At 47.3% G+C, this 57671-nt stretch carries 52 protein-coding genes (2 of these 52 running past the window's edge); 6 read left to right on the forward strand and 46 right to left on the reverse strand.

The window, feature by feature from the left end:
• The 6 genes from ABXS70_RS12515 to ABXS70_RS12540 all read right to left on the reverse strand — a co-directional run.
• Nucleotides 1-331, reverse strand: partial view of an endospore germination permease gene (locus ABXS70_RS12515; RefSeq protein ID WP_366296120.1) — the start only. It extends 785 nt beyond the left edge of the window; only the first 331 of its 1116 coding nucleotides appear in the window; the start codon lies at nucleotides 329-331; its stop codon lies off the left edge, out of view.
• Between the two features lie 43 nt (nucleotides 332-374).
• Nucleotides 375-1988 carry a spore germination protein gene (locus ABXS70_RS12520; protein ID WP_342555931.1) on the reverse strand — a complete coding sequence of 538 codons (1614 nt, stop codon included), beginning with the start codon at nucleotides 1986-1988 and terminating at the stop codon, nucleotides 375-377.
• A 143-nt stretch (nucleotides 1989-2131) separates the two neighbouring features.
• A complete protein-coding gene (locus ABXS70_RS12525; RefSeq protein ID WP_366296123.1) occupies nucleotides 2132-3013 on the reverse strand; it encodes a carbohydrate ABC transporter permease in 882 nt (293 codons plus the stop codon).
• Between the two features lie 15 nt (nucleotides 3014-3028).
• On the reverse strand, nucleotides 3029-3919 hold the full coding sequence (locus tag ABXS70_RS12530) for a sugar ABC transporter permease (RefSeq protein WP_342555929.1): 891 nt from the start codon (nucleotides 3917-3919) through the stop codon (nucleotides 3029-3031).
• Between the two features lie 270 nt (nucleotides 3920-4189).
• Complete coding sequence (locus tag ABXS70_RS12535) at nucleotides 4190-5473, reverse strand: extracellular solute-binding protein (RefSeq protein ID WP_366296125.1); 1284 nt, start codon at nucleotides 5471-5473, stop codon at nucleotides 4190-4192.
• 84 nt (nucleotides 5474-5557) lie between these two features.
• On the reverse strand, nucleotides 5558-6430 hold the full coding sequence (locus ABXS70_RS12540) for an AraC family transcriptional regulator (protein ID WP_342555927.1): 873 nt from the start codon (nucleotides 6428-6430) through the stop codon (nucleotides 5558-5560).
• A gap of 197 nt (nucleotides 6431-6627) precedes the next feature.
• Between ABXS70_RS12540 and ABXS70_RS12545 the strand changes: the two genes are divergently transcribed.
• Complete coding sequence (locus ABXS70_RS12545) at nucleotides 6628-7053, forward strand: MaoC family dehydratase (RefSeq protein WP_366296127.1); 426 nt, start codon at nucleotides 6628-6630, stop codon at nucleotides 7051-7053.
• Between the two features lie 110 nt (nucleotides 7054-7163).
• Here ABXS70_RS12545 and ABXS70_RS12550 read toward each other — a convergent pair whose 3' ends face one another.
• The 20 genes from ABXS70_RS12550 to ABXS70_RS12645 all read right to left on the reverse strand — a co-directional run bounded on the left by ABXS70_RS12550 (nucleotide 7164) and on the right by ABXS70_RS12645 (nucleotide 29308).
• Nucleotides 7164-8354 carry a PLP-dependent aminotransferase family protein gene (locus tag ABXS70_RS12550; RefSeq protein ID WP_366296129.1) on the reverse strand — a complete coding sequence of 397 codons (1191 nt, stop codon included), beginning with the start codon at nucleotides 8352-8354 and terminating at the stop codon, nucleotides 7164-7166.
• 186 nt (nucleotides 8355-8540) lie between these two features.
• Nucleotides 8541-9680, reverse strand: coding sequence for an NAD(P)/FAD-dependent oxidoreductase (locus ABXS70_RS12555; protein ID WP_342555924.1), 1140 nt, complete (start codon nucleotides 9678-9680; stop codon nucleotides 8541-8543).
• Nucleotides 9677-10405 (reverse strand): SAM-dependent methyltransferase, encoded by a 729-nt coding sequence (locus ABXS70_RS12560; RefSeq protein ID WP_366296131.1) that lies wholly within the window; start codon nucleotides 10403-10405, stop codon nucleotides 9677-9679. The genes ABXS70_RS12555 and ABXS70_RS12560 overlap by 4 nt, the downstream gene beginning before the upstream one ends.
• Complete coding sequence (locus ABXS70_RS12565; protein ID WP_366296133.1) at nucleotides 10392-11549, reverse strand: type III polyketide synthase; 1158 nt, start codon at nucleotides 11547-11549, stop codon at nucleotides 10392-10394. The genes ABXS70_RS12560 and ABXS70_RS12565 overlap by 14 nt, the downstream gene beginning before the upstream one ends.
• 403 nt (nucleotides 11550-11952) lie before the next feature.
• Entirely contained in the window at nucleotides 11953-12852 is a 900-nt protein-coding gene (locus ABXS70_RS12570) for an alpha/beta hydrolase (protein ID WP_342555921.1), read from the reverse strand.
• Between the two features lie 75 nt (nucleotides 12853-12927).
• The gene (locus tag ABXS70_RS12575) at nucleotides 12928-13281 is read right to left on the reverse strand and encodes an MmcQ/YjbR family DNA-binding protein (protein ID WP_342555920.1); all 354 of its coding nucleotides are present in this window, start codon (nucleotides 13279-13281) and stop codon (nucleotides 12928-12930) included.
• Nucleotides 13282-13510: 229 nt separating this feature from the next.
• On the reverse strand, nucleotides 13511-15013 hold the full coding sequence (locus ABXS70_RS12580; RefSeq protein WP_342555919.1) for a DEAD/DEAH box helicase: 1503 nt from the start codon (nucleotides 15011-15013) through the stop codon (nucleotides 13511-13513).
• Nucleotides 15014-15118: 105 nt separating this feature from the next.
• A complete protein-coding gene (locus ABXS70_RS12585) occupies nucleotides 15119-15748 on the reverse strand; it encodes a pentapeptide repeat-containing protein (protein WP_366296136.1) in 630 nt (209 codons plus the stop codon).
• A 156-nt stretch (nucleotides 15749-15904) separates the two neighbouring features.
• Nucleotides 15905-16690 carry a methyltransferase domain-containing protein gene (locus ABXS70_RS12590; protein ID WP_366296138.1) on the reverse strand — a complete coding sequence of 262 codons (786 nt, stop codon included), beginning with the start codon at nucleotides 16688-16690 and terminating at the stop codon, nucleotides 15905-15907.
• A 302-nt stretch (nucleotides 16691-16992) separates the two neighbouring features.
• The gene (locus tag ABXS70_RS12595; RefSeq protein ID WP_342555916.1) at nucleotides 16993-18105 is read right to left on the reverse strand and encodes a beta-eliminating lyase-related protein; all 1113 of its coding nucleotides are present in this window, start codon (nucleotides 18103-18105) and stop codon (nucleotides 16993-16995) included.
• Entirely contained in the window at nucleotides 18102-18563 is a 462-nt protein-coding gene (locus ABXS70_RS12600; RefSeq protein ID WP_342555915.1) for a MarR family winged helix-turn-helix transcriptional regulator, read from the reverse strand. The genes ABXS70_RS12595 and ABXS70_RS12600 overlap by 4 nt, the downstream gene beginning before the upstream one ends.
• 264 nt (nucleotides 18564-18827) lie before the next feature.
• Entirely contained in the window at nucleotides 18828-20546 is a 1719-nt protein-coding gene (locus ABXS70_RS12605) for an ABC transporter ATP-binding protein (protein WP_366296140.1), read from the reverse strand.
• Nucleotides 20547-20867: 321 nt separating this feature from the next.
• Complete coding sequence (locus ABXS70_RS12610; protein WP_366296634.1) at nucleotides 20868-22850, reverse strand: serine hydrolase domain-containing protein; 1983 nt, start codon at nucleotides 22848-22850, stop codon at nucleotides 20868-20870.
• A gap of 285 nt (nucleotides 22851-23135) precedes the next feature.
• Nucleotides 23136-23561 (reverse strand): hypothetical protein, encoded by a 426-nt coding sequence (locus ABXS70_RS12615; RefSeq protein ID WP_366296142.1) that lies wholly within the window; start codon nucleotides 23559-23561, stop codon nucleotides 23136-23138.
• 40 nt (nucleotides 23562-23601) lie between these two features.
• Nucleotides 23602-24591, reverse strand: a complete 990-nt coding sequence (locus ABXS70_RS12620) for an acetylhydrolase (protein ID WP_366296144.1) — start codon at nucleotides 24589-24591, stop codon at nucleotides 23602-23604.
• A 202-nt stretch (nucleotides 24592-24793) separates the two neighbouring features.
• Complete coding sequence (locus ABXS70_RS12625) at nucleotides 24794-26206, reverse strand: HAMP domain-containing sensor histidine kinase (RefSeq protein WP_366296146.1); 1413 nt, start codon at nucleotides 26204-26206, stop codon at nucleotides 24794-24796.
• On the reverse strand, nucleotides 26199-26876 hold the full coding sequence (locus ABXS70_RS12630; RefSeq protein WP_366296148.1) for a response regulator transcription factor: 678 nt from the start codon (nucleotides 26874-26876) through the stop codon (nucleotides 26199-26201). The genes ABXS70_RS12625 and ABXS70_RS12630 overlap by 8 nt, the downstream gene beginning before the upstream one ends.
• 25 nt (nucleotides 26877-26901) lie before the next feature.
• Nucleotides 26902-27189: a hypothetical protein gene (locus tag ABXS70_RS12635; RefSeq protein WP_366296150.1), complete on the reverse strand. Its 288-nt coding sequence runs from the start codon at nucleotides 27187-27189 to the stop codon at nucleotides 26902-26904.
• 32 nt (nucleotides 27190-27221) lie between these two features.
• Nucleotides 27222-28352: an FAD-dependent oxidoreductase gene (locus ABXS70_RS12640; RefSeq protein WP_342555909.1), complete on the reverse strand. Its 1131-nt coding sequence runs from the start codon at nucleotides 28350-28352 to the stop codon at nucleotides 27222-27224.
• Nucleotides 28353-28399: 47 nt separating this feature from the next.
• Nucleotides 28400-29308, reverse strand: coding sequence for a LysR family transcriptional regulator (locus ABXS70_RS12645; protein WP_342555908.1), 909 nt, complete (start codon nucleotides 29306-29308; stop codon nucleotides 28400-28402).
• A 125-nt stretch (nucleotides 29309-29433) separates the two neighbouring features.
• Here ABXS70_RS12645 and dapA point away from each other — a divergent pair, with 125 nt between their 5' ends.
• Nucleotides 29434-30303, forward strand: coding sequence for a 4-hydroxy-tetrahydrodipicolinate synthase (gene dapA / locus ABXS70_RS12650; RefSeq protein ID WP_366296153.1), 870 nt, complete (start codon nucleotides 29434-29436; stop codon nucleotides 30301-30303).
• 59 nt (nucleotides 30304-30362) lie between these two features.
• Here the strand turns inward: dapA and ABXS70_RS12655 are convergent, their stop codons facing one another.
• The 18 genes from ABXS70_RS12655 to ABXS70_RS12740 all read right to left on the reverse strand — a co-directional run bounded on the left by ABXS70_RS12655 (nucleotide 30363) and on the right by ABXS70_RS12740 (nucleotide 54335).
• On the reverse strand, nucleotides 30363-30929 hold the full coding sequence (locus ABXS70_RS12655; protein ID WP_342555906.1) for a helix-turn-helix domain-containing protein: 567 nt from the start codon (nucleotides 30927-30929) through the stop codon (nucleotides 30363-30365).
• 250 nt (nucleotides 30930-31179) lie between these two features.
• Nucleotides 31180-32658 (reverse strand): ribosomal protection-like ABC-F family protein, encoded by a 1479-nt coding sequence (gene abc-f / locus ABXS70_RS12660; protein WP_366296155.1) that lies wholly within the window; start codon nucleotides 32656-32658, stop codon nucleotides 31180-31182.
• Nucleotides 32659-32979: 321 nt separating this feature from the next.
• The gene (locus tag ABXS70_RS12665; protein ID WP_342555904.1) at nucleotides 32980-33585 is read right to left on the reverse strand and encodes a pentapeptide repeat-containing protein; all 606 of its coding nucleotides are present in this window, start codon (nucleotides 33583-33585) and stop codon (nucleotides 32980-32982) included.
• 88 nt (nucleotides 33586-33673) lie between these two features.
• Nucleotides 33674-34282 carry an N-acetyltransferase gene (locus ABXS70_RS12670; RefSeq protein ID WP_342555903.1) on the reverse strand — a complete coding sequence of 203 codons (609 nt, stop codon included), beginning with the start codon at nucleotides 34280-34282 and terminating at the stop codon, nucleotides 33674-33676.
• A 49-nt stretch (nucleotides 34283-34331) separates the two neighbouring features.
• On the reverse strand, nucleotides 34332-34691 hold the full coding sequence (locus tag ABXS70_RS12675; RefSeq protein WP_342555902.1) for an Asp23/Gls24 family envelope stress response protein: 360 nt from the start codon (nucleotides 34689-34691) through the stop codon (nucleotides 34332-34334).
• Nucleotides 34692-34883: 192 nt separating this feature from the next.
• Complete coding sequence (locus tag ABXS70_RS12680) at nucleotides 34884-36983, reverse strand: S9 family peptidase (protein ID WP_366296158.1); 2100 nt, start codon at nucleotides 36981-36983, stop codon at nucleotides 34884-34886.
• Between the two features lie 20 nt (nucleotides 36984-37003).
• The gene (locus tag ABXS70_RS12685) at nucleotides 37004-37933 is read right to left on the reverse strand and encodes an ABC transporter permease (protein ID WP_342555900.1); all 930 of its coding nucleotides are present in this window, start codon (nucleotides 37931-37933) and stop codon (nucleotides 37004-37006) included.
• Between the two features lie 15 nt (nucleotides 37934-37948).
• Nucleotides 37949-38866 (reverse strand): ABC transporter permease, encoded by a 918-nt coding sequence (locus ABXS70_RS12690; protein WP_342555899.1) that lies wholly within the window; start codon nucleotides 38864-38866, stop codon nucleotides 37949-37951.
• Nucleotides 38867-38970: 104 nt separating this feature from the next.
• A complete protein-coding gene (locus ABXS70_RS12695; protein ID WP_342555898.1) occupies nucleotides 38971-40542 on the reverse strand; it encodes an ABC transporter substrate-binding protein in 1572 nt (523 codons plus the stop codon).
• Nucleotides 40539-41750: a M20 family metallopeptidase gene (locus ABXS70_RS12700; RefSeq protein WP_342555897.1), complete on the reverse strand. Its 1212-nt coding sequence runs from the start codon at nucleotides 41748-41750 to the stop codon at nucleotides 40539-40541. The genes ABXS70_RS12695 and ABXS70_RS12700 overlap by 4 nt, the downstream gene beginning before the upstream one ends.
• Nucleotides 41750-42499, reverse strand: coding sequence for a FadR/GntR family transcriptional regulator (locus ABXS70_RS12705; protein ID WP_342555896.1), 750 nt, complete (start codon nucleotides 42497-42499; stop codon nucleotides 41750-41752). The genes ABXS70_RS12700 and ABXS70_RS12705 overlap by 1 nt, the downstream gene beginning before the upstream one ends.
• Nucleotides 42500-42735: 236 nt before the next feature.
• Nucleotides 42736-43446 carry a glycosyltransferase gene (locus tag ABXS70_RS12710; RefSeq protein ID WP_342555895.1) on the reverse strand — a complete coding sequence of 237 codons (711 nt, stop codon included), beginning with the start codon at nucleotides 43444-43446 and terminating at the stop codon, nucleotides 42736-42738.
• Nucleotides 43447-43596: 150 nt separating this feature from the next.
• The gene (locus ABXS70_RS12715; RefSeq protein ID WP_342555894.1) at nucleotides 43597-44694 is read right to left on the reverse strand and encodes a Gfo/Idh/MocA family oxidoreductase; all 1098 of its coding nucleotides are present in this window, start codon (nucleotides 44692-44694) and stop codon (nucleotides 43597-43599) included.
• Nucleotides 44695-44709: 15 nt separating this feature from the next.
• On the reverse strand, nucleotides 44710-45633 hold the full coding sequence (locus ABXS70_RS12720; RefSeq protein ID WP_342555893.1) for an AraC family transcriptional regulator: 924 nt from the start codon (nucleotides 45631-45633) through the stop codon (nucleotides 44710-44712).
• A 13-nt stretch (nucleotides 45634-45646) separates the two neighbouring features.
• Nucleotides 45647-46654 (reverse strand): Gfo/Idh/MocA family oxidoreductase, encoded by a 1008-nt coding sequence (locus ABXS70_RS12725; protein ID WP_366296160.1) that lies wholly within the window; start codon nucleotides 46652-46654, stop codon nucleotides 45647-45649.
• 198 nt (nucleotides 46655-46852) lie between these two features.
• A complete protein-coding gene (locus ABXS70_RS12730; protein WP_366296162.1) occupies nucleotides 46853-51496 on the reverse strand; it encodes a S8 family serine peptidase in 4644 nt (1547 codons plus the stop codon).
• Complete coding sequence (locus ABXS70_RS12735) at nucleotides 51480-52172, reverse strand: protease inhibitor I9 family protein (RefSeq protein ID WP_366296164.1); 693 nt, start codon at nucleotides 52170-52172, stop codon at nucleotides 51480-51482. The genes ABXS70_RS12730 and ABXS70_RS12735 overlap by 17 nt, the downstream gene beginning before the upstream one ends.
• A gap of 705 nt (nucleotides 52173-52877) precedes the next feature.
• Nucleotides 52878-54335, reverse strand: coding sequence for an alpha-L-fucosidase (locus ABXS70_RS12740; protein WP_366296166.1), 1458 nt, complete (start codon nucleotides 54333-54335; stop codon nucleotides 52878-52880).
• A 122-nt stretch (nucleotides 54336-54457) separates the two neighbouring features.
• On the opposite strand from ABXS70_RS12740, the gene ABXS70_RS12745 reads away from it, so the two are divergent.
• The 3 genes from ABXS70_RS12745 to ABXS70_RS12755 all read left to right on the forward strand — a co-directional run bounded on the left by ABXS70_RS12745 (nucleotide 54458) and on the right by ABXS70_RS12755 (nucleotide 55526).
• Nucleotides 54458-54703, forward strand: a complete 246-nt coding sequence (locus tag ABXS70_RS12745) for a hypothetical protein (RefSeq protein WP_366296168.1) — start codon at nucleotides 54458-54460, stop codon at nucleotides 54701-54703.
• Nucleotides 54704-54872: 169 nt separating this feature from the next.
• Complete coding sequence (locus ABXS70_RS12750) at nucleotides 54873-55289, forward strand: AraC family transcriptional regulator (RefSeq protein WP_366296170.1); 417 nt, start codon at nucleotides 54873-54875, stop codon at nucleotides 55287-55289.
• 99 nt (nucleotides 55290-55388) lie between these two features.
• Nucleotides 55389-55526 (forward strand): hypothetical protein, encoded by a 138-nt coding sequence (locus tag ABXS70_RS12755; RefSeq protein WP_342555888.1) that lies wholly within the window; start codon nucleotides 55389-55391, stop codon nucleotides 55524-55526.
• A 154-nt stretch (nucleotides 55527-55680) separates the two neighbouring features.
• Here the strand turns inward: ABXS70_RS12755 and ABXS70_RS12760 are convergent, their stop codons facing one another.
• Together ABXS70_RS12760 and ABXS70_RS12765 are read right to left on the reverse strand one after the other, a co-directional pair.
• Nucleotides 55681-55974, reverse strand: a complete 294-nt coding sequence (locus tag ABXS70_RS12760; RefSeq protein WP_342555887.1) for a DUF3817 domain-containing protein — start codon at nucleotides 55972-55974, stop codon at nucleotides 55681-55683.
• 227 nt (nucleotides 55975-56201) lie between these two features.
• A complete protein-coding gene (locus ABXS70_RS12765) occupies nucleotides 56202-57170 on the reverse strand; it encodes a LacI family DNA-binding transcriptional regulator (protein WP_342555886.1) in 969 nt (322 codons plus the stop codon).
• A 162-nt stretch (nucleotides 57171-57332) separates the two neighbouring features.
• Here ABXS70_RS12765 and ABXS70_RS12770 point away from each other — a divergent pair, with 162 nt between their 5' ends.
• Nucleotides 57333-57671: the beginning of a glycoside hydrolase family 1 protein gene (locus tag ABXS70_RS12770; RefSeq protein WP_366296172.1), read on the forward strand. 1095 nt of this gene lie beyond the right edge of the window; only the first 339 of its 1434 coding nucleotides appear in the window; it begins with the start codon at nucleotides 57333-57335; its stop codon lies off the right edge, out of view.

The raw sequence follows: 57671 nt of genomic DNA on the forward strand, positions 1-57671 counted from the left end.
CAATAAATTCTCCATATTCTCGAATAACCAGCCCGGTGAGATGAGGCATGAAAAAAATATAGACAAGTCCCAATATTTTGCCCGGTATACGGCCAGCAACGAGGACACTGGATTGGATGAGTGATTTCCCCGGGTACATACGCCCCAGTCCAAGTGATATACCAATCGTCGCAAGTCCAATCACCGATCCAATAATTGGAGATAACCACATGTCATGACCGGCATAATGCATCGTAATTCCAGGTACAGACAGGATCGCAGTGGCAATGACGGCCGGGAAGATCATGAACGCCAGCTGTGTCTCGGATATTCGTCCTTGGTCAGTTAACATGAATTGCGACTCCCCTTTCCCGGATCATGAATGCATTGACTTCTTAACGCGGCTTATTCCAAGGTGCTGGACGCCACCATAAATCTTTGAGACCTTTGGCATTGGTTGGTGCAGCTGGAGACAGATATGGCGCCCCGAAGGAGCGAAGACTGCTTAGATGAATGACGATCAGGATGACGCCAAGCATGACCCCGATCAACCCCAACGTTCCAGCCAGAATCATAATGGGAAAACGGAGCAGGCGCGTTGCAATGCTGGCGGAGTAACGCGGAATCATAAAAGACGCGATCCCTGTAATCGCAACGATAATAATCATCGGCGCAGAGACGATGCCGGCAGTCGTAGCAGCTTGTCCTATGATCAGCGCACCGACGATGCTGACAGCGGAACCCACCTGCTTGGGCAGGCGAACACCGGCTTCCCGAAGTGCTTCAAACGCAATCTCCATAATCAGTGCTTCGACGAGTGCAGGAAAAGGAATTTCCTCTCTTGCTCTGGCTATGCTCAGAAGCAGCACCGTAGGAATCATCTCCTGGTGATACGTTGTGATAGCGACATAGGCAGACGGCAGGAGCAGGGACAGCACATAGAACACGTATCGCAGCCAGCGCAGAAATACGCTCATAAACACATATTGATAATAATCCTCTGGAGACTGCAGCATTGAAACCAGCGTTACAGGTGCCACCAGCGTGAATGGTGTACCATCGACCAGTATGGCAAATCGTCCTTCCATCAGATTGGAAGCCACAACGTCTGGGCGTTCTGTCGCAATCATCTGTGGAAAAGGAGAGAAACGCTGATCAATGATATCCTCCTCAATGTATTGACTTTCCAGAATGTCACGAACTCTTAGCCGATCGAGCCGTTGTTCAACTTCTTTCAGCAGTGAAGCATCCGTGATACCTTCCATATAAGCAAGTACAATACTGGTATTCGAGCTTTCACCAACGGTGCGTGTACGAAACTTCAGCGCTGGTGTTTTGAGACGTTTGCGGACTAAAGAAAGATTAGTTGCGAGCGACTCGGTGAAGCCGTCTCTTGCGCCGCGCACAGTGGATTCTGCCAAAGGTTCTTCCGTTGAACGGTTGGCGGCTTTGTAGAGCGGATACGCTGTCGCAACATTAGATCCTTCTAGGAACAGAAGGGCTTCGCCTTCAAGTATGGCTTCTGCCGCCTGTTTGGACGTTTCCACCGTTTTCACAGAAGATAAGGGAACTTGAGCCGCTTCGATCCCAATCTCCTGAACAGGCGTTAATACCTGGCGTTCGAGCCGTTCTGTGTCACATAAACCAAGACAGTATATACAAAGAGCCGAAGTGAAGCCCGCTGTCTCAAAGGAATGAAACACTACATCAGAGCAGTCGGTAAATACGGCACGCAGCGTCGCTTCATCCGTGACCAGGCTGCCTGTCAACGGCAGATCTTGATGTTCTCCAGCTGAGTCCTGACCGGATTGCTTCGGGTCTTCTTTCTTTTTTGAATCCTGTTTTGTACTTTTTTTCACATCTTGATCTTTCTGATCTTGTTTTGTGTCTTGTTTTGTGTCCTGTTCAGTATCCTGTTTCGCAATTGACTCCGCTGCATGTTCTGTACTCTGCTTCGATTCCTGCTTCTCCGCTGCGCTTGAATCGGCGTTCTCATTGCTCTCTTTCACGGGCTTCGCCTCCCCTCTTCCGCGGTGTCCAAGTATTCTCAGTAAAAGATATCATTTGCTTCCTTCACCTGAAATATGCAGCAGAAACGACAAAAAGAGCCGCTTTGCGAGCGGCTCTGCTCAAGCGGCATATATGCGTCAAACTATCCTTTGACTGCCCCCAAAGCGACACTTCCGATGATCTGTTTGGAAAATACAGCGAACACAACAATAATCGGCAAAATCGAAATAGCGACTCCTAAATAAAGCAGTCCGTAGTCCATGCCGTAATAACCCTGAACTAGAGCGACCAGCACGGGAAGCGGATATTTATCCAGGGAGAAGAACAGCACGAGCGGTGTCAGGAAGTTATTCCATGATCCGATGAAAGTAAAGATCCCTAGTGCAGAGATGGCTGGCCCAAGAATCGGCAGTACAATCTGATTAAACGTCCTGAACTCATTTGCACCGTCCACGCGGGACGATTCAATAATCTCATCCGGGATACTGCTCTCCATAAATTGTTTGATAAAAAAGACGTTAAAGGCATTGGCCGCTGCAGGTAAAATAATTGCCGCATAACTGTCAAGCAGACCAAGTGTACTGAACAGCCGATAAACCCCGATCAATGCAAGCTGGCCCGGAACCATCATGGTCGCAAGCAGAAACAGAAAGAGTCCGGTGCGGCCTTTAAAATTAAACTTGGCAAAGCCATAGGCCGTTAAAGCCCCAATATAAAGTGAGAGCACTGTAGAGCTTCCGGCGATAAAGAAACTGTTGGCGAAACCTCGCCAGATATTGATTTTGGAAGCCATATTCACGTAATTGTCCACCAGAAACGTTCCTGGAAGAAACGTAAAGCTGGATGCAATCGACGCATTGTTATGTGTGGAATAGATCAGCATCAGGTAGAACGGAATGACACACAAGACAGCGAGGGCGATCAGAAACAGATAAATGAGGATTTTCCCCAATGTCAGCCGCTGGCGGAGCGCATGATGTTGGAGCACGGCATCTCGCTGAACGGTAGCCTTAGCAGTTTGCATACAATCTCTCCCTCCCTATGAACGGCTCTTCCGTTTGGTCATGATGAAGGATGCCACGGATAACAAAATAATGATGATGAACAGGCAGAACGCAATCGCTGCTCCGTAACCAAAACGTGTACTCTGGAACGCCACATTATACAGGTACATAATGCTGGTCATTGCCGCACGGTCCGGACCGCCATTACCATTGGTCAATGTAAACGGCTGGTCGAAAATCTGAATGCCGCCAATGATGGACGTAATGATCTGGAACAAAATAATAGGTTTAAGCATCGGTACGATAATGTGCAGGAAGATATGTTTTTTCTTGGCGCCATCAATCTGGGCGGCTTCCTGCAGTGCGGGATCAATTCCCTGCAGACCGGCCAGATATATAACCATCGAGTAACCAAAGTACTGAAAGAACAGGATAGATGAGACGATCAGCCTCATAAACCAAGGGTCGTTTTTCCAGTTGATTGGATCTTGAATCAAACCTACCTGCATGAGGAAATGGTTCAGTCCCCCCGACTGCCAATCAAATATCAGACTAACCAGCAAACCGAGCGAAGCTGCTGTGACGATATTCGGGAAAAAGTAAACCGCCCGGAATATATCCCGCCCTTTTAACAATTTGTCGTTCAGAATAAAAGCCAGCACAAGGGATACGGTCAGCTGGGGTACAACTGACACGCCCCAGATAAAGAGTGTATTAAACAGTGTTTTGTAGAACAGCGGGTCCTGCAGCACGGCGACGTAGTTACCGATCCCCACAAACTCCGGCGTCGTAATCCCGTCAAAATTCGTGAAGCTGATATACAGCGAGTACAGGATGGGATACAGTCCAAAGATGGCGAACACGATAAAAAAAGGAGCGATAAAGTAGTAGCCGTAATGGTCCTTGCGAATCGTTTTGGCAAACATGCGCTGTCCTCCATTCATCAATATGACCTAAAGTAAACCACGAGGGTTACACAAGCACTCCGATGACAGAACAACCTTTCAATCGCTGTTATCCCCGGATTTCTCTGATTCCCTTTTTAAAAGGGAGAATCCGGTGATAAAGGCGCAGCGTATGCTTTCGATGCAGCTTTCTTTCAGAAAACGTTTAGCTCCGCTTTTCCAGGTTTTTTCTGTCCTCTTCGTTTTTGGTGTAAACGCTTAGTTAACTTCGTAGATTGTTGAGCAATAAACTTACTCCTGCTCAACATCTAGTTCGGGGAATCTTAGGCGCACATCACGTTTGATGCGTTTCACTACATCCTCTTTTGTTTCGATATCACCGTTTAGATACAGCTGCAGCAGATTTCGGTAGATATCCGTGTTGATAATGCCGTCATATTTGGTGCGTTCGTACACGGGAACCTGCTTCGCGGCCTCCGAGAAAAATTCAAAATGCTTCTGTCCGCCTAGATAGGCCGAAGTGAGCGAATCTGCAAGCTGATCATTCACCACCATGTTGCTCGTAAAATAATCCTGATCTTTGGCCAGGCCCGTTAGAAACTCATGATTAAAGTTATAAAATTCAATGAACTTCCAGGCTGCATCTTTCCGGTCACTTTGGTTATACATCGCAATGTAAGTTCCCCCTGAACTGAAGGATGAAGGTCCGTGGGCCAAGCCCCATAATCCCTCGGTATCAGGTGCATTCGCTTTGAATGTAAACTGCAGTCCCCAAGTTGCAGCCGGGTAAAACATCACTTCACCTTTTTGCATCGATGCTGCATAACCCGCACTTCCGTCCTCGTATTCAGCCAGCACACGCCTATGCCTTGCCTCACGCACCAGATCAAGCACCTTCATATAAGTAGGATCAATGACCAGCTTCCCGTCCTTCACCCAGGGAATGCCATCGTACGAGTTGGCGATTCCATTCCAGTTCGCCAGAGCATGCACCTTGTTACCGCTTTGCTCCTGCACCTTCTCTCCTATTGCGAAAATTTTCTCCCATGTATCAATCTGGGCACTCACTTTCTCCGGATCGTCTGTGCCCAGATATTCCTTCGCCAGATCGCGGCGATAATAGATACCGCCCGGCGTACCTTGATAACCGATTGCCCTGACGTTCCCCTCGCTATCCTTCTCATTGGCCTGTACAAACGGATACTGCTCCTTAATTAACTCGTCGGCGTTATACGGCGGAGGTGACAGATTTTCCAGATAGGGCACATCAATCATTTCCCTGATATTTGCGTTCTCGATCATGAACACATCGGGTGCTTTCGAACGGGTCTGAAGTGCTGATTTGAGCTTGGTGAGGTAGAAGTTACCCGGAATATTAACGAAATTCACCTTGATATCCGGATACTTCTCTTCGAATTTCTCAATGGCGTAGCCTGCCTCATCCGTGAAACTCCAGACTGTAATTTCCTGCTGTTTGGACCCATTGGACGTTCCTGTCTGGCAACCTGTCAACAGCATGACTGAGCTTGCAAGCACCATCATTGGTACAGCACATCGCTTAAACCATTTCTTCATAAGTACCCTCCCCAAAAAGGAAACGCTTACAATTTATTTGAGTATATGAATTTGAGCGATCGCTTTCTCCACAAATATTGTCAATCATCCTTGATATTTTGCGATATTGGAACGATGACGTTTGCGAAATTCAGACGGCGTGCAGTTGTTATACTTCTTAAAAAGACGATTATAAGAGTTCACATTGTTGAATCCGTGACTGATGGCAATCTCCAGAATGGAGTCCTGACGAAACAGCAGCGCCCACTCGGACTTGATAATGCGAAAGTGATTCAGGTATTCCATCAGCGTGATGCCTTTGACCTCTTTAAAGAGCTTGCAGATATGGAATTTGCTGAATTTCATATGCTCTGCGACCTGCTCCAGCTTGATCGGCTCGGCATAGTGTTCTTCCAGATATTCGCAGACCGATTCAAGAAATTCGAACTTTTTGGAAGATACGCAGGGCCAGCAGGGTGACATTTTCTCGGATCGTGGTGGTGCGGTGCGCAGCAGCAGAACGATCAGATCATATAACCGGGATACCATCAACCAGCGGTAACCGGGTTTCTGATTTTTTTTCTCAGCAGCAATAGCCTCAATGTAAGGACCGGGATTGTAATCACTGCTGGACGGAATGATTGTTGTTTGATTAAAAAGTGCGCCCAGTTCCTGCATCTCTGCTTCATTCGTGAAGCTTCCGGTAAGCAATTCGAGCCGAAACAGCAGAATCGTCAAACGTTCGGTCCCCGGCATAAAATAATGAACATCCCCTGGCTTGATCAGAATGATATCCCCCTGATTCAGATCAAAAATCTGATCGTTGATACCAATCCGTGCCTGCTTTCCATTCACAACAACAAGTTCTACCTCGTCATGCCAATGTGCGGCATAATTGAATTGTGCACCTGTATAAATCAACCGAATGGGAAACCCGTCGGCCATGTGACCTGTTTCCAGAAAAGTAGGTACGCCCATATCATTCGCCTCCTCTTTTTTCCACACACATCTACCTCTTGTTTCTATATCTTATACCTGAATGGACTCACCCTTTTCTCATATTCTAACTAAAATTGGACCAAACATCCAAATAACCGACTCTCTTCAATTAGGGATATCTGAGGCGGACGTGTTAACATAAGCTGTGGACATTCAATGAATCGGAGTGGGATGATATGAAATTCAGCGATTTTGAAGTAGGACAGCGTTATGAAACGAAGTCAGTCATTTTAACGAAGGATGATATCATTCGTTTTGCCGAAATGTATGATCCGCAATATATGCATCTGGACGAGGAAAAAGCCAAGCAGGGGCGTTTCGGAAGCCTGATCGCATCAGGAATGCAGACATTGAACGTCTCATTCAAACTGTGGATCGATGTTGGCGTGTACGGGGACCATATCATCGCTGGAACAGGCATGAACCAGCTTCAATTTCTCAAACCTGTGTATCCGGAGGATGAGCTGCATGTGATAGCCGAGGTTATTGAACTACGGCCCAGACGAGTAGGCAACGGTACGGTAACCGTGCTGCTGAGCACCTACAATCAGAAGGGACAGAATGTATTTCGGGCAGAGCTGAGTGCACTGGTGGATAATTAAGCCTATAAGTAAAGAAGATAATTAAAGAAGTTTACATGAGGAAACAACGAAAAAGGCCGCCCGAGGGCGGCTTTCGCTAACTTAGATATGAACTATATGATAAAAGCCTTTTAGGAAAACGAAGTCCGTAACACTTGTCCGAGAACCTCTACACCTTTGACAATCTGCTCGTCGGACGGAGTCGAGAAATTCAGCCTAATCGCGTTACATGGGTCCTGCTCATTCACAAGGAACGCATTGCCTGGTACCACAGCTATACCCTGCGCAGCTGCCGTTTTGGCATAATCCATCATCGGTACATGAGCGGGAAGATCACACCACAGAAATAATCCGCCATCCGGCCGGGTATAGGTTACAGCATCGCCCAGATGTTCCTGCAGCTTGTCCATCATCAGTGTGGCCTTTCGGAGGTAAACCTCGCGAATATGGTTAATATGACCTGCATAATCATACTGTGTCATAAACCGATGGGCCAAAATCTGTGGAAGCATTGCCGTATGCACGTCTTCCCCCTGCTTCGCAACAACCATCTTCTCTACCACTTCATGCGGAGCCTGTACAAAGCCAACGCGCAGACCGGCTGACAAAATTTTGGAGAAAGAACCAACATAGATGACCAAGCCTTCCTCGTCCATGGATTTAATCGTTGGCACGTCCTCGCCATTAAATCGAAGCTCCCCGTACGGATTGTCCTCCAAAATCATAACATTATACTTCTTAGCAAGTGTATAGATCGCTTTGCGTTTCTCCAGACTGGTAGTTACACCTGTCGGATTTTGGAAACTAGGAATCACATAGATCATCTTTACATTCTGTTCCGTCTGCAGCGTATGTTCTAACTTATCAATGTCCATGCCATCCATCTCCATCGGCACACCAGCCAGCTTCGCACCGGAAGCACGGAATGAATTCAGGGAACCGATAAAGCTTGGACTCTCGCAAATAATCGTGTCTCCTTCGTTGCACAGCACTTTACATGCAAGCTCAATCCCCTGTTGTGCACCAGACACAATAAAGAGCTGGTCGGATGGCCTGCCTGTGTTGAAATTTTGCTCCAGATGCTGCTGAAGTGCTTCACGCAGCGGAACATAACCTTCCGTAATCCCGTACTGCAGCGCCGTAACCGGGTCCTGTTCCAGGATCGCTTGTGTGAATGTGCGAATAGCTTCAATCGGGAACGTTTCCGGCGCGGGATTACCCGCAGCGAACGGAATGACATTTTGACCTGAGGAAGCCTTCAGAATTTCGCGGATAATGGACGGCTGCAGTGATGCAATCCGGTTGGAAAAGGTATAATTCATCTCTAATACATCCTCTCGGCATCTGATCTCACATCTATCTTTAATCATACAGTAGACTCTATTATACGGACATTTCTTTATTTGCCAAAGAGTCCTGTGAAAATTTGCATTCCGAATGTTATAAACATTCTGTCATACCGGCCCTGAAATCACAAAAAAGCTGCCGTTGGCAGCCTTTTTCTTATCTTATTTCATCTCCGACAGTCTCGTAGCTTTCACCACATATGCCGCCAACCCGGGAAACATTCGAACCAGAGCCGGATAAAAGCGATTTGTTTTGGCAAAAGCGAGATTCTGAATCGTTCTGGCTCTTCGAAGCAGCTGCGCGAACTCGCGATTGGCTTCCAGCGTATACTCGCTCTGCCACGCGGCATAGTCAATCTCGTCTTTCAAGTAAGCACCGCTCCACCGGGCGCACAGGATTGAAGATCGAAGGGCAATAGACATTCCGTCTCCGCACAGAGGCGGGATCATCATCATCGCATCGCCAATATGCGGATAGTCCGACCAGGGTTCGGGGATATTGGACAGCTGCAGCGGAGCAGCAGATACCTGAGTTCCCTCAACAGGCTCACCTGATGCCAGAATGGCTGCAAGACCCGTATTTGTCGCAGCTGCCGCCTTCAAAATCTCCGGTACGGATTTCCCGCTTCCCTGTACCGAATCCAGTGTCAACAATGCCGCCACGTTAACCGTATCCTTTTCAATCGGAGAGATTCCGACGTAGCCGCCATGACAAAAGTACAATTCTACTCTCGCTGGTACGCTGATCCCCTTGTAATGAGATTTGACACCGACATAGATCGTCTCATCTCGAAGCCCTTCTGCACTGCTGGTTCCTCGCAGTTTTTTGGTGCCGTGGGCCGCAATGAGCACCTTGGCCTGATAACGCATCTCCTCATTTTCCCGCTTAATCTCGACATCATAACGATGGTTATCAAGCTGCTGGATGTTCGTTATATTCACCTTGGTCATGATTTCGGCACCGGCAGTCTGCGCCTGCCGATGGAGCAGTTGATCCAGTTCGTATCGACTTATACCGTACGCCGATCCAGGTAGAGGTGCTTCAATCTCCCCCCCGTCCGACATCGTAATTCTGGCATGATCCATGGTGCTTGGTTCCACCTCATGATCAAGCAGATGAATACCCAGATGCTCCAGCATCTCCCTTGTTTCGGGTGACATGAACTCCCCGCATGTTTTGTGCCGCGGAAACTGCTGACGATCCAGCAGCAGCGTTCGATAGCCCTGCCGAGCCAGCTCAATTGCACAGGCGCTTCCTGCAATTCCTGCTCCAATGATGATGACATCCATTGATATTGTCACCTTACTGCACCTCCCATCTGTGGAATTACCACAGAGTAGCGGAATAACGGTTTCCATTCATATGTCATGGTGTCATGATTGAGCTGCCGTTTGAGTTCCTGCCAATCTTGATCCGTAAATCCCTTGGCAACCGACAGCGGCCCATCATGACGAATATAGCGGTTGCGTGAAATTAATCTTGTTGTAATCCACACTGCCTTATAAGACACCGTATGACGATGAATATCATTAATTACGACGCCGTATCGGGAAACTCGAAGCATATGAGTAACCATATCCACAAGCTGCTCGCCTTCAAAATGGTGAATGAACTGTGAGCCCGTCACAATATCCGCAGACGCATCGGGCAGTGCAGTGAGATCCGCTCGCACCACCTGTACACGCGGCTCGTTCCGAAACAGCTGTCTGGCCTCTTCGCAAGCTTCTTCGGTCAGATCTACCAGTGTAATCTGCATCTCAATCCCCTGCTTCGCCGCCCACTGCAGCAGTTTCTGATTTACATCTCCAGATCCGGCGCCGACATCCAAAAGTGAAAGCACAGACGGTCTGCCGATGGAATGCCATAATTTCGCTACACCTGATACGGTAGGACCCGGCGCAGCAAATATTTTGTTCAGCCGCCGCAGATGCCGCAGCGCTTCACGCAATTCCTCCCCGCCCATCGAGAAGTCATCCATCAGCTCATCTTCCTTCGCTCGGCTGCCCAGCGTTCTAAAGAAGGACATGATCCTGATCCTCCGTTACTGGTGTTAAAGCCGGAACATACGTGAATTTCATAAGTTCGGCAGTAAGTCCGGGACCAAAGGCCATCGCTACACCTGATGCGGATGATTCTTCACGTTTTTTCATATCCTGCCGTATCGCCTGAAGCACGAACAGAATGGTATTGGAAGACAAATTACCGTAATCTCTCAAAATATCCCGGCTGTACTTGGTCTGTTCCTGTTTCAGATTCATCACTTCCTGAACAGAGTCTACAATTCCTCTGCCGCCCGGGTGTATCGCCCACAGTTCGGGGAACGGATCACCCTGCAGCAGAAGTCGTAATTCTTCCTCCAAATGTACACCAAGCAGCTTCGGAATTCGGGGAGACAGATACAGATCATAACCGTAATCGGCTACTTCCCAAGTCATATCCTCCGTCGAATCCGGCAGGAGCACGGAATATCCGGTTCCCAGACTCAAGTAGTCTCTATGCTTCGCTTCAGGGGTACCTACTATGGATGCGGATGCCGCATCCCCAAAGAAAGATGCGGCAAACAACGCCTCCCGATCCTGAACCGGCTGGAAATGGAGTGTACATAATTCAACGCAGACGATTAAGACCTGAGATCCCGGAGCACCCTGAACGACATCCCGCGCCATATGGATTGCTTTCAGTCCTGCTGCACAGCCTTGAAAAATCAGCGGCAGTCGGTTCACTCGTGCAGGTAATCCTAAATGACGAATCAGCTGCACATCCAGTCCCGGCAAGTATTGTCCGGTACAGCTGACGGTAATCATATGTGTGATCCCTTCCGGCGATATTCCCGCATCCTGTATCGCCTGCTCCGCAGCCTTGACCGCCAGCGGAAATGCTTCCCGCTGATATGTATCCATCCGTTCACGGGTTGTCGGAATATTCGTATGTTCAGCGGAGGGCAGATAACGGCATTCCTCCAGTGTACCAAGGTAACTCGGCTCTACCGTGTAACGTGTCTCTACGCCGCAGGATCTGAAAATACGCTTGGCAAAGCGGGCCAAGTCCGGGCGGTCCTGCAGTGAAGCAGCTATAAGCTCTGCGATATCAGGCTGATTGACTGCATGTGCAGGCAGCGCTGTTCCCATGCCAAGAATGGCGATATCACTCGAAAGGTTGTTTGAATTCATATGAACCTCCTGATTTTTGGTTAGGATTTCCTCTAATTAACACCTCTTACCCTTTATGAAAAGGTTGTAATCCTCAAAATGATATTGGTCCATATAAAAAATTCACGTCCTGTTTCTTGATAACGAGCTCTCTCACTGGATTGTATATTTTATTATATTTTATTAAGACGGCTGCGTACTCAGAAGCCCCGTTTGAGGAACTTTTTATAACTTCATAGAAAAAAACACCTTAGGAGATGAATCATTCCGCTGCATGCTGGCGGCTTTCATCCTCCGAAGGTGTTTCATTATATCTTCTATATTTCTGCTGATTGAGCGTACTAAAAATCGATGCTGACCTGATTAATGCTAACTCGATGATGTGAAAACGGTCTGCTAGCGGCTTTCACATGATCGTTCCATGTCAGATACCTGCACGACTAAAAGCGTCCTTCAGCTTGTCGCTCATCAGATACCATGCGTCCTCAGCGATCTGAATATCGCCCTGATGTGTAAAACCGTGTGCTGCACCTTCGTACTCTTTGTGGGTTACCTTCACCCCGCTCGCCTCCAGCTTCGCAGCATATGTACGTGCTTCTTGAGCAAGCGAATCCCTGCCTGCAGTTATAATCAAGGCTTCTGGCAGTCCCGAGAAAGTCTCAGCAAGGATTGGCGAAGCTAGCGGATTCCGGGCATCCTCCGGTTGGTTCAGATACATCGCGTTAAATGTTCTGGCAACCTCTGCTGGAATCGCTTCTGGAAAATCAGGTTTCTCCGCCGGGTCTGAAGCCAGATCGAGCACGGCGTAATCAATAATTTGAAGCCGGATTGGAAGCTGATCTCCACGATCCCGGTTAAGCAAACATACCGCTGCAGCCAGATTTCCTCCCGCACTGTGGCCCCCAACTGCAAACAGATCAGCATTTGCGGAGAACTGACCTGCATGGGTGTGAACCCATTTCACCACGTCATAACACTCATGGACTGCCGTCGGGAATTTGTGCTCAGGAGCCAGCTTATAATCAATATTCACAACCAGACATCCTGCGCGATCTGCAATCAAACGGCACCACGAGTCGTCCCCGTCAGCTTGTCCCAGTACGAATCCGCCCCCATGCATGTTAAAAAAAACAGGCAGCGCTGAAGCTTGTTCCTGCTTCCGGTTAGGCTGGTAAATCAGTATCCGCGTCTCTCCAGCGGAGGTAGTGATGTACTGCTCGTTAACGGTCACATCATATGTACTGCTTGGTTGAAGGGATTGATTTCCCCCTGAACTGTGCTGTCGCATTTGTTGAACCATGGCGATCTGCTGCTGTTGGTCCATTCCGAATCACTCCTTTGTCGTTGTTCCACATGGTAGAAAGCAGCGCTGCTCCATATGCTGCAGGTCTTCCTTATCTTATTCGCTCAGCGTCTCCTGAATCCTCTTCGGCAGCTTCTGTACGACAAGGTTGTAGGAATGGTCAATCATCGCATAGATATCCTCGCTTGACAGCGTATCGTCAAGCATCACGGTATTCCAGTGCTTTTTGTTCATATGGTAACCCGGCTTAACCGCCTCATGCTGCTCTCTCAGATTTTCGGCTATCACGGGATCACACTTCAGATTCAAGCGGCTGTTCTCTCCATTTCCTTCAAACAGAAGAGCAAACATCTTGTCTGCTACCTTGATGACCGTCGTTTCTGGTCCGAACGGATATTCTTTAACGGCACCTTTTTTGGCAAGGCAGTAGTTCATCATCGTTTCTACCAACTTCTCTCCCCCTTTCAGCCTTTCTCCTCTGTATCCTATATTATCGAATGTATGTTTGTATGTAAATGCAGTTCATTACATAGCAAAAAAACCTTCCCCAAAGATTGGGGAAGGCAGGTTTTTGAAGTACCCATCTGCTTCGCTGTATTCATATTACAGCTCTATTGGTCTCTGTAGTTATTGTGATTTTATTAAAATGTATTGAAAATGTTGTCGTCTGACTCCTCTGTTAATTGGCTTGATCACGCTGCGATTTTGCACGGCGCTGCTGGCCCTGATACGAAGAGCGATTGCTGGTTTGGCTGTGATCCGATGTACGCGCTGTACCAGATAAAGGTCGATTTTTGGCATGAGACTGCTCACTTCGTGCCCGGCTTGAACCATTCGTATGGCGATCTCCAGATTTACCAGCAGATGCCGGTTTGTCCCGCTTAGTGAACCACTCCGACTTTGGCTTGCGCGCCGGGTTTTTCTTGGATTTGCCCGGTTTGTCCGCAGCAGGACGATTAAATCCTGAATTTCCGCCGGATGCCGACTTCGAACTCATCTGCGCATACACGGGAGTATTGGTCATCGGGTAAGGATGATCCTTCACTTCAGGAATCGATTTCTTGATAACTTTCTCGATATCTTTCAAGAATGGAAGCTCGTCCTTTTCACAGAACGAAATCGCCATCCCGCTTTTCCCGGCCCGCCCCGTGCGGCCAATACGGTGAACATACGTCTCCGGAATGTTAGGCAGATTGAAGTTAATGACGTGTGTCAGTTCCTCAACATCAATGCCTCTCGCCGCTATATCGGTTGCTACCAGTACACGAGTCACACCACTTTTAAAATTGTTCAGTGCCCGCTGGCGTTCATTTTGCGATTTGTTACCATGGATGGCCTGTGCCGTTACGTTTATTTTCGCCAAATCCCGCGTAACCCGATCAGCTCCACGTTTCGTACGTGTGAACACCAGTGCAGTAGCAATTGAGGTATCCTGCAAAATGTGATTCAGCATGCTCTGTTTCTTGCCCTTCTCCAGCAAATATACCGATTGTTTGATGCGATCCACGGTTGAAGATACTGGCGTAATCTCTACTTTGACAGGGTTCACCAGCAGCGTCTGCACCATCTTGACAATTTCCGGCGGCATCGTTGCCGAGAAAAACAAGGTCTGCTTTTTGTTGGGCATCTTGGCAATAATCCGTTTCACATCGTGGATAAAGCCCATATCCAGCATACGGTCGGCTTCATCGAGCACAAGAATCTCCACATTGCTCAGATTAATCTGCTTCTGATTCACAAGGTCCATCAAGCGTCCAGGCGTAGCAATGACAATATCCGCCCCCTGCTGCAGTGCACGCTCCTGTACTCTCTGAGATACGCCGCCCACAATGGCTGTGGAACGAATATCGGTGTACTTGCTGTACATTTTTATGTTATCTGATATTTGAATGGCAAGCTCTCGGGTCGGGGACAAGATAAGCGAGCGAATCGTACGAACGGATTTGGCCTTTTTATCGAGTGGTGTCCCTTGTTTGCGCTGGCTGCCTTCGCTCAATAACTGAATGATCGGTACTGAAAATGCCGCTGTCTTGCCTGTTCCGGTCTGCGCGCAACCAAGTAAATCCCGGCCCGCAAGCACAGCCGGTATGGACTGCTCCTGAATCGGAGTTGGTTTACTGTAATTTGCTTTTTTCAATCCTTCCAGAATCGGAGGGATGATGTTTAATTCCTGAAATGTCATGTTATCTCCTTCATTTACGCTCATCTATACATAAAACGAATATTTATGTCACACGTAACAGTTAAGGATAACATTAAATAAAGGTTCTGTATACGTCTCTGAAATTCATTTGATTATAAGACCCATTAATCCGACAAAAGATGCTGCTTGGTGGGGTGCAATGGCACAACCGGCCAGATCTTCAAGCGTAAGAAGAAGCGCATCGAAATCACAGTCACTCAAGTCCATGCCCTTCATCGCTGTTCCGGTAAAAATTACCTGATCCATCTTGCACAAGCTCAGTGCGATTTTCTGCAATTTCAGATAGGCGAAATCCGCACCAGCCAAGCTGCACTCGGCATATTCCACCTGCTTGAGATGGGCAAACCTAAAGCTGCTGTAGTCACATATGCTCTGCAAAACGCTGACATTCTGCCATCGACTGCCGGAGAAGTCCGTACCCACGAGTTTGCAATTTAACCACTGGGTGCGATGCATAAACGAATCCTGCAAATTTACATTGGAAAAGTCACAGTGTTCAAACCGAACGTCCGTAAATTCACAATGTTCAAGTGTCGACTCCAGTATAGTCACATGCCGGAATAAGACGTTTTCAAACGATACTTTGCTCACTTCCTGCAGATCCAGTGTAATATTCTCAATCAACCTGTCCTTGTATTCTGTTTTTGATTCCAAGGCATAGACCGGTTCAGCTTCAAGCAGCTGCTGCTGCAGCTTGGGCTTCTCTATTTTCATGATCTTCTCCTTCGTGCTTGTTTCTAACTTGTTTATGAGTTATTTCAGATTCAAATCGGGACCTTTATCGTCCTTATCTGATTGAGGCGTGTGCAGTCATGCGGCAGCGTCGATCTTTTTTATCATTTGTTATCTATCCTATGAACCCTCTGTAGATTAAACCTTAATCGCAACTGCTCGTAGTCTGGAAATGTCCAAATTCCACTGCCCTCCATGGAAAAGCTGCGGCGCTGCTTTATTTTCGACAACCTCCATGATCGACTCCTGCTCATTTGCTTCAATATCTCGGAGAAGATACGGAGCAAAGCCGCGGAGCCATTGACGGACCTCTTGTTTCAACGGCCTAAGCGAGTCGGTATGCTGTATAAATAACACTCGGAATCCATGCTGCTCCAGCAAACTGGAGAATTCACCCACACTGGGATGATACCACGGGCTCCGACCTTCCCATGTGTATCCCCGAGTAAGCAGCTCATCCCGAAGCGCATGAAGAATGATGGATGTATTACCGTTACCGGCAAATTCGGTGACTAAACGTCCTCCTTGTCTTAATGCCAATTGTATCGTTTTCATGACAGCTGGGGCATCCGCCATCCAATGCAGTGAAGCATGAGAAAAAACAGCATCATAACGCTGCTGCGGGCGATAATGAGCGGCATCTGCTGTCTGAAAATCCAGCTCCGGATATTTTTCTACAGCTTGCGCGATGCTTTCTTTTGAAATATCAATTCCGGTGGTCATCGCTCCGGCTGCTGCAATGTTAGCCGTTAGTACGCCATTCCCACATCCCAAATCCAGAATACGTTCTCCTGGAGATGGCTGCAGCAGGGATAAGAGCGGTATGGATGGTGAGGGGAGCATCGCTTGTATGGAATAAATAGATTGTGCGGATTGGATCGTTTGTGAAGTTTTCTTCGGGAAGGGTTGTTCTTCCGTGCTCATAACATCTCTCCTTTATATTAGAGACATAAAGTGTCTATAATAACTTAAATTACTTTGAGCATGATGTCAATCCATGATCCAACAGCCCATTCCGACAACCGCTATTAAGGGACATTTGCTGCTTACTTTTGACGCAAAAATAAAAGGCGTGCCCTACAGGCCGGATATCCCCTGCAAAACACACCTAGATTCTAACCGCATACATCTTCCAGCACGCAGTGCGCTCCTCTTCAATCAGAATTATCGCGAAAGCTGTCATACTCTCCTGCGCTGATCTTGGATAGGATTAGTGCTTTTAGCATTTAAACCATCGCCGCTGTCTGTAACTCCGCAAACGGTTCAGCAGCTTCAGCGATTTGAACCTGATTATCATTTTTTTGCAGCAGCTTCACGATATCATGAGTCAGGGCATCCACATTTTCTTGACGGGTCGCCCAACTGGTGCAAAAACGAACTGCACTGCGGGAGTCATCCACCTTTTCCCAGAATGTAAACGTATAGTGCTCGCGAAGCTGTTCCAGCAAGCCGTTAGGCAGGACAGGGAACTGCTGATTCGTTGGAGAAGCGTACAGGAATTCCACCCCTTGCTGCTCAAGGGTATCGTGAATTCTTAAAGCCATATCCACTGCATGACGCGAAATATCCAGATACAGACCATCTTCAAATAACGTCTCAAACTGAATACCAAGCAATCTGCCTTTAGCCAGCAGACCGCCCTTTTGCTTGATAATATAACGGAAATCACGCTTCAGCGCATCTTTCAAAATGACAACCGCCTCGCCCATTAACGCACCAATCTTGGTCCCGCCAATGTAGAACACATCGCACAGGCGTGCGAGATCAGCCATCGTCATATCACAATCTCTAGATGCAAGGGCATAACCCAGGCGTGCTCCATCGATAAAAAATGGCAAATCACATGCTTGACTCACCGCATACAGCGCTTCAAGTTCAGCTTTGCTGTACATCGTACCATTTTCGGTGGGTTGAGATATGTAAACCATGCCGGGTTGAACACTGTGCTCTGGTGATGATTCCTGCGCATGTGCATCATAGACCGCTCTAACCTGTGTTGCGGTGATTTTGCCGTCCAGGCTTGGAACCGTAAGCACTTTATGCCCCGCTGCTTCAATCGCGCCTGTCTCATGAACAGCAATGTGACCGGATACCGCTGCAATGACCCCTTGATGAGGCCGGAGAATGGATGCAATAACCGTTGTATTGGTCTGCGTACCTCCAACGAGAAAATGTACATCCGCCTCTTCATGATCACAAGCCTGTCGAATCAGCATTCGTGCACGCTCGCAATGAGCATCCGTGCCATAACCGCTGGTCTGCTCCAGATTTGTCTCCATCAAACGCTGCAAAATTCGTTCGTGTGCACCTTCATTATAATCACATTCAAATCGTATCATCGTGTTGTCTCTCCTGCCTTCTTGTTCAGCTTCTCTTGGATGTTCATCATGGAGGTATAGACCTCATGAATCTCTTCTTCACTCAGGTTCTGCATTAATTTCAATATCTGCTGATCGGATCGATCATTCAGTTCGGCAAACAGCACCTGTCCTTTGTCCGTCAGACGAATCAGACTAGCCCGGCTGTCCTCAGCAGAATCAGATTTGATCAGCAGCCCTTCTTTGGTCAATTTGTTTACAATTCGGCTCATATAGCTGCGGTCAATCGTGAGTGTATCAACCAGATTGTTCGCGATACTCTCTCCGCGCATGCCAATCTCGATAATGACCCGTGCTTCGGCAAAAGAATACCCTGTCCCGAGAATATGCTTATCAAGCACACCAAGAATATTCGTATAAAAACGGTTAAACCGCCGCATGTCAGCCAATACTTCCGGTTGAATATGCTGAGAGTTCATCGCAAGACCTCCCCTTTAGTGGACATTGTCAACATTATATTAATCAGGATTGTGGACACTGTCAACATTATTTACCTCACAACCTGGAATGCAAAAAAAGCCGCGCAGCTGCGCGGCTCTATACCTTTAATAAAAAAAACCGGAACGAATGAAGTGAAACATTCATCTGACCCATTTCATAGAAGCTTTATCAGACTGAAAGTCAACCTTCTTCCATCACCTGATGTGTCCTGATCACTCAACCATGAATCTTTCCCGCTTGACCTACGAGTGATTATACTGCACTTGATGCAGGCGGCTGTAGATACCTCCGGCAGCAACCAGTTCCTCGTGGTTACCTTGTTCCGCGATTCCATCGGCGTTCACCACAATAATGCGATCCGCATTTTTAATTGTGGTCAGCCGGTGAGCAATCACCAAAGTTGTTCTGCCAACAGACAATTCAGCGAGAGATTGTTGAATCAGCGCTTCGGTCTCGGTATCCAGCGCAGAAGTCGCTTCATCCAGAATCAGAATTGGTGGGTTTTTGAGGAACATACGGGCGATGGACAGCCGCTGCTTTTGCCCACCAGACAGCTTCACTCCTCGTTCCCCAATGATCGTATCCATGCCGTCCGGCAGGCTCAGAATCAGCTCTTCCAACGAAGCGCGGCGGGCCGCTTCCCAGATCTGGTCCTTGGTTGCGGTCAGGTCACCATATGCGATATTTTCTTTAATCGTCCCCGAGAACAGGAACACATCCTGCTGTACGATTCCGATCTGCTTACGCAGCGAATGCAGCTTAATGTCGCGGATGTCCACACCATCTACCGTGATTCTTCCTTCCTGCACCTCATAAAAGCGCGGCAGCAGGCTGCAAATGGTTGTTTTCCCTGCACCGGAAGGCCCCACAAAAGCTACCGTTTCCCCCGGACGAACCGACAAACTGATCTGATTCAGGATGCGCCGACTTGATTCGTAACCAAACGAAACATTTTCGAAGCGGATATCTCCCTTCACCTCATGCAGTTCAACCGCATCTTTGCGGTCCGCAATCTCAGGTTCTGTGTCAATAATCTCCAGATAACGTTTGAAGCCGGCGATGCCCTTCGGGTAGCTCTCAATCACGGCGTTAATTTTCTCGATGGGACGGAAGAAGATATTTGACAGGAGCAGGAACGCCATGAAATCGCCCATGTTGATTCTGCCGTCAATGTAGAACCATGCCCCGCTGATCATCACAAATACGGTTACCAGGCGCATCATCATATAACTGACCGAGATGCTTTTCGCCATCGTTTTGTAAGCGAGCAGCTTGGTAAGACGGAAATTGGCGTTATCTACAGCAAACAGCTTTTTCTCATGTTCTTCGTTGGCAAAAGACTGCACGACACGCATGCCGCCTACGTTGTCTTCAATACGAGCATTGAAGTTACCCACGTCGCCGAAAAGCCTCCGGTACGTCTTGGTCATCCGGCCCCCGAACACAATAATAACCCAGGCCATAATCGGAATGATGATAAAGGTCAGTAAAGCCAGCTCCAGATTAATATTGGCCATCAGCCAGAACGATCCGATCAGTGTCATTACGGCAATGAACACATCCTCGGGTCCATGGTGAGCCACCTCGCCAATATCGTTAAGGTCATTCGTGAGATGACCGATCAGATGCCCTGTTTTGCGGTTATCAAAGAACCGGAAGGAAAGTTTCTGCAGGTGGGCGAACATTTTCTCCCGCATATTCGTTTCGATGTTGATTCCCAGCATATGTCCCCAGTAGGTAACGACATAGTTTAATACCGTATTCAGCGCATAGATGGACAGCAGCACGATACATGCGAGCAGAATCAGCGGCCAATCTTGTCCTGGCAGCAGTTCATTAATAAATTTACTTACGGCGAGCGGGAATGCGAGCTCCAGCAGACCTGCGAATACAGCGCAGCCAAAGTCGATCAGAAACAATTTTTTGTAAGGTCGATAATACGAAAAAAAACGACGAAGCATTCCTATTCACTCTCTCTCTACATTCATATTTAGTTGTGTATGTTCGCTCTGCAGCGTATAGGACATCAATGTTTACAATTGTATACATCCTTCCAAAAGATGTAAACCTGTTATTTCCTTCTTATCAAGAAGAACATTTGCAGCAGCAGCATATCGAATTTGATCATTCTACAGCATCGCGAGAATAAATTTTCAAAATAAATACCCCAAAAGCCTTCTCTAATAATATAGAGAAAGCTTTGAGGTATTTTTTTCAATCTGACTCAATGGCCTCGAGTTAACATTGGCTGAGGTTCTTTTTGAATAACGTTGGTTGAGGATCTATCGTTCAGCGTTTGTTAAAAAAATTTCAAATGCAGCGCCAGAATCTCCTGCAAATGTCACGTGTCCGTTTTCAGGCAAGACCACCTCATTTTTACCACTAACCACCGTATGATTTATACAAACCCCTGTCTGGTCATATACCGCAAAGGCAGCGTTTGCAGGCATCTTTACCGTCATAACTTTACCTTTGGCTGCTGCGGGTACCGAAAACCACCGAGCATAACCATCAGGCTGCACCGTGACCCTCGATTGTTTGCCGCCATACATCGCTTGAACTGTCTCTTCGCTGGCGTATACATGACCTCCTGCTTCGATATACTCGATTCCGTTCTGCCTGGAGAAATGCATATCCATCGTGTCTCTACCTGCCAGACCAGGGATTTGGACTTGGTTCACTGCACGACTGGCTCCAACTATCCGGCTGCTTCCCACATATCCAGGAACCTCCTTGTCTATATGGAAAGGAATGATGGTTGAGGCATGCAGGTATGCTGTGGAAGTATACTTCTCATTGATCAAGTAATACCTATTCCCTTCGCGCTGATCCCACACCGCCTGAATCTCGCTGGACAACTCGTTGTTTTCAAGCTTCTGTGCCGTATATTCGGAGAAAGCGAGCTGTCCTACCTCAGGTATAGACAAATACGATCGAGACCATAAGTAGACATGTCCGTTTGATTCTTCAACAAACTTTAATTTTTTCGTGCCTTCCTTGTTTACAAATGTTCCATCCGATGTGGAGATGTACTCATCAGAAGAACGACCGGAATCGGAAGAAATCAGCAATTGTCCGGCTGCATTCATATCCACCTTCATTACAGGTTTATTACCACCATAATTCCCCGTGTATTTCAACAACGCTCCTGGCATGTCCGCCTTCACGGGTGTGCCAAAGGATTTTGCCGGCTTGCGTTCTTTAATGATATCTTTGGCTTCAAATGCGCTGAGTAATAACTCGCTGGCTATAGTCTGATCGAGTACACTCGTGTCTCCCGAAGAAGTGACGGCTGCGGCCAGATTATATTCTGGAAGAATAACCAAGGAAGAATGGTATGATACCGTATCTCCACCTTTTGTAACCGCCTTGACGCCGTAATCACTGAATGGGTACAGGCTCACACTATCCCATCCTAATCCATAAGATATTGAGGTATCGCTATCCTCCGGCCACAAGCCTCGTTTGTATTCGTTTTGCTCCATGGCTTGTGCGGATTGGCTTGAAAGAATCCCCTTAACTTCTCCTGTAAAGATTTGCGAAAATTTCACAAGATCCTCAGCGGTAGAATAGATGCCTCCTGAGGCAATAATATTATAATTCTCTTGTGGAAGCTGCCCTTCAAACAGCGGTGAATAGTTTCCCGCCATGTCTGCCGGGCTGACCCTATCCTGTGGTGTTCTCGTATGCTCCATTTTCAACGGCTCTGTAAAGTGTTTATGGATAAATGCTGTAAAACTCATGCCGCTGACTCTTTCTACCAGAAGTTCAGCTAAAGTAAACCCATCGTTAGTGTACACAGAATAATCACCTGGTTCCGCCTTCAGATGCTGCCCAGCCAATTGTTCCAGAAAGGTATCCTGTGCAAATGTATCATTATCCCGATACAGGGTTGCATTGTGACCTGAAGTACCCAGAAGACCAGCAGAATGATTAAGCAGCATGCGTGGTGTAATTTGCTGGTAACGATGATCTTTCATCTTAAACTCGGGAATATAGTTCGTCACAGGCAGATCCAGATTCACCCTCCCTTCATCAACCAGTTTCATTACTGAAGCTGTAACAACCATTTTGCTGGTCGTCCCGATGCCATAGATTGTATCCGATGTCAGCGGGACCTCTCCCTTCTGATCATTCCTGCCTGTCTGACCCGAAACTACTATTTCCCCATGATCAATGAGAGCATACTGCATACTTGTTATCCCATATGTATCGGTAAGCAGACGAGCCTTCTCCATCACCGTTTTCTTGGTTGGTTCATACATCCGCTCACTGCTATTAAGAACAGCTGGTGCGGCGATGGCTGTCCAAGGTGTTAACAAGGTGATCACCAGACTCAACGTTGCGATTGATTCATGACCTTGTTCATGTTCATTCTCAGCTTCTTTTGTGGTCCCATTCACATCTTCTCCTGATTGGTTGTTAGACCCATACCTTTGGATCTTAAGCAAACATAATCAATCAGGATGTACTGTTCATGACGTCTATATGAACAGTACATGAACAAGTAAAATATATTTCGGTGTTAACGATCCGTCAGACAGACTTGATTACAGATCCCCTGGTTCCACAAATTTCACCTCAGGATACATATCACTCGGACCTTGAACAAGGTTTCCACCCGTTCCTTTCAGATGCTTATTGAAAAAATCAAGTACATATTGATCTACGATCCATGAGCCTCTTTTTCCATCGATATCTCCCGTGATTCCCGTCAGTTTAATCAATGGAGAATAGAATTGAAGATCTGTGAAATTGAAATGCTCAGTTCCTTCTACATAAATCACATTTCCCTGATGATGGATTACATTTTTCATTATGTGCAGCTCATCTGTAAGTTGTTTAATCACTTCGTTATCCGAATCTGTATTGCTTTTAAAGTCTTCCAACCATCCCTTGAAAACTCCTGATCTTATGAACATAAACGGCTTGTTGATAACGTCTCGATTCTCCACTTCATACAGTGACCCATCCATATTAATTCCAGCCTTAATTCTATTGTCTAAATAAGCTGTATTAAACGTCTGCAGCACCCCCAAAGGAATGTCCCATTACGCCTAAATGATTTAAATCTATTTTTCCTTTGAATTGACTCTCGATTGCACCTGAATTCAACTTTTCTATCTGATCGATTACAAACTCAACGTCTTGTGTCCATATCTTCCCGATTTCTCTGCGCTCGTCAATTGTTGTCATCTTGGTTTTATAATCCGTCACACGTCCATCTGGAAAAATAGTAGCAAAGGTGCTGTACGTATGATCGATGGTTACCACGATATAACCATGACTGGCCAGATTCTCGGCCTGTGATGCATGTAAAACCCTGCTGGTTCCCATTCCATGTGATAACAGGATTACGGGATAAGGACTTGTTGAGGGTAATATCGCTGTATTTTCATACGTGTTGGTTTTACTATACTTCCAATAATCAAACACAAAGTCAGGCAGGTTCAAAGAATTAGAGTATGTCTGAATATACTTCTTGAACATCTCTTTATCTTTAGGGAAAAGAAGTTCACTCTTGTTGTTATTTTTATTTTCAGTTGGATACCAAATCTGAATCATAAGCTCTCTTTTATCACTCTGTTCCTCAGTTAAAACTTCATCTCTGCCTAGATCTGTCAAATGAAAGGTTTGAGTACCCACTTTCTCTGGTCCATCAGGTTTAGGCAGGTGAAAGACAGGCATATATACTAACAAAAAAAGTGATACAACCATGATCACAACGGTGACGGCGGCCAAACTATATTTCAGCGGCTTCCCTATTTTTGTTTCCATATTCTTTTGTAAATGCTTGGATGAAACGATGATGATGAACAGACCTGTCATGATATATACCAAAAGCATCTGCCACCTATAACCTTCGATTAGCAAGTGAATTACCAAGATTACAATGCTTCCAATGCTTAGAGCCATGCCTGTTTTCACTGCAGCTCTTTTAACAAACAATACATCTGCAAGTAAAGAAAAACAGGATAAAACTAAAAGTACTTCAAATAATCTCATCTTGAACCCTCTCTTTTCTTATATAGAGCCCACTTGATCGAGTGTTAGATCTGTATATTGATCTGGCTGCTAAAAAAATTATAATCACTCAACATGTACTGCCCGTGACATCTACATGAACACCATATGAACAACGCAAAAAGCTGCATTCACATACAAGCGAACTTGTACACGAACACAGCTATAGGGAACGTCATAATCATTAATCCATAGTCTTACCAAGAGGAACTGACGATCCTGCCGAGGATGAACTGATGGAAGAAATGATGGGAAGCGTAATGATAAACGTCGTTCCTTGATCTATTTTACTTTCCACCTGGATATCCCCTTGATGCAGCGACACAATCTGTTTGGTGATCGCAAGACCCATTCCGCTGCCGTCATATTTACGGCTGTGGGAACGATCGGCCTTAAAGAAGCGCTCAAATATACGTTTCTGATCCTCCAAAGGAATGCCAATGCCGTGATCCGATATCCGTACGGTTACATTTCTACTATCCCGTTCCATCCTGACGAGAATCGACCCTTTATCCTCTGAAAACTTGATACCATTGCTGATTATATTGGTCCACACCTGGTTCAATTGATCATGGTCTGCGAGGACCTGCACCTTCTGCAATTCCAGCTCAAACCGAATATCCCGGGCAGACCATTGAGGTTGTAACGCAACGATAACCCGCCTAATCTGCTCATCCAGATCACGTGTGACAAGCTGCAGTTGATGTGACTGTGATTCCAGCAAGCTAAGCTTGAGCAGGCTGTCGCTCATTTTAGACAACCGTTTCGCCTCTGAAATAATAATGTCAAGATACCGTCCTCGTTCCTGATCCGGCAGTTCTACATTTTTCAAGGCTTGGGCATATCCTGAGATAGATGTGAGCGGTGATTGGACTTCGTGCGAGACATTGGCTACAAACTCTCTTCTCATGTGCTCGAGCTGCTGCAAATCATTCATCATCTCTTCAAAGCTCCGGGCGAGTGTGCCCAGTTCACTGGTTTGCTTGATATTCAGCTTGACATTGAAATCACCTGCTGCGATACGTTTTGTTGCCTGAGTCAATTTTTTGATCGGTCTTACCAGAAACATGGAAGCAATCAGAATGATCAGACTTCCGGCAGCCAAGGATGAGGAGGCAAAAATCGTGCCCCACTGTATTACAGCCGCCGCCGCGGGCGGAGACAGGGTTTCAAGAAACATGGCTCGAGTCCCGCTCGCAGTCTGAACCGGCAATCCCAGCAGCACCGTACCGAGACCATTCGGTGTCAATTCCAATACGGTTCCTTCCAACACCTTCTGAACCTGCTCCTGCGTTACTGAAATTGGCTCGTGGCCTTTATCTTTTCCGAACGTGTGGATCTGTCCTGAAGGCTCGACCATTCGAATGTAATACAAATCGAGCTGCTTCATCTTGTTGACGAATTCATCCGCTTCGGATAACGGCAGCGTTTTATATATCTCTACAACATCCTGACCAAAATTACGGATGTTGATATGGGCATTATCGTTAAGCTGATCTTTAAATATCCAGGTGGACAAAAAAAATGCGATCACAGTCCCTGCAATGACAGATACCAGAAAAGTCACAACGACCCGGATATACAGAGATTTAATCATGCTTGACCTCTAGCCGGTACCCCAACCCCCGAACGGTTTCAATCTGAAAATCGGGAGTCGCCGCAAAACGTTCACGCAGACGTTTGATATGTACATCCACCGTTCGATCATCCCCCGTATAATCCAGCCCCCAGATCTGATCGATTAACTGCTCCCGCGTATAGACCTGTCCCGGCGTTCCGGCCAGCTTGTACAGCAATTCGAATTCCTTGAGCGGCAGTGTCAGCGACTCTTCGCCAAGCATGACCTTGTAGCTCTGCCGGTCCAGCGTGACATTGCCAAACTGAATCATATGGGTGGAGCCAATCTTGTATCGTTTCAGCAGAGCTTTCACACGAACAGTCAGTTCCAGAGGGTCAAACGGTTTCGTCAAATAATCATCCGTTCCCAGTTCAAATCCTTTTACTTTCTCCCAAGTTTCACCTCTTGCAGTCAGCATCAGAAGAGGCAGCTCGGCGTTCAGCCGCCTTAATTCCCTGCACAAGGCCCAGCCATCCATAACAGGCATCATAATATCCAGCACAACCAGGTCAACAGGAGTTTCCTGATAGACAGCGAGTGCTTGCTTGCCGTTCACGGCCTCAACTGTGGTGAAACCGTCATTTCTGAGAAACAGGCAGACCAGTTCGCGAATATTCGCATCATCGTCTGCGACTAATATAGTAGGCATATGGTTCTCCTTCTAGGATAATATTCTAATCTACAAGTTCATCCAAGGCAGCCTCCAGCTCTTCAAGCCGTGTCGTCAGCGAATTCACTTGAGTTCGTGCGTCTGCAAGCTTTGCTTGTAAAACCTGGGCTTCGCCAATCTCTGCTGCCTCTACCTCTTGCTGTTCCCTCTCATTTCGAATGCATCCTTGTTCGTATCGCTTCAGCCTGTTGGCCGCTTCAACTCGCTCTTGCTTTACTTTTTCGATCTCATACTCCAGATGCAGCACATCAGACAGGCTTGCTCCGCCTGATAGACGCTGTGAATATGTCACAAAATCACCTCTTTGCTCAGTTCTTATCCCGCCTATGTCTCCATCTGCATCGCTTTACTTACATCATAGGCTTCCACATTTATTTCCGATACCCCATCGATCGCTAATTTGGCCAGCTGACTGCCAATATAAGGACCCATGGTCAAACCGGAGGCACCGAGTCCATTCGCTGTAATCAGACCTGACCATCCAGGGACATGCCCCATAACGGGCAGAAAACCAGGCGTAAACGGACGAAAGCCAACACGAACCTCTTCAAGTGTACTATTGGAGAGGTCAGGTGCAAGTTCAAGTCCTTTGTTCAGCACTTCCTGCATACCCCCTGCAGTAATTCGTGTGTCGTAACCTGCCGCATCATTTTCATGTGTAGCCCCAATAACGATTTTCTGTTCTGCAAACGCCAGCAAATACTGGTCGGAAGGAGGCATAATCACAGGCCAGCTGTCTGTATCTTCTTCACTTGATGTGCGCAAATGCACAATCTGAGCCTTTTGATAATGGACTTTAAAATGAATCCCCAGCGGCTTCATCAATTCATTCGCCCATGCTCCGGCACAAACGACGACCGTATCCGCGGAATACCGCTCGGTCTGCACTTCTATTCCAGTCACTTGTTCGTGGTTATAGATTATCCGGGCCTCCCCCTGAATAAAGCGAGCACCATGCCGCTGTGCAGAGCGAATCAGTGCATCACGCAGTGCTCTGCCATCAACCCGGGCTGCTCCGCTGATGTGTACAGATGCATAACCTTCCCCTAGTAAAGGGAACTGTTCACGGGTTTCTTTTTCATCCAGGCATGTAATCGTTCCAATCTCTGGAGCATCCACTCTGCGCAGCTTGGCTCGTTCCACCATCTTATTGATTTTGTCCACATCCGTATGGATGCTTAGTGCACCTGTTTGCGCATATCCTGTCTCCGTTTCTCCATCACGTTCCAGCTCGGCAATAAGCGCAGGGTAATAACGCGCACCCGCCTTGGCAAGCTGATACCAGTCCTGATTCCGCCGCTGGGATAACCAAGGACAGATGATGCCGGCTGCCGCATCAGTGGCCTGTCCGGCATCTTTTCGATCGATAAGCAGCACCTTCGCTCCTGATTTCGCTAAATGATAAGCGGTTGATGCGCCCAATATGCCCGCCCCGATGACAATAACTTTTTTCATGCCAGCATCCCTTTCTTCTCTATCTCTCTCTTTCATACTTTCACCGTTTACATTTCCGCCCGCGCAGGCAGCCAATCGGATTCTCTGGCACCCAGATTCGTGATAAACTGCTGCAGTGCATGAGATATCCATTTTCGCGTATGAATCACCAGTTGAATCTCCATGGTAAATTCGGTATGAACCAGCGGCAGCACTGTGAGCTTCTGTCTCTCAATCTCATCCAGAGCAATCATCTGCGGCAAAAGTGAAATGCCTGGTCCAGCCATAATACTCCGTTTAATCGCCTCAGGACTTCCAAGCTCCAGACCCACTTTGTATGGAATTCCGTTCGTTCTCAGCACTCTCTCCAGAAGCTGCCTGTAGTTGCAGGAATCCTCCGGCATAATCCATTCTTCATCTGCCAAATCACTCAATGCAACCTTGGATCTGGCCGTGAGTGGATGGTCCGAGTTCACGATGAGCACCAGCGGCTCCTCGCGGATTGTAATCCATTGCAAACCCGATTCGGGCGAGGCATTCGCCAGAATGAGACCGACATCCGCCTCTCCTTCTCTTACCTTTTGCAGAATCAGATCTTCTCGATCTGTCTGAAGCCGAATGCCAAGCTCAGGATATTGTTTCCGTGTCGTTTGAATGGGCTCAGGCAGATAATAGGAAGCAAGCGAGTCCATTGTTGCGATGGTAAGCGAACCCCCGCCCTGCTTGGTCAATTTCTCCTGAGAATGCTCGAATATCTCCAGCAGCTGTCCTGACAGTTTAAATAACTCTTCGCCAGCTGATGTCAGCCGAATTTTATTGTTATTATATCGTTCAAACAGTTTGACCTGATAGATTTTCTCCAGCTTTTGAATCTGGGTTGTGACACTCGACTGTGCATACCCAAGTTCTTCAGCTGCTTTGGTGAAGCTCTGCCGCAGTGCAACCTCCCGAAAGGTTTGAAAATAATTCAAATCCATCTTATGTTCCCTCTCATCATCAAAATTATTGATAACACCCATCATCTATTATAGCTAACTATGATACCTTTTCCCATGGTAAAGTGAATGAAATGGAATTCCAACATACATTTGGGGGTCATACGATGTTAACCGAACAACAGATTCAAGGTATTTATATACCTGTGATCACACCTTTTACCAAAGAACGCGAACTCGATCTTCCTTCGTTCCAAAACTACATCAAAGTTATGGCAAGCAGCGGTATTCATGGCTTGGTGATCAATGGTACGACAGGAGAATCACCTACCGTGACTTGGGATGAAGTGGAACAGCTTGTGAAGGCCGCGAAGGAAACACTGAGCAGCATCAACTCGTCCGTACCCATTATGGTTGGAACGGGAACCAATAACACGGCTTCGACGGTGGCGAGAACGAAGAAAGCCGCAGCACTCGGAGCTGACGCTGTTCTTGTTGTTACGCCATATTATAATAGACCAACCGAAGAAGGCATTTATGAGCACTTCCGCATGGCAGCCGGCGTAGGCATCCCTGTGATGGTATACGAAATCCCGGCCCGTACAGGTGTTAGAGTTTCTATCGATATGATGAAGAAAATTATGAACATCGATGGCGTTATTGGCCTTAAGGATAGCACAAATAACCTCGACCTCATGACTGAACTGGTACGCTGCGGCTCCAAGCCCATTTTGTGCGGAGATGATACATTCTTCTACGATATGTTAACGAAAGGCGCAGCCGGCGGCATGATGGCATCGGCCAGTATTAATCCAGAGCGTTTCCTGGAAGTATACAACCGTTTTGCAGCCGGTGAAAAAGAAGAGGCTTACCGTCTCTATACGCAGCTGCTTCCATTCATTAAAAATCTCTTTGAAGAGCCTGCTCCCGCTATGCTGAAACATCTGCTTGCCAAGCAGGGCATTATTGCTTCCGATCAGCTGCGTCTGCCTTTGATGCCAGCATCAGAGCAGTTGAAAGCAAAGATTGCACTATAAAGTAAAGCCGCAGATTCTTCTGCGGCTTTACCTGTGCAAATCTGTTTCACGTGCAGCTTCTATTTTGCAGCAAAACCGTGATAGAACGTATCCACCACAAGAGCAGGTGCTGCATTTCTGGCGATATTACCGGTGATCACCTGCTGCCATGTCAGGAAGAGAATAGAATACAGCACTTCAACCATCCACATTTTATCCATATCCGAACGGAAAAACCCTTTCTCTTGAAGCACCCCGATGGCGTGCAGCACCGGCTCTCTGAGCTTCAGATAAGCCTCTTCAATGTCCGCGCTGTAGTTAACAGCGGCATCATGTCCCAGAAAATAAATCTTGTCCCCCAGCGGTATTAGCGCTTCAATCAGCTCGGGGATATATTGTTCTACACGATCCTCATCCAGCTTAACCTGCTGCAGCGTCTCGTTCACAACATCAATTGCACGCATCGCCAGATGGATCATCAGCTGTTCACGGCTTTCGACATATCTATGTAATGTGGCAATTCCGATGTTCGCTGCCTCAGCAATATCATTCATCGATGCATTCGGCTTCACGATAAGAAGCTTGGTTGCTTCATCCAATATGGTATACATTCGATTTTGCTTGAATGTTAACTTCTCTTTTTTCATAGCGAACTGCACCTCTACTTAGGTATTTGTTTTAGTATCACTTTCTCTATTTGATCAGAATATATATCATATGATCTTCTTTGTATCATCTAACTATATCATATTTCTTCACAAAACCAATGTGAGAGCTGCATAATGTTAAGTCCTTGTCTATTTCATAGTAAAAAGCCGCCCAAAGGCGGCTTCAGATTGCTGAGAACCCAGTCTTCCAAACCCGAAAGACTGGGTTTCTTACTTATCTCGTGCTGTGTTACAGTTCGATCACTTTGGTGGCTATATTTGTGCAGAACTCACTGTCATGCTCCACAAAAAGCAGGGTTGGTGCAAAGTCCAGAAGCAATTCTTCGATCTGCATCCGTGAAATAACGTCGATATAATTCAGCGGTTCATCCCAGATGTACAGATGAGCCTGCTCGCTGAGACTTTTGGCTATGAGTACTTTCTTCTTTTGTCCTGCGCTGAAGGTCAAGATATCTTTCTCCAGCTGCAGTCCGGATAGATCCAACTTTCTCAAAATTGATTTGAACAAAGTCTCGTCTATCCCCTCGCTGACAGCATAGTCAGACAGATTACCGCTGAGATTCGATGTATCCTGTGATACATATGATATTTTCAGCTGTTGATCCTTGAGAACAGCACCCGTATGGGAAATATCTTCATCACAGATTAATTTAAGCAGACTTGATTTGCCTGATCCGTTTGCACCATAAAGTGCAATACGATCGCCCTTTTCCAACTTGAAATTTATATCCTTGCACACCAGATTGGAATCATAATAGATCGATACATGGTCACATTCGACCAGCTCATTTTTGTGATAAGACAGTGGATGAATTTGTAAACGATCGGCGATTTCGATGTTTTTCAGGAGTTTGGATTTCTCCTGAATGGCAGACTGCTGCCTCTGCTCGATATTTTTGGAACGCTTCATCATCTTTGCAGCCTTGTGCCCAATGTAACCTTTATCCACTTTGGACCCGGAATTTCGGGTTCCATTTTTGCTTGTCTCGACCAAATCAGACCATCTCCCGGTCCGCTTAGCCGAGTCTGATAGTCGTTTGATATCCTTAATCAGCTTTTCATTGCTTGCGAGTTGATACTGATCCTGTCTTCTTTTGTTTTCCCACCAAGCTGAAAAATTACCTTTCTGAATCTCAATGTTTGTTTTGTTAATAGACAGAATGTGGTCTACACAATGATCCAGAAAAGAGCGATCGTGAGAAACCAGTATGAATCCGCTCTTGCTGCGGAGATACTCACTAACCAGCTTTCTCGCATGCAGATCCAGATGGTTGGTGGGCTCATCGATGAGCAAAAATTGATTATCCTTCAGGAACAACGCAGCCAGCATCACTTTGGTTTGTTCTCCATTCGATAGTGAATCGAATGGTCGGTAAAGGACCTCTTCAGACAGTTGAAGCAGGTTACATTCTTTTATCAATTGCCATTGGAGAAAATCAGGAACAATCTGGGCAACGATATCAACCGTCACAGCTCCCTTATCCTGCACATGAAAGGGAAAATAATCAAAGCTGACATTGGCCGAAATATGACCACTGTATTCATATTTGCCCAACAATAGATTTAGAAATGTCGTTTTTCCGCGACCATTCCTCCCGGTAAACCCTAATTTCCAATCCGAGTCGAGCTGAAAACTTACATTCTCGAATATATTATCGTAACTGCCTTCATAAGCAAAGGTCAGATTGGTAACGTTGATTATAGACATATTGATCATCCTTTTTATGTGAAATATAAAAGTTGTCGGGCAGTGTACAACCTGACATGGTCTGAATCACTTTCATATTTGAACATAATCAGGACAACGCAAAAAATTTCATTACAATGTTTATCGCGCACTAACATGTCCGGATTCTGTTTTATTATGTTTTGTGAACCATGCCATAATTTGCGTTTAATGACAGGTTCACAATTACATCCACAATCTCCAGTTCATTCAACACTTTCTCACCTCCTTTTTAGATTAGCCCTGTTCATGCTGAAGCATAATTCGGAAGCCTATGTACAAATTGGTTAGAAGCAAACACGGCTAGTCCACTTTTGCTCCGAGCGAGCGGGCAATCAGAACGGACTGTTCACGATCGATACGTACTCCCTTGAAATCCAGTGATTTCAGATCTATTCCATCCAGAATGGCACCTCGCAGATCAGCTCCCTGCAGTTTCACTTTGCTCATAGACACTCTCGTCAGATCACAATCACGCAGGTCCGCTTTGCTCAGATCGCTCTCAGCAAGGTCTGCTTCCAAGAAACGAATCCCCCGCAGATCCTGTTTTCCGAGCCGTGTATATCTCAGATTCGTATAAGACCAGTCCCCTTTAAAAAGGGTTATACCGTCCATTTGGGCACCGGAAAAATCCGACCCCGTCATTTTGCATGCTGTGAATTTGGACGCAAACAGGTTCGCCCCACCAAATAAACAATTCTCAAATGCAGACTCCGTATGCATCGATCCATTCATCAACGCGCCCTTGAAATCACATTCGATAAAACGGCAGTGGCTGGTTTCAATCTCTTCCATAGAAGCATTCATGAACGTACAGTGTTTGAACACGCAGCTGATCAGCTCGCCATATCGCAGATCACGTCCTTCAAAATGAACGCCCTCGTATTCCTGGTCTTTATACTGATACATATATTACACCTCATTTGGTATAGTGTTAACGTCAACTTTGTTATTCAAAACGACTTATTCTACTATACCATATGAATATCAACGTCATTTATATAAGTGTCTTTGACATCCTGAACATGGATACGGCGGGTTTGTTAATCTCTCCAACCGTTTTGTACCCCAGCCGCTCGTACAATTTGATCGCACCCGCATTTTCCTGCTTGACGGTTAATGAAGATTTCGCAAAACCGTTCAGAACTGCCTGCTTTTCCGCATGATAGATCAACTCCGTGCCGACTCCAAGTCCTCTGCTCTCTGGAAGTGTCGCAATCGTACCGATATGATATTCATCATCCTCGGCTTCCTTCAGCGTTACCATGGTATAGAACTCTTTCCAGTTGCGCAGGTTGTATCCAATCAGTTTCCAACTGTTTAGATTGAACAGCTGTGTAAAAGTAGGCAGTGCAAGTTTGTTCATCAAAGGGGTTGGATAACACATTATCATACCGAGTGTTTTGCCACCCCGCACGGCTTCATAAGCATACTCGTGACTAAAACGATTGTTGCGGGCTTTCCAAAGCTTTTGAAATGTTTGATCTACAACTGCGGGCTCTCTTGAGCCCGCCAGGGAAAACTTCATATAATCCAGCGCCATTTCTGTTAATTTCCCGCCAACGACGGTATGCGGCCTTGCTTTTACAATCGATACTTTGCTCATAACGGTCACTCCTCAAATATACGTATTATTGCGGATTGTGAATTTTTTACTACTGCGCTGGCAGCGGGACAGGAGCGATGCCTTCCACGGTGACATTCACCGCATGAATGGATAACCCGGTAAGATGCTCTACCTGCTCAATGACTTTATGCTGCAATTCTCTGCAAACTTCATGTACTTTACTGCCGTAATGCACGATGATTTTAACGTTAATCTCCAAATGATGATCTTCTCTATGGATAGTAACTCCCTGCTGCAGGCTGCGGCCGCTCCATATTTTGCCGATACGTTCTGCCAATCCCGCTGACATTGAGGCAATTCCACGGGTGGCTGTTGTTATTTTACCGACCATTTTGGAGATGACATCATCCGATATTTCGATAAGACCTGTCGTTTTTTGAATCAGCATATGAATCGCCTCCGTAATTTTTGATAGATAATTATATCATTTAATTAAAATATATATCATCTTGAAATAAAATTCAACTTTTCAGTATAAAACAAAAAAACCGCAAATTTTTGCGGTTTCCGGCTTTCATTTATGGAAAAAATGTATCAATATAAGCGCCACTTCATTATGGCTTGTTGAACGCAGTGTAATCTACAGATAATCATTAAACCAAGCGATCACCTGTTCAAAACAGTCAACGCGAAGCGAAGGTTTGCCGCTTTTTAACAAAGAATGATTTGAACCCGGATAACGAATCAGCTTGGTGGTTTTGCCGTAACGCTTCAAGGTTGTATACAGCTCCTCTGCCTGAGCAATAGGCGTGCGGTAATCCTCTTCCCCATGCATAATCAGCAGTGGCGTTTCGATGTTATGCGCATGAGCGAGCGGGGAACGGGACCACAGATAAGCAGCATGCTCCGCAGGATTGCCTCCAATTACGCCTTCTACATAGGAAATTCCAATATCGCTTGTGCCATACATGGACAGCCAATTAGAGATGCATCGCTGTGTCACAGCGGCTTTAAAACGGTTGGAATGAGCAGCGATCCAGTTGGTCATAACACCTCCGTAACTCCCACCTGCAGCGCCCAAACGGAATTCATCCAATATTTCGTAAGATGACAAGGCATGATCCACAGCTTCCATCAAATCCCGATAATCACCACCGGCGAAATCACCCCTACAGGCTCTGGCGAACTCCTGTCCATAGCCCATACTGCCGCGAGGATTAACCCATAAGACAGCATATCCTTCGGCGAGAAGGGTCTGCATTTCATGACTGAACGCTCCCGTATACATCGCGTGAGGGCCGCCATGAATCTGCAAAATCAAAGGAAGTTTCTTCTTGAGTCCGATTTCTCCTCTTGGGTTTACGGATGCTGCTTCATCTGAATTCACAGCTGCAGTCGATTCCATTTCTGCCAAGTCAGGCACTGCCAGCCACCCTTGGATTAACCAGCCGTCTGATGATGGGAATTCGATCCGCACGGGAGGATTTACGATCCGTTTAGCCATAAACTCATCATTGCGGCGGGTGAGCCTGGTCATGGTACCGCTCCCCATCTCTACAGTGTACAGCTCTCCGGGGTGTGTATCCGTTAAGACTGCAGCCACCAGCGTTTTCTCATCAGCAGCAATTGTATATTGATATACATCCTTCTCTCCCGGAGGCGTGATCGTTTCGCAGCCGCCATCTGGCTGAATCCGGTATACATCCACGCTGCCTTGACAGGTGCCCAGTACATAAACCCCCTGCTTTGGAAACGAGCGGCTGATGATCGGCGAAGGGGAAGCAGCTGCCGACTTCATATCTCCCAGTGCAGCATTACCGATCTGCATGTCTAAATCGGGTGCGACCAGCCTGGGTACACCTCGCTGCACCGGAATGGTAAACAGTTGATGATGACTTCCACTCCCATATTTGCGATCACTGGCGATCAAAATAAGCTGTTTACCATCCGGTGTGAAGGAGAACTGGGTAATCTGCAGACTGGAATCTGTTATTTTATAAGGCACTGCTTCCTCCCCCGCTTCTACAGTAATCATGAAGACGTCCGTATGGTGAAGCAGGTCCGGGTCAGCTTCCTCTTCTTGTACTTGTTTTGAAATAAATGCAAGCTTCTGGCTGTCCGGTGACCAGACCGGTGTAGTGATGTTCCACAATCCCGATGTCAACTGTGTGATGTGTCCGCTAATCATCTCGTACACAAACAAGTGACTGTATTGACCATCCCACCACCCTGCGCCTTCGGCCTTTGGCGTGGTTCGCTCATACACGCTTCCGCGCAATACAGATGACAGCTGGACAGCCGGTTCAGCGTTTTCGTCTTTCGGGTTTTCGTCATCTCCGGGTTGAACTTGACCCGAATGAACTTTACTGGTAAAAGCGATATATTTCCCATCTGGTGACCAGCTGTAACTCGATATTTTACGTTCAGGAGATATAAGCATAACCGGTTCTGATCCCTCCGGATCAAGAGACCACAATCCTTTCCCCCCCTGAGTCGAGCGGAGAAAAGTCAGCCTGCTGCCATCAGGTGACCATGCAGGCGATGAATCATGCATTCCGTGAGTCAATGCTACATCTTCTGTTCCATCCAGTGAAATCCCCCGAATCTGTGTGCTGTATTCGTTCTTTGCCTGATCAATGGTTTGTTCGACGTATGCAACCTGCCCGCTTGCGCTAATGACAGGCTGACTGATCCAGCGGTAGTGATACAGATCCTCCGGTGTAATCGGGCTTTTATTCATAGCCATATCTCCCTTCTGTTTTATTTATGAGTTGACTCTGTACGCGGATCAAGGACATCACGCAACCAATCACCGAGGAAAATGACACCCAGCACGGTAAACGTAATCGCAAGACCCGGGAATGCTGCAACCCACCAGCTTGTTGCCACGTACTGCCGACCATCACTTAACATGCCGCCCCACGATACATCCGGCGGTTTAATCCCCAGCCCGAGGAAGCTGAGCGAAGCTTCCATGATGATCGTTGTACCCACATTCATGCCGCAGATGACAATAAACGAGGAGAGAATATTAGGCAAAATATGCTTTATAATCAAACGTCCGTTCTTAGCCCCAATGGATCGGGCTGCAAATACGAAATCACGCTCTTTAATGCTGAGCACTTCACTTCTCACGACTCGTGTGAATGGAACCCAGTTCGTTACACCGATAACCAAGATCAGTGTTGTCATCCCCGGACCAACAATTGCCATTACAACAAGCATAAACAGAATTGTCGGGATGGCCATGAAGGCATCACCCACACGCATAATCAGAGCATCCAGCCATTTTCCATAGAATCCGGATATCAAACCCAAGATCGCTCCGAGGATTCCGGAGACAATCACAGCGCCCATACCCACAATCAAAGATACGCGAGCGCCATACACGATTCGGCTCCACATATCTCTGCCCAGGTTGTCGGTTCCCAGCCAGTATTCGGCTGTTCCGCCTTCAAGCCATACAGGTGGTTTGAGACGGTTCAGCGGACTAACTGCTGCCGGGTCATGACTGGTAAGCAGAGGTGCGGCTATGGCAATCAGGACAACAACCAATACAAGCACCGCACCGAATGATCCGGTCCTGCTGATGATGAGCTGATGCCAGATGGAGCGAATTCCGTTGGATATAGGCTGGTTATGATTGTTCTGTGCTGTACCCGGAACTGAAACTTCATTATTGTCTCTCATCAATCGCACCTCCCTCTAGTCATATTTGATACGCGGGTCCAGCAGCCTGTACGACACATCGGTCATAATATTGACAATCACGACGATAAAAGCGATGACAAACACGGCAGCTTGTACAATAGCCATGTCATGGGTATTTACTGCCACAACAAGCAGCTGTCCCAAACCAGGCCAGGAGAATACCGTTTCCGTAATCAGAGTGCCCCCGATCAAACTGGTAAACTGCAGGCTCATAATGGTCACAACCGGAATTAAGCCGTTGCGGAACGCATGTTTTGCAATCACCGTCATTCGTCCGAGTCCTTTGCTGCGTGCAGTCCGAATGTAGTCCTGATTCAAAATTTCCAGCATGCTGGATCGAATCAGCCTTGTCATCTGAGCCGCCAATCCAACTCCCAGCGTAAAAGCGGGCAGAATCAGATGAGACAAGCCGCCGCGACCCGAAACCGGCAAAACTCCCAGCATGACAGAAAACAGCAGAATCAGCATAATACCCATCCAGAAGTTGGGCATCGCTTTCCCGATGACCGAAATGCCCGAAATCAGAAGATCGGTGAACGTGTTTCTTTTTACGGCCGAGATTACCCCCAAAGGCACAGCCATTAATACGGCAAAAAACATGGCGGCGGCAGCCAATTCAAAGCTGGCTGGCAATCGCTCCAGCACAAGTTCGAGCGCAGGCTGCCCATAACGGAAGGATTGGCCGAAATCCCCTTGGACTGCACTGCCAAGAAACTTCACATACTGCGTATATAAAGGCTGATCCAGCCCCAATGCCTGGGTTAACACAGCCCGATCTTCCGCCGTTGCGGTTTCAGGCAGCATTAACGCAACCGGATCACCGGTTACCCGGACCAGTATAAATACGATTAAAGACACGATAAACAACACCGGAATAACCTGAAGTAACGATTTGACTATGTATTTGCCCACTTCCGGCTCACCTCCCCTTTTCAAAAAAGAACGGCAGGAACTTGTTCATCCAGTCCCTGCCGTTCACGGCTTACTCATGCAATGACAGGTGTTATAGCCTGATCTTACTTTGCAGCAGGTGTAATCTCGTCAGCATAGAACATCTCATCACTGCGCGGTGCAAAGTTCACTTTGTCATTGGTTCCATACACGCCTTCCATTTGATACAAATATACAGCGGGACGCTCTTCTGCGAAAATCTGCTGTACTTGCTGATATTCCTTCTCACGAGATTCCGGGTTCATGTTCACAAGAGCAGATTGAAGCAGCTTTTCCACTTCCGGATTGTTGTAATCGGATTCGCCTTTGGCTTCTTCCACCATGTAACGGTTGTAGTTATTGGAAGCGTCAAACAGCGAGTTCCCGATGCCAATCATGAACATTTCCTTGAATGATTTGGAACTATAGCGCTCACTGAAGGCACTTGGCTCAAGTACATCCAGATTGATTTTGAATCCGGCCTGTTCCAGCATGGCAGCAGTAACTTCAGCTTGCTCCTTGTACTGGGAAGAAACGGAGATTGTCATCTCGGCTTTTCCTTCCTCGTAGCCTGCTTCTTTCAGAAGCTGTTTGGCTTTGTCCAAATCATACAGCGATGTTTTGTACAGTGAGGGTTCAGCACCGAAGTTGCCTGGTGTTACGGATGTACGTGTAACAATGCCTGCTCCGCCAGCAATGCTGTCGACAATACCTTGTTTGTCAATGGCGAGATCAATCGCCTCACGTACCTTGGGATCAGCTGTGATACTGCCTTCGGTTTGACGGAAAATCAGTTGAAGAACACGCTGAATCGGCGCTTTCACAATTTTTTTATCCGCTTCCCCTTCGATTCGTGCAATGTCTGTCGACGGAATCGATGCAGCCACATCAACGCCGCCAGCAAGCAGCTCAGATACACGTGTGGAGGCTTCAGGGATCACTCGGAACACCACTTCATTCCACTTCGGCTCACCGCCGAAATAATTTTCATTTTTCACAAGCACGACACGGTCGTCTTTGGTCCATTTGCTGAACTTGTACGCTCCTGTACCTACAGGCTCTTTCAGGAACGTGTCCATTCCTTTGTCCTCAATATATTTTGCAGGCAGCATGCCGGCGCCCATTTTGGACAGGCGGTTAAGCAGCAGCGGGTCCGGTCCATCGGTAACGATGTCTACCGTATGCTCATCCACCGCTTTAACTTCAACGATGTTTTTGAAATAACTGTTTTGTTTCAGCGTATTATCCTTGGCGACACGCTCCAGCGTGTATTTCACATCAGCGGATGTGAATGGATCACCATTGTGGAATGTTACGCCTTCACGCAGTTTGAATCTCCATGTTGTATCATTGACCTGTTCCCAGGATTCGGCAAGTGCAGGTACTTTTTTCTGCTGACTATCGTTTTTCACCAAATAATCAAACACGTTTACAAGCACAGCTTCACTGGCTGTATTGTTATTGTTGTGCGGATCAAAGCTTTCGATATCGGTTGCCGCAGCAATCGTTAATGTGCTGCTGGCAGATGACCCTTCGGTCCCGCTTCCCTCAGCTGTCGTATTGTTCGCCGTATCCTTGCCGCCTCCGCCGCATGCACTCAATACCATAACGATTGCCAGCAATGTAATCCACAAACCTGTCCATTGTCTCTTTTTCATTGTGCTTCTTCCCCCTTGGAAGTTGTATTCCTTGCCAAAAATTCAAGTGCTATTGCGGACAGCAGGCCTACACCATAAGGCATAACCGTCTCGTCAAGATCAAACTTCGGATGATGAAGCGGGTAACGTGTGCGCTCCTCTTCACTGCCGGACCCTAACCGGAAAAACACTCCTGGAACATGTTCGCAGTAAAACGCAAAGTCTTCACCGCCTGTTGACGGTTTGATGTAACTCCACCCCTTCTGCGCATTAACCTCTTCACAGACTTCGGTCAGCAGATCAACCATGCCAAGATCATTCACAACAACTGGATAACCGTCGCCATAGATCACTTCACATTCGGCTCCAAACGAACTGCATATGCCGCCTACCACTTGTTGAATCATAGCCGGCATGCGTTCACGCACTGCTGGAGATAACGTACGAACCGTTCCGATCATCTCCACTTCTGGCGCAATGGCAGTCCCCATGTAACCTCCGGTAATTTTGCCAATGGTGACGACGACAGGTTCGAGCGGGTCAACCATACGGCTGGCTACGTTCTGCAGTGCGGTGATGACTTGGGCTGATACGGCAATGGCATCGATGCCTTCATGCGGACGGGCCGCGTGACCTCCCTGACCAACAATCTTGATAACAAGCGGATCAGCTGATGCAAAGGCAACCCCCTGGCTCACCCCCACTGTTCCCGTATCCTGACTTGGTGTCATGTGGAGGCCAGCAATCGCATCCACCTTAGGATTCTCAAGCACCCCATCCTGAATCATGGATCTTGCACCGGCAAGTCCCTCTTCCGCAGGCTGAAAAATAAATTTGATATTTCCTGATTTGGGCCTTCCAAGACTCGTGAGCAGCTCGGCTGCCCCCATCAGAATCGAGGTATGTGCATCATGACCACAGAGATGAGCCTTGCCGCTTACTGTCGAACGATACTCAACTGTCTTTTGATCTTCAATAGGCAGAGCATCCATATCAGCTCGAAGGGCGAAGGTCGGGCCATCTGTCTCTCCGCGAAGCAGACCCGTTACTCCGGTTTTTCCAACATGACGTGTGACCTCCAGTCCAAGCTGCTCCAGGTGCTCAGCAACAATCGCAGAGGTGCGATGTTCTTCGTAACCAATCTCGGGATGGCGGTGTAAATCTCTGCGCCAGGCACTTAATTTGGTCTGCAGCGGCTGTGCCAGCCGGATGAATTCGGATTGTTTCATTAGGTGTCATTCCTTTCCTGTTCCTTCGATTCAGACACAAGCCGGGCATAGATCGCATCAGCCGAAAACTCGATATGCCTTTTCATCGTATCCCGGGATCTGATGCTGTCACGTGACTTCAGTGCTTCAAGAATCTCCATATGTACCTCATAGTTTACCGAGCGGATTCGCTCGTCGTATGGCATTAAATCCAGTGCCGGATTAATCTTGGTTCGAATCTGTCTGACCGCTGTTTCGCAGTATGGATTACCAGATGCTTTAGCAATGGTCAGATGAAATTTTACATCCAGTGCCCTGAACCATTCCCTTGTGCAATCGGGTTCGACGCTTTGCTCCACATAGTTCTGCAGCTGTTCCAGTTCGCCTGCGGTGATCCGCTCAGCAGCCAGAAAAGCTGCCTCTGGCTCAATAATCGTTCGGTATTCAAACACCTTGAGCATCTGAGCCCAGCCCTTTTTGATCTCTTCCCGCGTACGTTTATGAGAATTGACCGTTAGCGGCAGCACAAATGTTCCGCCTTTTGCGCCTACTCTTTTCTCGATCAGTCCCTTGTCTTCCAGCGCGGAGAGCGCCTCGCGAACCGTAATGCGGCTCACATCAAACATCTCGGCCAAATCCCGTTCAGCGGGTAACTGCTCCTCACTCATCAGCTCTTTTAAAATAATAGCTTCCTCCAGCTGCTCCCGAATAAATTCGCTAACCTTTTTAGTCGATACTTTTTCGAAACGAAAGGAGAATGGATTAGACATCTGAACACTCCGATCTGTTTATGGTCTAGACCTTATACCATTAATATAATTCCGACTAAACTTATATGCAATACTTTTTTTTGATAAAATTCAACATTTATTTTTAATGATGAACTCAGCGTACACCTTCCCATATCAAGGAACATTGGAAAATAAAGAAAAAGACGCTCTGTCTCTGGCCATAACCTCTTTTGATCAGAATAGCTTTTTTATCTTCTATCGTTCTTTAGCCGCAATCATTTTTTATCTGCAAAAGGTCTGAAATGACCAGTCACAGCGAGACGCTCGCTTCCTTCGAGATAGAACTGATCCTCTGCTCTCCAGGTATGGCTCGCTTTATTCTGTCTGCGTAGATATACATAGTTGTAAGGTGAGGTCGCATACGTCTTGTATCCTCTCTTCCTGCACTGTCTGAGAAACGTTACATCCTCTCCGACAGATCGATCGGTGAAGCGGACTCGTTTTAAAACCTTTTTTCTAAATAACAGCGTACCTCCCTGCACAAATTCTACTGGTTTGTTGTTCTCGCCAGGCGATCTCATTAATAAACTTCGAGAAGCTTCCAGATAGACCAGACAAGAGTGTTTGCCCACAATATCACTTTCGGTTCGGCGGAGTGCACCTACTTGTTCTTGCAGATAGTAAGGAGAGTAATAATCGTCATCATCCATCTTCGCAATGAGTGAACAGCGAGCCCGCGTGATCCCGGCATTCAGACACTGCCCAAGCGATATGCGCTCCGGCACCCGGTATACGTGGACATGCTTGTATTTCTGTATCTTTTTCTGTACCAAACGCATGTTCATGCGGTCCAAATTCAGAATAAGGATGAGTTCTTTACTTTTGTAGCGTTGACGCCGGTAATTCTGCAGAATGTTATTAAGAAATTGCGGCCGATTGGTGCAAACAATAATGGATACTCCCGGATACGTATGGACTCTGGCCATAACCCCCCCCTTTCAGCTCATTTTCTGTCATCCTATGTGCATGATTCATATCAGGTATAGACTGCTCCCTCTGGTTACTGAAAAATAACGCAAAAAACCTCTGTCCTCAAGAAGGACAAAGGTCTACTCTAAACCACATAGAAAAATACGTTAATCTTTCCCGTTATTATCGAAGTAAACGGCCTTGCCCGTACGCGCAGACTCATAGATCGCCTCTAAAATCTGCGATACTACCAGCGCCTGCTTTGGTGTTACCACTGGCTCCACATCGTTATCGATCGCTTCGATCCACTTGCGCATCTCGACATCCGGGGCTTGTTCCGACTGTCCTTCGTAGAAGTCCACGCCGCCTGAACTGAGTTCTATTTCATTGGTATACAGACGGCTGAATTTCTCGCCATTGATTCGAAGCCCGTTTTTCATATCCGCGCCTGCCTCGGTGCCGCTCAGACTGCACTTGGCCTCATCCACATCAAGCGAGTTCAGTGCCCAGCTGGATTCAAGCATGATGGTTGCCCCGTTTTCCATTACAATCATACCAAAAGCCGAATCTTCAACCGTGAATTTCTGAGGGTCCCACGGCCCCCACGCATTTGCAGCATTTTCTCTCTGTGAAAGTTCGTGATGCGTGGTGCCAAGAACAACTTTGGGCTGGTAATTATTCATCATCCACAATGTCAGATCGAGTGCATGTGTTCCGATATCAATCAGCGGTCCGCCGCCTTGTTTCTCTTCATCCAGAAATACACCCCAAGTCGGCACGGCTCTTCTGCGAATGGCATGGGCTTTGGCAAAATAAATCGAACCAAGCTCTCCTGCTTCGCACAGCTGCTTCAGAACCATGCTGTCCTGACGGAAGCGGTTATTGTAGCCAATGGTCAATTTCTTACCCGTACGTTCTGCAGTCTCCAGCATAAGCTGGGCTTCAGCCGCCGTCTTCGCCATCGGTTTCTCACACATAACATGTTTTCCTGCCTCAAGTGCCGCAATCGAAATCTCCGCATGGGAGATGTTCGGTGTCAGCACATGCACGATATCCAGTGATTCGTCCTTCAGCAGCTCCAGGTAATCCGTGTATACCTCTGCATCAGCTGATCCATACTGCTTCTTCGCCTCTGCAGCGCGCTCTTCTTCAATATCACAGAAAGCAGCCAGTTCAACATTCACCAGTTTACTCAGACTTGGCAGATGTTTGCCGTTTGCGATCCCGCCGCAGCCAATAATGCCAATACGATACACTTTGCTCATATATGTCACTCGCTCTCACTTTAGTATAGGTTGTTTCATTTTGCGAAAGGCCGACGGAGTCATCCCGAGGCGCTTGCGAAACACGGCATGTAAATAGTTAGCATTGTTAAAACCGGAGGCCAGCGCGATCTGTTCGATCGACACCGAACTCTCCTGCAGATTACGGCACACTGCACGCAGGCGAATGTCCTCCAGCACACGGCTGAACGGCATATCCGGCTTCACCTGATAGAAAATACGCTGCAGCTGACGGCTGCTGATATGCAGTTTCTCGGCCACATGCTCCAGCGTTACAGCAGAAGCGTGGTTGGCCTCCATATACTGGACGGCATAATCATACCTGTACAGCGTCATATCCCGTACCGGTACTTCTGCACGGATACCGCCGGTATCATAAGCTCGAACCGTTTTAAGCAGAATGCTGACGACCAGCTGTTTAATTGAAGTATAATATCCGACCATTTTGTGGTCACAAGCCTCATACGCTTCGAGAAAACAAAGCATGGCCCGGTGGTAATCCTGAACCGGGATGTGTGGTAGAGTGCGCAGTTTTTCCATCGTCTCCTCCGATTCCGCCGCCTCCCATGGATCGACATGTTCTCGTGGTCTATGAACAATGTCGACATGAAGACATAGTTCATCCATGGCTTGATCGGCAGCTGCCTCCTGATAATGAACAACACCAGGTCCTGTCAGATAGAGCATGCCTTCAGAGAGTGCATGAGACTGATCATCGATAATCACCCTGCCTCTGCCTCTGGGAATCAGATGGAACTCATACTCCGCATGGTTATGGAAATCCACAATCCTCCCTGCGGGGAACGTCGTCAGATGAAAACGCAGCACCCGAATTTCGTAGTGTCCCCATACCACAGTGATATCAAGCCGCTCCAGAAGATCCTGCCTATCGAGCATTTTCTCATACGGATACAGACTCAAGATGTCTTCCTCCTTACGCCTTTTGCAGTTCGGTCAGCGCAATCCGCCGTCCTTCCTTGGCTGATCGGTTCGCTGCTTCCATCAGACGGGTCAATTCCGCAGCCATGTCCAAGTTGGCCTGGTCTTCCGTATTATTTTGGATATGTGATACCCATTGATTGAATGCGCTTACTACATTTTCAGCAGGCGCAAGCTCTGTCCAATCGGTATACTGTCCCTCCGCTGCTTTCGTGCGGATCAACAATGTGGATTCTGGCGTGCCGTACAGCAGCGTTCCCTCTGTTCCATGCACTTCGATTGTAAAAGGCGAGTGACTGTTCACAAATCCAGCCTCCACCACCCCGATCGCTCCTGATGCGGTGGAGAGAGCTGCCACTGCGTTATCCTCAACTTCCCTGCCCGTGACATAACCGAAGCTGGCGCTCACATCGGTAATTTCCTCGTTCAGGAACAATCGGGTCAAATACATCGGGTGGCATCCCAGATCAATTAACGCCCCGCCCTGACAGTCATGGAGACTATAGAAATGCTGCGGCAGCCAGTCTGCAATCGCTCCATCATGGGATAATCGCGCTCTGACGTATGTAATTTGCCCGAGTAATCCTTGCTGAAGCACATCTTGAATTGCGGCCGTGTATCCAGCATAGAGACGTGGAAGAGAAACGGTCATTTTGATCCCGCTCGCCTGAACTTCTTTCAGAATCGCATTGGATGCTGCTTGGGTGGCAGCGATGACTTTTTCGGTAAAAATATGCTTGCCTGCTCTGGCCGCAGCCGTAATGACCTCCTGATGAAGACGTGTAGGTGCATCTACAATGACAGCATCGATGTCGTCTTGAGCAAGCATTTCTTCAAGCGAAGCATAGAAAGGAACGTTCAAACGGTCCGCAGCTTCCTGCCCGCGCTCCGTATTTTCATCCCATACGGCAGCAATCTCCGTATCGTCATGTTCCTGTGCCTCAGTGATGTAATCCCATGCGTGAACATGCCACAAGCTGATTTTGCCAATTCGAATAGTCACGGATGTCTTCCCTCCATAGTATATAATATTCTGACATTTATCTATAAGGTATCACATGATCTATCTATTTATAATCGAAACTCACGACAATTGATGTATAAAATGACGACACAATAAGAAAACCGGCAGGCCTTTTCAGGCGTGCCGGCAAACCAATTTGCTGATACATACTGCAGCCTTGATCCATTGCTGGACCGATTAAGATTCCAAACCTTCAGAAGGGCTGGCATCCCCTGCTGTTTCATCCGGTTTTGCGCCCGTGTCTGCCTCTCCATCCTTGTCTGATGCAGGCTGTCCTTCAACTTGTTCCTGTTCGTTTTCTTGTCCGGCACTTACAAACAATCGTCCGGCAGCTTGAGCCTCGGCTTTGTTCCCTGCAGCATCCTGTGCTCGGATTACAATAACTCCGCCTTCAAGCACAAGTGAAGCAGGCGTGGTGTACGTGCCTGTATAAAGACCCGGCTCCGTTTCCACCAGAGGGATCTCACCTTCACTGCCGCTGTTCAGATTCAGAGGCAGCTGAATGCGGAAAGAGGCTTGCAATCCAGGTTTGCTCTTAACTGAAACCGTGACACTCTCGCCTGATGTAATGTGTACATCTTCCGCAGGAGTAATATCGGTCAATTCCGGTGCTCCCGTTTCCACGTAAACTTTACGTGTAACTGTTGTTTGGTTTCCGGCAAGATCACCTGCTGTTATTGTAATGATGTTCTCACCCTCGTTAACCAGCACACGATGACTGAACTTTCTGTCCCGGTCCACTTGAACGGTCACGCCGTTCACAGTGACCTTATCAAGGAACTGTTCGACCACATTACCCGTTACATGTACCACTTCCGTGTTAATCCGGCTTCCTTCCGCCGGGCTGACAATGTTCAACTGCGGTTTGGTCTGATCAAGAATAATGATCACCGGAAGCGAACGATCTGTCGTTTTGCCATCAATAATCGCTTCTGCCGTAATCACATTAACACCTGCGCGCAGCTTCACGTCGTGCGAGAATGTTCCATTGTTTACGGTTGTTGTCCCGGCAGCGTCCTTGCCATTGTAAAACTTGATCTGTGCTCCGGAAGCAGGAGAAGTACCGGATATCGCATAGGTTGACTGATTGGTATACGTATTTGCCGGCGTTGTAAGCACCGGAGCATTCACCGGATATTTAACGACTGCTCGAATCATGTAATTCCCTTCTTCAGCAGGTGATGCGCTCCACGCCCCACTTACACGCTGCCAACTTCGCGCTGCATAAGTACCGTTCTCATCCGTCGCCAGACCAGGAGCACTCGTTCCCGCCGCGGTCTGGATATACACGATGTAGAAATCACCTGTGACGATAACCGGTTCAGGGAACTCGACTGAAGTCCACTGATCGTTCCGCAGGGCGGTACCCTCGAACGGCCCAGCGAGCATTTTGCCTGGTGCGCCCCCAGCGCCTGATGCATCATAAACTGCGTATTTGAATGCCGTTCCTCCAGGAACAGGCCATTCCGTATTCCAGAATCGGAAAGAGGCACCTGTTACTTGCGCTGTTTCCAGCTCCGGAGTCATTCGAACGGCCCATGCGTTGTCCGCAGCATTAAATGATCTTGCGTTCTCGGCTGAGCCGTCATCATAAGCAATTTCACCCGGGAAACCGATGAAGGGTTTCAAAGCGATGCTGCTCTCCACCGTACCATTACCAGGCACAGTCACCGTAACTTTTGTGCTGTAATAGTCCGCTGCACGAACGGACAATGTGTAGGTGCCTTCAAGCACCTGCAGCGTAAAGCTTCCATCGCTTCCTGTCCGAACCTCTGCAACTTTGGCATCTTCGACAACGAGCACCGAAGCATCGGCCAGAGGCTGGCCTGTGCGTTCATCTTTCACAACCCCTTTAATCTGCCCATAAGGGATTGTTTCGAGATTGAAGTTTGCTTTTGCCCCGCTTCCATCCGAGATCGTTACCGATTTCGTCTGCGGATAATAGCCATAAGCCTCCGCTTTTAACGTGTACTCTCCTGCAATATGCGTGAAACTGTACTTGCCTGTGGACGAATCTGTTTTCACAGAACGCCCGGTTTCAAGCACCGTAACGGTTGCACTTGCTGGCAGACTCTGCGGCTGCACCGAACTTGTTCCCGGCTTTTCAGCTGCAGGCTCTTGTGGTTTGATTTTGTTAAACTCTGCCTTGTCAGTACGTGTAATTTTGTACCAAGGATTATCATAAGACGGTTTAGGTTTGTCACCCGTCAGCACTACAGCGTTATCCTCCGTCTCGGTCTCGGCCGTTACGCCAAGCACACGGAAATCATCAATGAACCAGCCTGTTCTCACCACACTGTTATCCGAGGTTAACCGGAAGCGGAACTGAACTTCATTCCCCGTCAGCGCGTTCAGCCCATAGAAGACCGGGGTCCACTGTTTCCCGTTTGTGTTGTGCGAGAACTTGCCAAGCTCCGTCCAGGTGGTTCCTCCGTCTTTGGTTGCTTCAACATAGCCGAAGTCGTATCCGCCCTCAATCTCGTACCAATGATTAAACGTAAGGGTTGCTTCGGATACATCCGTCAAATCAATTACTGGAGATATCAAAGAATAATTGGAACCATTTTCATATGTGTTGTCAAGATCGGTTGCCCACACATTAGGCGGTGACACTGCACTCATCGGACCGGTTTTCGGAATGCCCCGCTCCCACTCGTCCTTGGTCCCGGCATGTGTCCAGCCGTTATCATCATTTCCATCAAATTGATCGATATAGATGTCTTCCGGCACCTCAACCTTAATGGAAACTTCATTGGATTTCTCACTTTCATTACCGCTGTAATCAAGAGCTGCGACCGTGTAATAATACGTCGTGTTCGTTTCAGTAGTTGTGTCCGTAAACGATGTGCTTCTTACTGTACCGATGGGCTCATCATATGAATCTGCAGTTTCAGAACGATATACGGCATATGACTCCAGGTCTTCATCATCGGACCCCGTCCAGTTCAGCGTTACGTTACCCAGAATATCTGCCGCTGCCGTCAGCGCGGAAGGAGCTTCCGGAGCGATATCGTCCAGTTCCAGCACTGCAAAATCATCAATGTACCAGCCCGCTTTTTGCACAGTGGCATCACTGTTCAGATTAAACTGGATGAACACCTGCTGCCCGGCATAATCACGCAGGTCCACGTACTGTGTCTTCCATTCACCGCTTGCGCCTGTGTAGCTGAGCAGTTCCTCAAATACATAGTCGCTATCTTCAGAAGCAATGTATACCTTGCCAAAATCGAGATTATTCTCAAGATCGTACCAGTGTTTGAATGTTAACAGCGCCCCTTCGGGACTTTCAGTCAGATCGATTGGCGGAGCAAGCAAGTAGGCATTGCTGTTAGGCAGATACGTGCCCTGCAGATTGGTCGCAATTACTTTTTCACCGGAGTAAGCAGCCTTCGGTCCGCTTACAGGTGCCCCCCAAACCCAGGTGCTTCCGGTGCCGCCAGTCGTAAATCCGAGCTGATCTGCTTCAAAATCCTGCAAATATCCAGGTTTGACACCGTTTGAAACGGCAACGCTGTAGACCTTGCTATCAAATCCGTTATTGCCGTAATCATTCACACGAATGTAATACTCCACGCCTTCTGGCTCAATCAAGAAAGCCGGAATCGTCGCAGTATAAGTCCCTGCTTTAGTATCTCCTTCAATCCGATTCATTGGCAGATAGACGTACTGCTTTGTGCCTTTGGTTCTGGCAAAAGCTTCAACGGAAACCACCGCCACATTATCCGTCACATGTGCCGTCAAAGGAATATCCAGACCCGTAAAAGCTGTATTTACTGGCGTGTGCTCCAGCACCGGCTCTTCCAGATCATCTCCGGCCGTGACAACTCTTCCGGAGACTGTGCCAATGCCTTCGAGAACAGACCCCACCGCATCCAGCGCGTTAATGATCCCGTGACCGTAACCGTTGTTCGGGGAAACCGGATAACTGCTATCGGTTCGCGGTGTCGCCGTATCCATGATGATCTGTTCCAGCTGATCCACGTTAAGAGAGTGGTTCGCTTGAAGCAGCAGTGCAGCGAGCGCCGTCGTATGCGGACCTGCCATGGATGTGCCGTTCCATCCACCTTCATATGTACCTCCAGGCACGGCTGATCGAATGTTCACACCAGGGGCGGATACTTCCGGTTTGATCTCATTATACGGAGAAGGTCCCAACAATGAGAATGAACCCAAATTACCGTTAATATCGGTTGCTCCTGTAGCAAAGCTCTCAGGATAGTTGGCCGGGTTCGCAACGGAACCGGGACCGCCCGGATTCCCCAAGCGTACATTCCCTGCAGAGAATTCAGGGAAAATCTGAGCATCACGCCAAGCCTGAACCATCGGTCTAAACCATTCGTCGAGCCCTGCTCCTCCGCCCCATGAATTGTTTACAACGTCCGGTGCGAGCTCAGGATGCAGATTTCCCTCGGCATCCACGGGAGCAAGGAGCCATTGTCCTCCATCGAGAATAATCGCATCCGTTGTTTCCGGATTAAAGATACGCACTCCGATCCATTTCGCACCTGGTGCGACACCAATACGATTCGTTCCGTCCGCTTCGGAACCCACCATCGTTCCCATCGTGTGGGTGCCGTGTCCGTCTGCATCCGCAGGAAGAGCTGCTCCGCTGTGCGGATCGTACCAACTCAGCTCAGGATCAACAACACTGCCTGAAGCGTCCAGACCACGCCATTTACTGCGAAGTGCAGGATGCGTGTAGTCCACGCCGCTGTCCAGATTGGCAACCACGATGCCTGTGCCATCAATGCCTCGCTCCCAGACTGCGGGTGCATTGATATAGTCTATATTCCATTCCACATTTTCAGTCTGTTTCTTCACCTTGGAATCTGCTTCTTTGGTCTGCAGCTCCTTGTGACGCTGAATCGTTCACTGCTGGTTGCTCTTTGACTGCTGGCTCTTTGGCAGATGACTGGACGGCTTCCTTCGCTGGCGAGACACCCGCTGCCTGCTTGCTTACTTCCGCCTTATCCAGATATCGCGTTTCATTCGGCAGAATTTTCTCTACCTCTGGCAGCAGCGCAATCTGCTCCATCACTTCTTTGGTACTGGTTACTGCAAGGGAGTTCACGATAAAATAACTTTTATATTCTTTGACCTTACCCAAGTCAATTTCCTTTTCAAGATAATTTTCAATCGAATACTGCGTTCTTGATGCTGTTTCTCGTAGTGAACTCACCACAGAGTTCCGTACAGACAGTTTCGATGCCGAAGGCGTTTCCTTAGCAATCGATGCCTTCTGCATCGCTTGTTTGGAGACCGCTGCGGTGTCTACCTGTTCCTTCATTTTGACCAGATAGGTGACATATTCGCTGCCTTCAAACGCTTTGGTCAGTTTGGTACTCACTTTGGACGTTGAAACCTCAGCCAAGCTGGACTTCATATCGATTTTTGATGAGGATGAGTTCTGCGCAGAAACCGGATGAACGATTGAAAATGCAAGGAGAAGCGATAGTCCCATGGAGACGGGCTTGCGTAACTGCTTTAATTTAATCAAACTTTTCCACTCCTTTTACCCTGCTTTATAGTTTGGTTTGGTACACATGCCCTTCTCAGTGAATAAAACCATTCGCTATTGCTGCCCTGATGAAATTAGAAGGAGGTGTTTCGCTCCCTTTTCATTTCACATCGGCCTCACCTCCTTTACAGGTTTGGTTAGAGAATACAGATACAGCACCATCAGGAATTGTCCAATGGTCAAAATGGGTGCGCAAAATGATATAAAATCGAAATTACTTGGCTGATGTCGTCATGGATTGGAGTGGGGGTCAATAAAAGAGCAGCTGGAATGTCTGTAAGCATTCATGTGGAGGATATTCAGGAGCGTTAGCAGAACGCTTGCCATAAAGTGGTCAGTAAATCCGGATCGTCCTTACGGGTTGAATCGCAGAGTAGATGTTAAATTACATATAAAAGTTAAATATAGGGTTTAATTGGATTTTATTGGTATAGTATAGATTCAAAGCAGGATACGCACAAGAGTTTTATTTCAAAAAAATAGAAAATAAGTCTATATCATGCTTTTATATGCCTATCGTCTCTAACCTCCAGGTGTGAAATTTTCGCATTCGCGCATTTCGCGCGTAACACAAGCCAAAATATAAGGTCCTTATACCCCCTTCCATCAGATGTCATCCTTATTTAATAAAATGTAGAACAAAAAGAACCAGCGAAAAATCGCTGGTCCTCATCAAGCTAACACTCAATCCAGTTCGAGTTTAAATACAACAGGTGTGCTGCTTTTCATCCCCGCTGCAGTAATCGTCAAAGCCTCTTCGCTTCTCTCCCAGTGCGGCTGGTCCTCATATCCCAGAATCCGGACGTTCTTAATGATACCGTGAAAATGTGGAGATCCTTCTCTCAACGCCTTGATATGAACGCTCCCATTGTCAGGGAAAACCATGACCGCGGCGTACAAACTGCTGTCTTTTACCGTAAACCGGATGTCCTCACTTGTAAAAACCTTCGCTTCTCCATCTGTGAACTGCCCTTCTTTTACCTCCGTAGGTCCTTCACCAAATATGCGCCAGAACGAGGTATCGTAGATTGCCTCTCCGTTGACCTGCAGCCACTCGCCGATGCGCAGCAGAATATCCCGATCCTCGTCTGGAACCGTTCCGTCGGCTCTCGGCCCGATATTCAGCAGCAGGCTGCCATTCTTACTGACGATATCCACAAGATCCCGGATAATCTCTTCCGCTGTTTTATAATCGTTATTTTCCGTATAACACCAGGAATTTTTCGCAACGGCTGTATCTGTCTGCCAAAAATAAGGCTTCAGCTCCGCGAATTGTCCACGCTCTACATCGGGAACCGCTGCACCGAACATAAATGCATCATGCTTGTAATTGATGGCAACCGGGAAGCCCCATTCCTCCCCTTTGTTGTAATAGTAGGCTGCGAACTTTTTGAGATACGGTTTGAATGCAGCGTTATGAATCCACCAGTCGAAATAGAAGACGCTTGGCTGATACTCATCCACCAGCTCACAGCATCGGATGAGCCAGTCTTCCAGGTATTCGGCAGTCGGCGGCGAACCGTACAGGTCTTGATGGTCCGGCTCCGGCATGGCAGGCCAGTAGAAATCCCCGCACTGCATCGGCTCTTGAATATCCGACTCGAACTCTTTCCCGTGAGACATGAAGAACCAATGCTCGGCACGATGAGACGATACGCAGAAGGTTAATCCCCGCTTCTCATATGCGGCTTTCATCTCTCCGAGCAGATCACGTTTGGGTCCCATTTCATATGTGTTATAGTGGGAGATAGAGCTCTTGTACATCTGGAAACCATCATGATGCTCAGCAACAGGCATAACGTATCTCGCACCTGCCTGTTTGAATAGATCCGCCCATTCATCTGCATCAAAGTTCTCTGCCGTAAACATGGGGATGAAGTCCTTGTAACCAAATTCATTCTGATTTCCATATACTTTCAGGTGATGTTCATACGCCTTGGAGCCTTGAATGTACATATTACGTGAGTACCACTCACTATCATAAGCCGGAACGGAATAAACGCCCCAATGGATGAAAATGCCGAATTTCGCCTTTTGATACCATTCGGGAACATTGAATTCACGAAGGGAAGCCCAGTTATCTTTGAATTTCCCGGCGGCAATATTGGCATCGATCTGCTGTAAATATTCACTCTTGTTCATATGCTGTTCCATCCTCCCCTTATTGGCTGCATCTGCATCTGATTGTAGTGCAGTACTGCAGCTGTGCACATGCAGAACATTAACTATTAGATGGACGATAATAACCTTCAGGAGGATATGCTATGGATCATCAAACGCTGCTTACCAACTATTTGTCCAACCTGCAGGTGGATCTGTACATGGTCAACTTCAACCGCTGCGGTTCGGATTGGCGGGATCTGGACTACACCCCGGATTACAGCAAATTGTACTGGATCTGCGAGGGAGAAGGCTGGCTAAAAATCGGTGACCAGGAATACTACCCGAAGCCGGGACAGCTCTTTTTGATGCCGGAGGGGGTGCAGCGAGTCCTATTCCTCCATCAGTGACACGCCTTTTCTGAAGTACTGGTGTCACTTTTCCGCCAAAGTCGGGGGCGTTAATTTATTTCAGATCCTCCGGTTTCCCCATTTTATTAACGCGGCGCAGCCAGAACTCATCGAGGAAATCTTCAAAAGTGTGCTTGCCTATGCCAACTCCGGTGAAGTTTATGCCCATATGATGGCAAAGAGTAAACTGACAGAGCTGCTGTCTTGTTACATTATGAATCTGGAATTGAACCAAATTACATACTTGAATGTACCCGTTGTCGAAAAACTGTCTACCCTGCTGACTTATATCGATGTACATATCGAAGAGAACATGTCCGTCCAGGATCTGGCTCAGATGCTGCATATGCATCCCAATTATTTTATTCGTTTTTTCAAACAGCAGATGGGGATGCCGCCCATTCATTACATTACCAGCAGAAAAATTGATAAGGCCAAAGAAATGCTCAGCTGCACCTCACTCACAATGACCCAAATTGCTGACAATCTCGGATTCAGCGATTCGTATTATTTTTCAAGACAGTTCAAGAAACATACCGGGCTGAATCCGACCGAATATCGTAAGCAAACGACGGTAACCACCTAAATTTCAAAATATAGTTCAAATCCAAAAAAATATTCCCACAAGTTTAATTTTTGAAAAAAAATGGATGTGCGGCTCATTTCCGAAAAAGGAGGTTCGTATATGACGAAGAAGACAATCCTGCTCCCTGCCGCCCTGTTTGTTGTCTACTCATTCGCTGCTTTCGCCTTGGCAGCACCATCAGACAATGGGTACAGCGTGTTATCTGATCCACAAACAGGAACCGTTAAACCAAAATAACGATTCATCGTTCCATGCTGGACATCTGGTTATACATAACTGATGCAATTCAAAATATGCAAACGCCTATACAAAAACAACCTCCTGATTTCTGTTCAGGAGGTTGTTCGTTCGCGTTACCTTGCAATATGCGCCATGCATTATGAGCGCTATGTTACTGCCAATCTCTTTTTCTAAGATAAGACTCAAACACAAATGTTCCAAAAGGAAGCAGCCCTGCCAGCAGACCCATAACCCAAAGCGATATCTTCCACTTTTTGACCAATCCCAGATGCACCATTGCAATGAGATATAGAGGAAATAAAATGCCATGAATCATGCCTAGTATAGCTACAGCTAAAGAGATATCCGCAAAATATTTGAGCGGCATTGCAATAAATACGAGCAGCAGAAGTGATATCCCCTCCCAAATACCTGCAATTCTGAAGCGACCTGTGACCGTGTTCATTCCGTATACTCTCACCTTTCCCCAAAATCATTTGTGAAATATGTAACTTATAGCATGACGCTTTACAACGCTGTTTTCGATTCTCACACAACGTACGTAAGCTCCTTTTCAGTATTATAAAACATCAATCCGATCCGGATTTACTTTAAATTTGAATAATTATTGAATAGAATAGATTTGATTCACTCCTTGCGAACACGAACTCCATTCAGCAGCTCTCGCTCCGCTCAAGTCGTTGCTCGTTCCATCAAACGGTATGCTAATGATGCGGCCTTATGTTCCTCGTGTCCGAGTACTCTCCACAAATGATAAAAAGCCTGTTTCGCCTGCTCCGCAATTGGATTATGGATGGTTGTTAAGTCGAGCACACGCGACAACTCAATGTCATCAAATCCCACAATGGCAAGCTGATCTGGAACCTGTATGTTCCGTCTGCGCGCCTCACTCAAAATGCCTATTGCGGCATAGTCGTTGGAACAAAGCACCGCCTGCGGCAGCTCGCCCTCTTCGACCATTCGGCACAGGGCTGCTTCCCCGTCCGATGAAGTGAATACGGAATATTGATATGCTTCACGCCACACAGGAAGTCCTTTCGAAATCATAAATGTCTCATAAGCTTCACGGCGGCTTTGTGTATTGAGGCTGCTGCTGCGGCCAAAAACGTTAGCAATGCGTGTGTAACCTTTCGATACCAGATGTTCCAGTGCCAGCCTGTATCCCTGGGCCTGATCCATCGCAACTGAAGGAATTTCATCGTTCCCCATGCGCTGCCAGGACACCATAGGTCCGTACTGCATATATGCTTTTAATTCGCCTGGATCATTAACGCACGTAACGATCAGCAGACCATCCACTCGTTTACTCCGCAAATCCTCAAACGCGTGCAGCTCAATTTGTTTATCACCGCGTGACATATAGACAATGGTCTGAAATCCGTAGTCCATCGCGGTATCCATAAATTGGTTGATAAAGGTCAAACTAAGCTCATCAATCATCGCGGTGACGATGCCGATCTGTTTGGTCTGCCCCGTGGACAACGAAACTGCGTTGCGATTCGGAATATAGTCCAGCTCGTTCATGATTTCGGTAATAATCCGTCTTGCTTCATCACTAACATGCGGCGAACGGTTGATCACCCGGGATACAGTGGCCCGTGAATAACCGGAACGTTTCATAATTTCATCAAATTTGGACATCCCGATGCTCCTTTCCTGCGAACAAACGCCACATTTATTATGCCTTATCTTCTCTGCAAAAGTAAAACTTGACGTGTAACCCGTTACAACGTTTAAGCTTTTGGGGAGACAATAAAGTGAACGCTGACGTTCACAATGAATTGACTGAATGGAGCGATATATATGAACCAATCTTTGAACTATATGTACTCATTCCCTGAAAACTTTCTGTGGGGCGGCGCTATTGCGGCGAACCAGGCTGAAGGTGCATACAATCAAGGCGGCAAAGGGTTGTCCACCCAAGACATCGCACCCAAAGGTGTGCTGGGGCCTATTACAGAAGAACCTACCGCTGACAACATGAAACTGATCGGTATCGATCTGTATCATCGCTACAAGGAAGATGTGAAGCTGTTTGCGGAGATGGGCTTCAAAGTATTCCGTACATCTATTGCATGGTCACGCATCTTCCCCAAAGGGGACGAACTTGAGCCGAATGAAGAAGGCCTGCAATTTTACGAT

Source organism: Paenibacillus sp. AN1007, from assembly GCF_040702995.1.
Classification (GTDB): Bacteria; Bacillota; Bacilli; order Paenibacillales; family Paenibacillaceae; genus Paenibacillus.

Coding starts and splice junctions, on each gene's coding strand:
- ABXS70_RS12525 (WP_366296123.1), bottom strand. CDS start 3,013: ATGCAAACTGCTAAGGCTACCGTTCAGCGAGATGCCGTGCTCCAACAT.
- ABXS70_RS12530 (WP_342555929.1), bottom strand. CDS start 3,919: ATGTTTGCCAAAACGATTCGCAAGGACCATTACGGCTACTACTTTATC.
- ABXS70_RS12535 (WP_366296125.1), bottom strand. CDS start 5,473: ATGAAGAAATGGTTTAAGCGATGTGCTGTACCAATGATGGTGCTTGCA.
- ABXS70_RS12540 (WP_342555927.1), bottom strand. CDS start 6,430: ATGGGCGTACCTACTTTTCTGGAAACAGGTCACATGGCCGACGGGTTT.
- ABXS70_RS12545 (WP_366296127.1), top strand. CDS start 6,628: ATGAAATTCAGCGATTTTGAAGTAGGACAGCGTTATGAAACGAAGTCA.
- ABXS70_RS12550 (WP_366296129.1), bottom strand. CDS start 8,354: ATGAATTATACCTTTTCCAACCGGATTGCATCACTGCAGCCGTCCATT.
- ABXS70_RS12560 (WP_366296131.1), bottom strand. CDS start 10,405: ATGTCCTTCTTTAGAACGCTGGGCAGCCGAGCGAAGGAAGATGAGCTG.
- ABXS70_RS12565 (WP_366296133.1), bottom strand. CDS start 11,549: ATGAATTCAAACAACCTTTCGAGTGATATCGCCATTCTTGGCATGGGA.
- ABXS70_RS12570 (WP_342555921.1), bottom strand. CDS start 12,852: ATGGACCAACAGCAGCAGATCGCCATGGTTCAACAAATGCGACAGCAC.
- ABXS70_RS12580 (WP_342555919.1), bottom strand. CDS start 15,013: ATGACATTTCAGGAATTAAACATCATCCCTCCGATTCTGGAAGGATTG.
- ABXS70_RS12585 (WP_366296136.1), bottom strand. CDS start 15,748: ATGAAAATAGAGAAGCCCAAGCTGCAGCAGCAGCTGCTTGAAGCTGAA.
- ABXS70_RS12590 (WP_366296138.1), bottom strand. CDS start 16,690: ATGAGCACGGAAGAACAACCCTTCCCGAAGAAAACTTCACAAACGATC.
- ABXS70_RS12595 (WP_342555916.1), bottom strand. CDS start 18,105: ATGATACGATTTGAATGTGATTATAATGAAGGTGCACACGAACGAATT.
- ABXS70_RS12600 (WP_342555915.1), bottom strand. CDS start 18,563: ATGAACTCTCAGCATATTCAACCGGAAGTATTGGCTGACATGCGGCGG.
- ABXS70_RS12605 (WP_366296140.1), bottom strand. CDS start 20,546: ATGCTTCGTCGTTTTTTTTCGTATTATCGACCTTACAAAAAATTGTTT.
- ABXS70_RS12610 (WP_366296634.1), bottom strand. CDS start 22,850: ATGTATGAACCAACCAAGAAAACGGTGATGGAGAAGGCTCGTCTGCTT.
- ABXS70_RS12615 (WP_366296142.1), bottom strand. CDS start 23,561: ATGGATGGGTCACTGTATGAAGTGGAGAATCGAGACGTTATCAACAAG.
- ABXS70_RS12620 (WP_366296144.1), bottom strand. CDS start 24,591: ATGAGATTATTTGAAGTACTTTTAGTTTTATCCTGTTTTTCTTTACTT.
- ABXS70_RS12625 (WP_366296146.1), bottom strand. CDS start 26,206: ATGATTAAATCTCTGTATATCCGGGTCGTTGTGACTTTTCTGGTATCT.
- ABXS70_RS12630 (WP_366296148.1), bottom strand. CDS start 26,876: ATGCCTACTATATTAGTCGCAGACGATGATGCGAATATTCGCGAACTG.
- ABXS70_RS12640 (WP_342555909.1), bottom strand. CDS start 28,352: ATGAAAAAAGTTATTGTCATCGGGGCGGGCATATTGGGCGCATCAACC.
- ABXS70_RS12645 (WP_342555908.1), bottom strand. CDS start 29,308: ATGGATTTGAATTATTTTCAAACCTTTCGGGAGGTTGCACTGCGGCAG.
- dapA (WP_366296153.1), top strand. CDS start 29,434: ATGTTAACCGAACAACAGATTCAAGGTATTTATATACCTGTGATCACA.
- ABXS70_RS12655 (WP_342555906.1), bottom strand. CDS start 30,929: ATGAAAAAAGAGAAGTTAACATTCAAGCAAAATCGAATGTATACCATA.
- abc-f (WP_366296155.1), bottom strand. CDS start 32,658: ATGTCTATAATCAACGTTACCAATCTGACCTTTGCTTATGAAGGCAGT.
- ABXS70_RS12665 (WP_342555904.1), bottom strand. CDS start 33,585: ATGTATCAGTATAAAGACCAGGAATACGAGGGCGTTCATTTTGAAGGA.
- ABXS70_RS12670 (WP_342555903.1), bottom strand. CDS start 34,282: ATGAGCAAAGTATCGATTGTAAAAGCAAGGCCGCATACCGTCGTTGGC.
- ABXS70_RS12675 (WP_342555902.1), bottom strand. CDS start 34,691: ATGCTGATTCAAAAAACGACAGGTCTTATCGAAATATCGGATGATGTC.
- ABXS70_RS12680 (WP_366296158.1), bottom strand. CDS start 36,983: ATGAATAAAAGCCCGATTACACCGGAGGATCTGTATCACTACCGCTGG.
- ABXS70_RS12685 (WP_342555900.1), bottom strand. CDS start 37,933: ATGAGAGACAATAATGAAGTTTCAGTTCCGGGTACAGCACAGAACAAT.
- ABXS70_RS12695 (WP_342555898.1), bottom strand. CDS start 40,542: ATGAAAAAGAGACAATGGACAGGTTTGTGGATTACATTGCTGGCAATC.
- ABXS70_RS12700 (WP_342555897.1), bottom strand. CDS start 41,750: ATGAAACAATCCGAATTCATCCGGCTGGCACAGCCGCTGCAGACCAAA.
- ABXS70_RS12705 (WP_342555896.1), bottom strand. CDS start 42,499: ATGTCTAATCCATTCTCCTTTCGTTTCGAAAAAGTATCGACTAAAAAG.
- ABXS70_RS12710 (WP_342555895.1), bottom strand. CDS start 43,446: ATGGCCAGAGTCCATACGTATCCGGGAGTATCCATTATTGTTTGCACC.
- ABXS70_RS12715 (WP_342555894.1), bottom strand. CDS start 44,694: ATGAGCAAAGTGTATCGTATTGGCATTATTGGCTGCGGCGGGATCGCA.
- ABXS70_RS12740 (WP_366296166.1), bottom strand. CDS start 54,335: ATGAACAAGAGTGAATATTTACAGCAGATCGATGCCAATATTGCCGCC.
- ABXS70_RS12745 (WP_366296168.1), top strand. CDS start 54,458: ATGGATCATCAAACGCTGCTTACCAACTATTTGTCCAACCTGCAGGTG.
- ABXS70_RS12750 (WP_366296170.1), top strand. CDS start 54,873: ATGATGGCAAAGAGTAAACTGACAGAGCTGCTGTCTTGTTACATTATG.
- ABXS70_RS12755 (WP_342555888.1), top strand. CDS start 55,389: ATGACGAAGAAGACAATCCTGCTCCCTGCCGCCCTGTTTGTTGTCTAC.
- ABXS70_RS12760 (WP_342555887.1), bottom strand. CDS start 55,974: ATGAACACGGTCACAGGTCGCTTCAGAATTGCAGGTATTTGGGAGGGG.
- ABXS70_RS12765 (WP_342555886.1), bottom strand. CDS start 57,170: ATGTCCAAATTTGATGAAATTATGAAACGTTCCGGTTATTCACGGGCC.